We start from the raw sequence: 55,146 nt of genomic DNA, 5'->3' as shown, positions 1-55,146 counted from the left end.
CCGGTCTTGATCCCGGCGGCATTGGCTTCGTCCGTGTCGACATGGAATTCCAGGCTGTACTTGTCCGATACGCGCACGACGACGTCTTCGAAGACGGTGGAGCGCCCGCCGCCGGCGCCGCAGCGGACGCGCACGACCTCGCCGGACGCGACCCCCAGATTCTTGGCCTCGCTCGGCGAGAAATGGAGATGACGCTGGGCGATGATGACGCCCTCCTTGATCTCCACCTGTCCCGCGGGACCGATCAGGATCGCGCCCGCCGACCCCTTCACGTCGCCCGACTCGCGCACCGGCGGCTTGAGGCCGATGGCCATCGCGTCGGTGAGCGCCACCTCGATCTGGGTGTGGTCGCGGTACGGAGCGACGAGGCGGATCTTCTTGAGCACGCCCTTGGGGCCCTTCACGTCGATCATCTCCTCGGCCGCGTAGAAGCCGGGCTGCTTGATGTCCTTGACGCGCTTGGGCTCGGCGGACGCGCCGAACAATATCTTGAAATGCTCCTTCGTGAGGTGGCAGTGCTTAACCGAGACGCCGGCGGGAATGTCGAGCTTCGAGCGCTTCATGCGCTTTTCGATCTCGACGGAGAGCCCGGCGATCTCGGTCGGGCTGATCACGCTTTTTGGAATCCCATGATGCGCAGGAAGTCTTTCTTGAGCGAGGCGCCGCCGACGAGAGCGCCGTCCACGTCGGGCTGCGCCATCAGCGAATCCACGTTCTCCGCGGTGACCGAGCCGCCGTAAAGGATGCGCGTGCCCGCGGCGAAGCCGTCGCCGTGGAGCTTGGCCAGCTGGGCGCGAATGAACAGGTGCGCTTCCTGGGCCTGCGCGGGCGAGGCGGTCTTGCCGGTGCCGATGGCCCACACGGGCTCGTAGGCGATGACCACCTTGGGCAGGTCGGCGGGGGCGAAGCCCTTCAGGCCGCCCGCGATCTGCGTCTCGAGCACGCGCCAAGTCTTCTGCGACTCGCGCTCCTCGAGCGTCTCGCCCACGCAGACGACCGGGGTCAGGCCCGCTTTCAGCGCCGCGCCTAGCTTCTTGTTGATCCACTCGTCGGTATCGCCGAACAGCTTGCGGCGCTCGCTGTGGCCGATCAGCACCATGGAGCAGCCCGCGTCCTTGACCTGACCCATCGATATCTCGCCGGTGTAGGCGCCCGAGGCCTCGAAGTATCCGTTCTGCGCCCCGAGGCGGACCGAGGTCCCCTTGAGCACCTCGCCCACGACGGTGATCGCGGTCGCGGGCACGAACACGGCGACCTCGCCCGAGGCCGAATTGGCCCCACCGGCGACGAGTTTAGCCAGCTCGACGGACTGAGCCAAGGTCAGGTTCATTTTCCAGTTACCGGCGAGCAGCGGACGGCGCAAAGGGGATGCCATTTTGTCTCCATTTGTGGCCAATTTGTCCACACTTCCCGGTCTCCGGGCTTCGACTGGAATTCTACCCCATGAACCGGTGGCTGTCAATGCCTCTTCGCAAGGAAAACGACGGCAAAATGACGGGGTCAGGCCTGGCAAAAAGTGAAAAAAGCGGAATGTCTGACACCGACGGCGGGGCGGCTAGAACTGGGACAGGGGGATGACGGTCTCGCCCATCTTGCCGGGGGAGTAGGAGTCGCGCTTGACCGCGCGCTTGCCGCGTTTGATGCGGACGCCGAGGACGTTGACCTTCTTGGCCTCGAGCATGTCCTGGTCGCTGTCGCCGAAGAAGGCGACGAAGTGTCCCTCCTGCATGTGCAGGTGCTTGGCGGTCGGGTCGGGCGTGAAGATGAACGAGCGGGGCGACAGCTTGCGCCACTCTTTTTTCAGCGCGTCGCCGTCGGTCCCCTGGCGCTCGGCCATGATCATGATCCGGAAGCCGAGGCCGCGCAGCGCGCAGGCGAGGCCGAAGGGGACGAGCTTGACGGACTCGAGGTCGTAGGCGTTGTTGAGGGCGGCCCAGAAGGCGGGGCCCTCGCGGGTGACGGCGGCGCCGGAGGCCTTCTCGTAGGCCTTCGACGCGTCGACCAAGGTGTCGTCGTAATCGAAGGCCACGGACAGGTGCCCGATGGTGATGAGGCTGAAGAACAGGCCCCACACGCTCATCATGGCGAGCAGCTTCTTCGTGGTGGTCCAGCCTTTCTCGACCTTCGCGCGCGCGTCCTTGAAGACCATGTCAGTTCTCCCTCAGCTTGAGGCGCCCGACGGCGGGCGCGCTGACGACTCCCTGCTTGCGGGCGCAGGCGCCCAGGGCGTCCCGGGCGAGCACGCCCGTCGCCTCCGACGAGACGAAGCGGTCGAAGACGGAGTAGCCGTCGCCGCCGCTCGTCAGGAAATCCAAGGTGACGATCGTGTAGAGCCTCGCGTCGTCGAGCGGCGCGCCCCCGACGGCGGCCGAGGCGATGCGCTCGCCCGCGGGCTTCGGGCGGAAATACTCGATCTTCGCGCCGGACACCTGGGCGATCTTGCCCATGCCCACGCCGTGGTCGAACACCGCGCGCAGGTCGCGGCCCTTCATGGTCATCTTGACCAGGGCGTTGTCGAACGGCATCACGTTGAAGACGGAGCGCAAGGTGACCGGGCCGGCGGGGAGTTCGGCGCGGATGCCGCCGCCGTTTTGAAGGGCGGCGTCCGTACCGAGGGTTTCTCTATAACAGTCCGCCATCCAGTCGCCGAGGGCGCTCTCCTGATCGGCGTCGCGGCCCATCAAAGCGGGCGCGGTCGCGATGACCGTCTCGAAGATCTTCCCCACCGCCTCCTGGTGCCGGGCGACGATCGCCTTCACGCCGGCGTCCTCCCCGAGGCGGTCGGGCCACAGGTCCAGGAGCTCGTCCGACGAGGCGACGACGGTCTTCGTCCTCGGGTCGATCTCGAGCTCCGCCCGTCCGGCCTTGATCAGGTAATGCCCGGCCTGGACGATCAAGTTCCCGTTCTCGCCGCGGATCGGGCGGCTGAGGAAGGTGTGGGAGTGGCCGCCGACGATGAGGTCGATGCCGGGGACCTCGCGCGCGAGCGTCTGGTCGCCCTCGAACTTCTGGTTCTCCCCCTCGAGGCCGATGTGCGTGACGGCGATGATCACGGTGGCGCCCTGCTTCTTGAGCGCCTTCACCGCCTCGCGCGCGACGTCCGCCTCGCGGCGGAAGTCGAGGCCGAGGATGTTCTTCGGGAAGGCGAGGCGCGGCATGTTCGACGTCGTCAGGCCGAAGACGCCGAACTTGACGCCGGCGACCTCCTTGACGATCCAGGGCCGGACCCAGGGGACGAGCTTGCCGTCGGCGCCGTAGGTGTTCGCCGAGAGCACGGGCATCTTCATCTTGGCGATCAACGCCCGCAGCGAATCGCCGCCGTCGTCGTACTCGTGGTTGCCGACGACGATCGCGTCGTAGCCGACCGCGTTGAACACGTCGGCGACGGCCTCGCCCTTGGTCAGCGAGCCCTCGGGCGTGCCCTGCCACCAGTCGCCCGCGTCGAGGACGAGCTTCGGGCCGGAGTCCTTGGCGATCAGCGCGGCGAGCGCGGCGCCCCCGCCGATGAGCCGCTCCTTCTGGAACTTGTCCGGGCGCGGCATGATCCAGCCGTGCACGTCGTTGGTGTGATAGACGCGGACCTTGATCGTCTCCGCGGCCCCGGCGCGCGCGCCGGCGAGGAGGACGACGACGAGGAGGAAACGGGACAGGATCATTCGACCAGGCCTCCGGCCAGCGCGTCGCATGCCTGCTGCATCGCCTCGGCGGCGTTCGACAGCCGGGTGGACACGGTCTCGCGCTTGAGCGCGTTCATCAGGGACGGGAGCTCGTGCGCCTCCGAGCGGGTGAGCCGGCGCAGCCGCTCCGCCTCGCCCGCCCACTTCTTGGCGAGGAGCAGCCCCTCGGTCCGGGCCTTTCCCCGGCCCGCGGCGGCGGCGGCGAGCGCCTTGGCGGCCTCGCGCACGGCCTCGGCGGTCTTGACCAAGCCGTCGTCGGGCTCGACGCCGTAGCGCACGGCCTCGGCCACGGCCTGGGCCGAATGCTCGACGGCCTCGCGCAGCGCGAAGGACGCGTCGGCCGCGTCGGTCTTGGGGAAGCCCCGGAGGCCTTTATTGGCGAGCACCGCGGCCTCCCTCCAGCCCAGGGCGCGCAGGCGCGCGGTGCGCGCGGCCGACAGCGCCGACGGCGCGGGGCGCCGGAACCAGGCCGCGGCGGCGGTCGCCGCCGCCACGAGCGTCTCCGTCTGGCCTTTCAGGCTCTCCGCCGCGCTTCTCCCCATGGGAGCGTGAGTGTATTAAATTTTCTCGAGGGTCGACAGCAGGCAGCGGACGCCGCCCCGGTCGGCGTCGGGGATCGTCTCGAGGACCAGACGCAGGCCGGCGCGCTCGAAGCGCTCGCGGAAAGCGCGACGGTGCGCGAGCTCCGCCGCGCCGGCGAACGCGTGCGACATGACGAGGCGCCCGCCGGGCTTAAGCCACGACGCGATCCGCGGGAACAGCGCCTCGAACTCCGCCTGCACGCCGGGCCGGTCCAGATAGTAAAGGACCTCGGCCACGACCACGGCGTCGAAGGGGGCCTCAGGCCCCGGCTCCCAGGTCATCAGGTCGCCTTCCGCGAAGCGCGCCGACGGCGCGCGGCGGCGCGCCCGCGCGAGCGCCACGGCGGAGATGTCGAGGGCGAGGACCGACGACGCGCGGCGCGCGAGCCTCTCGGTGAAATGACCCTCGGCGCAGGCCGCCTCGAGGACGCGTCCGAGGGGCGCGCCGCCCAGGGCCGCCTCCAGGGCGCCCAGGCGGGCGATCTCGTACGGCTCGGTGGAGTAGGAGAACGGGTCCTCCCGCTTGCCGAACTGGCGGTTGAGCTTGCGGCGGGTCTTGAACGCCTGCCAGGACACGCGCAGCCCCGACCAGAGGCTCACCGCGTCCTCTTCGCGCCCAGCAGGTCCTTGAGCCTCTCGGCGTCGCGGAAGGACGCCCGGTGGGAGAAGGCGATATAGGCGGGGACGTCGGCCGCGGCCGAGGAGATTGTGGCCATATTGTCCACACCCAAAGACCCCATGCGGGCGATGAGGGGACGCATGTACAGGAAGACCCCTTTGGCGGGCGGCCGCTGGCGCAGGGGGTCGAAGGCCCGGATCAGCCCCAGCTCCGCGCACACCTTGTCCTCGAGGGAGGACCACTCGCTCCCCCGCGGGTGCCAGACGACCGTCAGCTGGCCGCGAGAGATGCCCTTGAAGAACCGGTACATGTCGCGCAGGCGGTCGGAGCCGGGCTGAAAGGACGCCGGGGTCTCGAACACCACGATCTTAGCCCCCAGGGCCTCGGCCGCGGCCTTTGTGGCCATCCAGGCCTCATGGACCTCCAGGCTTTCCCGGAACGCCCCGCACAGGGCCTGGCGATGCTTGGGAAGCTTCCGGGCGCCGGCCGGAAAGCCGCGGTCGTCGGGGCCGTGCGTGATCGTCCTCAGGGCCTGCAGGGCGGCTTCGCCGCCCGCGGGGATGTCCGCCCGCCAGGCGGCCAAGGTCTCGAGCCGCGGAAGGCCCTTGCCGGTATCGGTCTCCACGAAGGACAGGGAGCGCCAGTAGCGGTCCCGTCCGATGGGGTAGCCGGCGCAGCCGACCCGTATCATCCGAAAAGGCTGAACTCCGGCTCGCGCCGGGGGCGCTGGACCGTCTCCGGCAGGCGCCGGGACCAGCGCAGGCAGTACCAGGCCAAGGCCAGCAAGGCGAGCCCGTAAACGAGCTCGAACAGGGAGAACCGGGCCCACTGGGCGCGCGTGACGAAGGCCCAGGCCTTGGGAGCATACTGGTTGGCCTCCGGCTCGCCGCCCAGGAGGTCGTAGACCCCCTTGACAGCGGCCAGCCCGCCCCACCCGGCGAAAATCGCCGCGGCGAGACGGGCCAGTCCACGGATCTTGATCGTCTCCATGGGAGACGGTCCGATCAACGCTTCGAGAACTGGAAGCGCTTGCGGGCTTTCGGCTGACCGGGCTTCTTGCGCTCGACCATGCGGGGGTCGCGGGTCAGGAAGCCGGCGGCGCGAAGGGCCTTCTTGTGCTTCTCGTCGAGCTTGACGAGGGCGCGGGAGATGGCGTGACGGGCCGCTCCGGCCTGGCCGGAGATGCCGCCGCCGACGACCTTGACGATGAAGTCGTGGTTCTTGGCGGCCTCGATGATCGTGATCGGCTCGGTGACGTCCCGGACCTGATGGGGAAGGCCGTGGAAGTACGCCTCGACGGGCTTCTTGTTGACGGTGACTTTGCCCTCGCCCTTCGGCAGCAGGCGGCACTGCGCGACGGAGGTCTTGCGGCGGCCGGTGGCCCAGATCGCTTCGGTTTTGCTCATGGTGTCCTTACTTGGCCTTCGGCGCGTTGACGGCCGAATGCGGGTGCTTGTCTCCGACGTAGATCTTCAGGCGAACCAGCTGCTTGCGGGCGAGGCGGTTCTTGGGAAGCATGCGGCGCACGGCGAGCATCATGATCCGGCGGGGATCGCGCTCCATCTGGCGCTTCATCGGCATGACCCGGGCGCCGCCGGCGAAGCCGGAGTGCGAGAAGTAGGTCTTCTGGTCGATCTTGTTGCCGGTCAGCTTGATCTGCTTGCAGTTCGTCACGACGACGAAATCTCCGCAGTCCACGTAATCGGTGTAGGTAGCCTTGCCTTTTCCACGAAGTAGATCGGCGGCCTTCGTCGCGATGCGTCCGAGCACGAGGCCCTTCGCGTCGATGTGATGCCATTTGCGGGTGTTCGCCGCCTGGCGGGGAGGATGCATATAGCTGTTCTGAGGCATAGTGGTTAATCTTAACAAATTCCCCCGTCGGGGAACAAGGTTTATTACGGGGATTTCGGAGGGCGCCGGGTGCCGAAAGTCTCGCCGTTCGGAGACCGCCAGTACACCTCGAGCTTGAGCTTGGCGCGGGTATAGACCGTGACGCCGGCGGGCGTCAAGCGGCCGTCCCCGTCGAAGAGGCGGCGGCCCTCCCAATCGGTCAGCTTCAGGGCCCATTTCGCCCCGGCGCCCTTCTTCTCGAAGTACTCGATGGCGTCCTGGGTGAGGTGGAAGAGGTACTTGTCGTGGCCCTCCTTCGTGAGCAGGCGGGGGGCCGCCGTCTCCTTGCCGCGGCGGGGGGCGGTCCAAGGGCGCGTGCCGCCGAACTTCCTCTTCAGATAGGCGAGGGCGTCCGCCTCGGCCATCCGGATCCGGCCCAGGAGCTGGGCGTCGGCCGGGGCCCAGGCGGTCTGGTCCGGCGCGAGGATGCGCCGCACCCACATCTCCTCCAGGAGCGCGGCGCGGTCTTCGACGACGAGGGCCGGCTCGGGCGCCGCGGGCTCGTGCCCTCCCAGTTCCCCCGCCCGGGCCGACGCGGCCAGCAGCAGAAGAAGGACGAGCTTCACTTGGCGGCGAGGATGCGGGGCAGGACCACTCCGACCTGGTCCATGTACTTGCCCTTGCGGTCGGAGTAGGAGGTCTCGCAGACCTGGTCGCCTCCGAAGAAGAGGAGCTGGGCGATGCCCTCGTTGGAGTAGATCTTCGCGGGCAGGGGCGTGGTGTTGGATATCTCGATGGTCAAGAAACCCTCCCAGCCGGGCTCAAGGGGAGTTACGTTTATGATAATGCCGCAGCGGGCGTAAGTGGACTTGCCCAGGCAGACCGCGAGCACCTCGCGGGGGATCTTGAACTTCTCGAGGGAGCGGGCGAGCGCGAACGAGTTCGGGGGGACGACGCAGGTCGGGGCCTTGATGTCGACGAACGCCTTCTCGTCGAACTTCTTCGGATCGACGAGCGTGCCGTGCACGTTCGTGAAGACTTTATACTCATCCGCGACGCGGATGTCATAACCATACGAAGACAGGCCGTAGGAGATCTTGTCCTTGCCGTCCTGATGCTCGACGAACGGGTCGATCATCTTCTGGGTCTGGGACATCTCGCGGATCCACTTGTCGGACTTGATCATCTGGGGCTCCTTCGTCGGTGTGAATGATTATAACTGTTTCCGGAAACAGTTAAAGCCGCTCCGCCGCGACCTGGCCGGACAGGCACGCGGACTCGATCGTCGCGGGGAAACCGGTGCGCGTCCAGTCCCCGGCGAACGAGAAGCCGGGCATGCCGGTCCCGGGGTCGGGGCGTTTGGCCTCGGAACCGGGGGCCGGGGACAGCGTCGCGAAGGGCTCCTTGACGACCTTGCTCGCCAGGATCTTCGCTTTCGGGAACTCGGGCAGGCACGCGGCCAAGTCGCGGGTCGCCGCGGCCATGATCTTCTCGGGCGAATACCCGATCTGCTTGTGCGCGCCGGAGATCACCACGGCCACCGTCTGGCCCGCTTCCTTCGTTCCGTGGATCAAGGTCTTGTTGAACACCCAGTGGGTCTCGGTGTGAAGCATGCCCAGGAACCGCTCGGTCATCACCGGGCGGTCGAGCTTGAGCGTCGCGCCGACGATGGGCGCGGGGGCCAAAGTCTCCCAAGGGCCGCGCAGCGCGGCGGGAAGGCCCAGCTTTTTCAGATCCCACGGCGGCAAAGTCGAAACGACATGGCTTGCCTCGAAGCGGGAGTCCATGTCGGTCTTGATCCCGCGCACACGGCCGCCTTCCTCGATGAGACTCGCCGCCTTCGCGTTCGAGATCACGCGGCCGCCGCGGGCCTCGACGTAGTCGCGGGCGGCGTCGGTGTACAGCTCGGAGAGGCTGGTCTTCGCCAAGGCGAAGCGGGAGGACTCGCGGCCGGTGAAGAACATCGTGCGCAGGGCCTGGATGAAGCCCGCCGCGGAGGCGACCTCGGGCGCGTCGTTGAGGATGCCGATGGCGGCGGGATCGAAGAACCGGGTCTGGAAATTGGACGAAAGACCGAGCGAGGTCAGCCACGCCCGGACCGTCATCTTCTCGACGGCGTCCGGGATCGGGCCGGTCTTCATGGCCTTGAGCGCGCGGTCGAACGCGAGCAGCGCCGTTTTCTCCCCGAGAGACACGCCCTTGAGGCCTATGAGTCCGGCGGCCAGGTGCAGCGGCGCCGGGAGCCACGACGGGCAGGACAGGCGGTCGCGCCGGCCGCCCGCCTCGGCATAATCCACCACGACGTCCTCGTAGATGTCGAGCTTGGCTTCGGTCCCGATCGTCTTCAGGAACTTGCGCGTGGCGAAGTAGCAGCCCATGAACAGATGCTGGCCGTTGTCGATGTCGAGGCCGTTCTCGTTGAAAGAGTAGGCGCGCCCGCCGAGATGCGGCTTCTTGTCGAGAACGAGCACCTTCCTGCCCTTCGCCGCGAGGGCGACCGCGCACGACAATCCGGCGAAGCCTCCGCCGAGGACGATGACGTCGTTCTTCTCAGATCCCATGGCAGAAAAGCCAGGCGCGGAAGGCGAGGGCCGCCTTCCGCCAGCCCGGCAGGCTGGTCTTGGAGAAGAGCACGCGGAACTCCCGCGCCTTGATCTCGTCGAGCAGGCCCTCGTAGACGTGGGCCATGACCTCGGCCGGCAGCAGGCCCAGGCGGTCGCGGAAATCGACGAGGTTGCGCGCGCGGGCGTAGTAGGCTTTCGCCCGCTTGTACTGCCCTTCCATGAGACGGTCGAACGCGGGGCCGTGATCTCGAAGAACGAGCCTATCGACGGAATAGCCCGCGTCGCGGATCTCGGACAACGGCAGGTAGACGCGGCCGATCTCGAGGTCGGCGCCGACGTCGCGGATGATGTTGGTCAGCTGGAAGGCGTAGCCGAACGTCGTCGCGAACTCGTACATGCGCTCCTTCGGGGTGTACGTCCAGCCGAAGATGTGCACGCACATGATCCCGACCGAGGAGGCGACGCCGCGCATGTAGCTCTCGAGGTCGGCGATCGTCTCGTAGCGGGTCCCGTCGAGGTCCATCGCGCAGCCGCGGATCATCTCGAGGAACGGCTCCTTGGGGATCTTGTAGTCGGCGATCGGCTTGAGAAGCGCCCGGGACACCGCGTGAGTCGGCGCGCCTTGATAGAGCCGCTCGATCTCCTCGCGCCAGAACTCAAGCTGGCGGCGGGCCTCGTCCTTCGGAGTCCCCGGTTCGTCGACGATGTCGTCGATGAGGCGGCAATAGGCGTAGACGGCGGACAACGCCTCGCGCTTGGGCTTCGGGAGGAGCAGGAAGCCCAGGAAGAAGTTCGACTTCTTCTCGGCGGGGGCCGGCGCGGAGGTCATGTGCCGATGAGGGCGCGCGCGACCAGAGGGATCCATTCCCGTTTCTTCAGGGTCGGACGCGTCCGGATGGTGTCGAAGTCGAGCTTGTGGATCAGCTTGAGGATCTGCATGCCGCCGTACCAGGTCAGGCGGATCTCGAGGGAGAGCGGCCAATGCAGCAAGGCCGGCAGCGGCCGGCCTTGCTCGAACAGCGCGCGCGTGCGGGTCACCTGGAACTTCATCAGGTTCTTGAAGCGTTCGTTGTAGACGCCCATGCGCAGGTCGGCCTCGGAGTAGCCGTGGGCCTTGAAGTCCTCGTCGGGGATGTAGACGCGGTCCTTCTTGAGATCGACGGAGACGTCCTGCCAGAAATTGGCCAACTGCAGGCCGGTGCAGATCGCGTCCGAGTAGCGGAAGAGCTCCGGATCCTTGTAGCCGTGGATCATCAGGACGATGCGCCCGACGGGATTGGCCGAACGGCGGCAGTAGTCGATCACTTCGTCGTACGTCGCGTAGCGGCTTTTCTCCGTGTCCTGGAGGAAGGCGGAGAGGAGGTCGTCGAACGGCTCCTTGGGCAGCTCGAGCTCCTTGATGGTCTGGCCGAGCGCGACGAACACCGGATGCGTCGACGGGCGCTTGCCGACGTCGGCCAGCATCGAGCGCCAGTTCAGCAGGCACTCGCGCCGGCGGCCCTCGTACTCCGGCTCGTCGGACATGTCGTCGGCGATGCGCGCGAAGGCGTACAGCGCCGCGACGTGCTTGCGCAGGCGCTTGGGCAGCAGCAGCGACGCGACCGGGAAGTTCTCGTAGTGCGAATCCGCCAGGTTCTGGCAGAAGCGGTAAGACCCGGAGACGTCGTTCGGATCCGAGAGCTTCGCCTCGTAGGCCCTGAGCGTGTCCGCCATCACTTCTTGCCTATGCCGATGCGCGTGCGGCCGTCGCCGCGCTTGGCCGTGATGCGCTTGAGCGGGGCGTTGGACCACTCGAACTCGAACTCCCCGCAGCGGACGCGGTCGCCGTTCTGCACCCCCGCCTTCTTGAGGGCGCGGTCCACGCCGATGCGCTTGAGCGTGTGCTGGTAGCGGTTGATCGCCTCGGGCAGGCTGACGTCGAGCATCGCCGACGCCCGCTCGACGAACTTGCCGCGAAGGATGAAGCTTCCTCCGCCCTGGTTCTCGACGGTGAAGCCCTGCTCGACCTTGTGGATCGAGTCGTCGACGGTCTTCTCCGCGAAATGGATGGGGCCGTCGTGCTTGGCGAGCTCGGCGATGACCTTGTCGAGGAGGGCGTCCACGCCGTCGCCGGTGGCCACGGAGATCGCCAATATCCCCTTGTGCTTCCTTTTGAGGGCCTTAAGGATCTCCGCGCTCTCGGGAAGGTCGGTCTTGTTGAGCACGAGGAGCTTCTGCTTGGTCGCGAGCTTGGGGCTGAACTTCTTGAGCTCCTTCTCGATGGTCTTGATCCCGGCCTCCGGGTCCTCGCCCATATAGCCGGCGGGGTCGATGAGGTGGATCAGCAGGCGGCAGCGCTCGGTGTGCTTGAGGAACTTGACGCCGAGGCCCTTGCCGTCGGCCGCGCCCTCTATCAGGCCCGGCAGATCGGCCACGACGAAGCTGACGTGCTTGTGGTAGGCGACGCCGAGGTTCGGCGACAAGGTGGTGAACGGGTAGTTGGCGATCTTCGGGCGGGCGTTGGAGACGCGCGAGACGAAGCTCGACTTGCCGGCGTTAGGATAGCCGACGAGGCCGACGTCGGCGAGGAGCTTGAGCTCCATGTCGAGCGTGACCTTCTCGCCGGGACCGCCCTTTTCGGCCAAGCGGGGCGCGTTGTTGAGGCGGGTCTTGAAGGACCAGTTGCCGCGGCCGCCGCGGCCGCCCTCTCCGGCGCGCCAGCGCTGCCCTTCCTCGTGCAGGTCGGCGACGAGCATGCCGTCGCGGTAGATGAGCGTGCCGACGGGAACGGGGATCTCGACGTCGTCGCCCTTGTGCCCGTGCTTATGGGAGCCCTTGCCGTGGCCGCCGCGGCCCGCCGTCACGTGCGGGCGGAAGTGCAGGTCCATCAGAGTGGTCAGGCGGGACGCCGCCGTGAACCAGACGTCGCCGCCGCGGCCGCCGTCGCCGCCGTTGGGTCCGCCCCACTCCATGTACTTCTCGTGCTTGAACGAGAGGCAGCCGTCGCCGCCGTCGCCCGCGGCGACGTAGACTTTGACTTTATCGATGAAGTTCATGGGAGGTGTCTCTGGAAGCAAAACGGCCGCCGGTATTGCCGGCGGCCGTCGTCGGCGCGCGTGAGCGCGCCGGGTTGATCTACTTGGCGGCTTTCGCGAGCTTCGCCGGAGCGGCCTTCGCGACTGCGGGGTACACGGACGCGCGCTTCTTGTCCTTGTACGCCCACTCGAAGGTCACGACGCCGTTGATCTTCGCGAACAGCGTGTCGTCCTTGCCGCGGCCGACGTTGAGGCCGGGAAGGATCTTGGTGCCGCGCTGGCGCATGATGACCATGCCGGCCTTGACGACTTCTCCGCCGTAGCGCTTGACGCCGAGGCGTTGACCGTGGGAATCACGGCCGTTGTTGGATGAGCCCTGTGCTTTTGTTGAAGCCATAGTTTTTTAATTAAGAGAGATGCTCTCGATCTTGATCGACGTGAGCCACTGCCGGTGACCCTGGGTCTTCTTGTAAGCCTTCTTGGTGCGCTTCTTGAAGACGATGATCTTCTGGCCCCGGCCCTGCTTGACGACGGTCGCCGTGACCTTCGCGCTGCGCGTGGACTTCGGCTCCTGGCCTTCCGGAGCGTCGCCGACGGCCCAAAGCGCGTCGAACGTCAGCTTGTCGCCTTCCTTGGCCTCCAGCTTCTCGACCTTGACGGTCTCGCCGGGAATGACCCAAAGTTGTTTTCCGCCCGTCTCGATGATCGCGTACATAGGACTCCTGTTGAGGTAGGCGTACATCATAACAAAATCCCCGACGAGTGACAAGGCGATTCTCAGCGGACGCCGGACGCCCTAGCCGTATCGTTGCTACAGCACAGGCCGTCATGATCCTATATGAGAAGGACCGCGCGCTCTATCTCAACCTGACCAACCGCTGCCCGGTCTCCTGCGGCTTCTGCGTCAAGGTCCCCTGGGACTACCTGTTCGAGGGCAACGACCTCCGCATCAAAGGGCCCGAGCCCACGGCGGCGGCGCTGATCAACGCGCTCGAGGCCAAGCTGGGCGCGGGCGGGGACTGGCGGGAGGTCGTGTTCTGCGGCTTCGGCGAGTCCACTTACCGCCTGGAGGAGATGAACAAGGTCGGCCTCTACCTCAAGACCCATTACCCGAAGGTGAGGCGCCGTCTGAACACCGTCGGCCTGGGCGACCTGATCTGGGGCCGGGACATCACCCCGGAGCTGGCCGGGTATCTCGACGAGGTCGCCGTCAGCCTCAACACCGCCGACCCGAAGCAGTGGGTCGAGCTGCTGCGCCCCGCCCCGGCGTACCGCGACGCCGGGTTCGCCGCTTCGCGGCGATTCGCCGCCAACTGCGTCAAGGCGGGGATCCGCACGCGCGTCACCGCCGTCGAGCTCCCTGAGGTGGACCTCAAGCCCCTGGAGCTCTACGCCGAGTCGATCGGCGCCGATTTCACCGCCCGCCCGATCCTCGCCTGACCCTGGACGCGCGGCCGGGCCGCTGTTACACTCTAAGAGGAAGGTCCCCCATGGCTAAAACCCGCGCCGCCGGCAAGATCCACCTGACCGCCAACCAGCACAAGGTCATCAAGGACAAGTACCTGCGCGACTCCCCGTCGGCCGAGGCGTGGCTGATGGGCGTCGCCCGCAACGTCGCCCTCGGAGAGGTGCTCAGCCATCCCAAGGCCGAGTCTTGGGGCGTCTTCGTCGGAGTCGAGCGCAAGGTCGTCCTGGTCCCCGCCGTCGACGGCGCCGCCGCCGGGCGCATGATCCTCTTCCACCAGGGCCTGCCCGACAACGACGCGCGGCAGGCCAACTTCTCGCGCCTGCTGGCCAACCTGGAAAAGGCCTGCGCCAAGCACCCCGAGGCCAAGGCCCTGCGCGAGGAGTGGGCGGCCAGATTCTACGGCCTGATGGCGGGTTGGGACTTCCTGCCGAACTCCCCGACCTTGATGAACGCCGGCCGCGAGCTGCAGCAGCTCTCCGCCTGCTACGTCCTGCCCGTGCCCGACTCGATGGAGGGCATCACCAAGTCGCTCGCCGCGCAGTCGATGATCCAGAAATCGGGCGGCGGCACCGGCTTCTCCTTCTCCTCGCTGCGCCCGAAGGGCGATCCGGTCAAGAAGACGCAGGGCGTGGCGTCGGGCGCGCTGTCCTTCATGAAGCTGTTCGACACGATGACCGACGTCGTCAAGCAGGGCGGCACGCGCCGCGGCGCCAACATGGCGATCCTCCGCTACGATCACCCGGAGATCATGGACTTCATCAAGATGAAGACCCAGCCGGGCGTCATGGAGAACTTCAACATCTCCGTCGGCGTGGACGCCGCCTTCATGCGCGCGGTCCTGGCCGACGCCGAGTACGACCTGATCAACCCGCGCTCGGGCAAGCCGGACGGCAAGCTGCGCGCCAAGGAGGTCTTCGACGCGATGGTCGACCTCGCGTGGAAGACGGGCGACCCGGGCTACGTCGTCCTCGACCGCATCAACGCCTCGGGCTCCAACACGACGCCGGCGCTCGGCCAGATCGAGAGCACCAATCCGTGCGGCGAGCAGCCGCTGCTGCCGTGGGAGCCGTGCAACCTGGGCTCGCTCAACCTCGGCGCGTTCGTGACCGGCGAGACCGGCGCGGGACGCTGGGACTTCCCGCGCCTGAAGGAGACGGTCGCCCTCGCGATCCGCTTCCTCGAGGACGTCATCGAGGTCAACGACTACCCGCTGCCGGAGATCGAGCGGCTCGCCAAGGGCAACCGCCGCATCGGCCTGGGCGTGATGGGCTGGGCCGAGGCCTTGGTCAAGAGCGGCGTCGCGTACGGGGACCCCGAGGCGCTCAAGCTCGGCGACAAGGTCATGTCGTTCATCAACGGCGCCGCGCTCGAGGCCTCCGAGAGGATCGCCCGCGAGCGCGGGGTCTTCCCCAACTGGACGGACTCGGCCTACGATCCGGAGTCGGAGCATTTCCGGGGCGAGAAGCGGCATCCCCGCCACTGCGCGCGCACGACCATCGCGCCGACGGGGACCATCGCCATCGCCGCGGGACTGCAGGGCGGGGGCATCGAGCCGTTCTTCGCGATCGCGTATACGAGATACAACGCCAAAGCCCTCGAGCTGTTGAAGCACGGCAAACAACCGGACGACAAAGACGTCTTTTTCGAGGTCAATCCGCTGTTCAAAGAATACGCCGAGAAGAACAAGTGGTTCGGCAAGGACGAGAAGAGCTTGATGCGGGCCATCGACTCGAATCACAAGTCGTTGGCCGGCCTTCCCGAGATCCCCGATTCCGTTCAAAAACTCTTCGCCACCGCCCACGACGTTTCCGTCGAGACCCACGTCCGCATGCAGGCCGCCTTCCAGCGCCACACCGACAACGGCGTCTCCAAAACGATCAACCTGCCCGAGGAGGCGACGGCCGACGACGTCCGCGGCGCCTATCTCCTGTCCTACGAGCTCGGCTGCAAGGGCATCACCGTGTACCGCGACGGCTCGAAGGCCCAGCAGGTGCTCAACCTTTCCTCCACCCCGTCAAAAGGGAAGCGCCGCACGCCGGAGGCCTCGCTCGGCCTCGACGCCGAGTACTACCAGCTCCGCACCGGCTACGGGCCGCTGCACGTGCACATCAACTACGACGAGAAGGGGCCTTTCCAGTTGTTCACCAACATCCCCCCGCTCGGCACCGAGATCGCGGGGCTGACCTCGCTCGTGGGCATCCTGATCTCGAAATACCTGGCGGAGGGCGGAGATCCGCTGCGCCTGCTCAAGCACCTCAACTCGGTGAAGGGCGACCGCCCGATCGGCCTGGGGCCCAACCGCGTGGACTCCATCCCCCACGCGCTCGCCATCGCCCTGCGCGCCCATCTCAAGAAGACCGGCTGGATCGACGGCGGAGTCCCCGTCGAGCCCGCCGCCGAGACGGCGGTCTCGGAGCATTGCCCGAAATGCTTCTCGCGCAACGTCTCGCACGAATCGGGCTGCTCCGGCGTGACCTGCCACGACTGCGGCCACTCCGAGTGTTCTTGAGCGCGAGACAGCCCTTGTAATTCCTGGTATTGGGGACTATACTGCCCCGACCCACCATTACCATGCGTTCAACCATCGCTTCGGCGGTCCTCCTTCTCGCCTTCCAAAGCAGCATTTCACAAGCGACCGAACCGCCCCCTACACGGCAGAGGCAAACCACGTATGAGTTTTCTCCGACCGGCGGCGGGCTCACCGACCTTCAAGTATTGCCGTCGGGTGCCGCCTATATCGCCGGGGTGACCAACGGGGGGCCGTTTCTCAGCCGAGTAGGGCCGGACGGGACCCTTTCCTGGATCGTCTACGAGCCGTTTCCACCGTATTCAGCCGGTTTCCAAGGAGGCTTGGCCGTCGACTCGAACGGTAACGCCTACCGCATCTATACGGATTTCACGACAATTTTCGGTGAGATCGTCATAGTCAAGTATTCACCCGAAGGCGTCCGCCTTCAAGAGGCACGTCCTGCGTCGTCGAATCCTGGTGCATCCATCATAGCCAATGGTCTCGCGCTCGATGCCGGCCGAGGAATCCTTTACGCCACCATGGACTTTACTGACACCGATTTCGAAACCGCAGGATTGGTTGTGCAATTCGACTTAAACTTGGCTGAAGGCCCTCGCGACGTCTATCGCAGGCGAGACAATTTTTCGACCATTGGGGTGGTTGGAGCAATTCATGTCTCGCCGACCGGTAAAGTGAGCGTTCCGATTCGAGAGCAGGGCAACTTCGAATTCGTTCCCTTCCGCTGGCTATTCTTGCGGTATGACCCAGGACTTTTGAACAGAGTCGAAGAGTTGCTGCCATCGGCCGGCATCCTCAGTACGACGCAATCACAATCGCTCGGAGACATGTACGGCATTATAAGTCCCGCCATTCCAACCTTTCCTCCTTCCCCGCCCACGTATATGCGAGTCGCCCCGACGTTCGGTACTCAACGTCCGGCGCCACCGGGCAGGCTGATCGGAGTCGGGCCAGAAGCTGAGACCTATGGAGGCCTAGGTTCACGTCAAGTTCAGAAATTCGACGCGTCTGGTGTCGCCGCATGGACCACACCGATAGTGACAGACGCGGGCAAAGACGACGCCGACTTCGCCCGCGTCAGCAATTCCGCTCTTTACTTGGCTGGTAGCTTCATAGTCTCAGGCCGGCGCCGTGTCTACCTCGACCGTTATGGCCGGGCAACGGACACCCTTTCAGTCGCCTTGGAGCCCTCGAGCGTGAAGCCCGGCGCCAAGACTCAAGTCCGGGTGTCGCTGAAAAACTCGCAGGGCATTCCTATCGCCGATAGGGATGTGACCTTCATCGCGGAGCCGGTGGTAAATTCGGGCGGGCACGATCACAGCGGTGGCAGGCCCGTGGGGACATTCTCAGGGAGCAGCATCCAGCTTTCGACCGCGCCGCATGGGCGGACGGGCCCTGACGGCAAACTGACCGCGACTTATACCGCCAGCGCGTTTGGCGGACAGGAAACGATCAAGGTTCACCTGACGGATACGCCGAACGTCTCGACTTCGGCGGTACTCGAGGTCAGAGTGCCGGGGTTAATGCCTCTGCCGGCTGCCGCCACTTATACCAAGGACGGGGGCACCTGTCAGCACCACGGTCCAGATGCTCCCCCTGGCTGCGTAAGCCCGGATCAAAATCATTTTGGAACCGCAGCGACCAACACCGCGATAGCCGCCATTGCCGCTGAATGGCTCGCATTCGCCGGGGCGACACGCATGCTTGAGATCAACGACATGAGCCTACAGCTGGGCGGAGGTTTTGATGTCGGAGGGAACTGGACGGCCGATATCGTGGATCAGTTCCCCGCGGATAGGAAGCGTTGCAATTCCACCGGACACTGCGAGCACCGAGATGGAACTGCGGCCGATTTCCAGGTCAGCACGAATCTCAGTCCCGGCGCCTTGACGCAAAAGCAACAGCAGAAATTGCGCGATATTATTCTGTCTCGGGGCGGAAGTCGAATCCATGTAGAAGGGAGTCATTGGCATGTGCGCTTCTAAAGCTTCTCTGTCTGTCCGATTCCTCATCGCGGCATGGCTTTTGATTGCCTGTGTTTCAATAAGTTCTGCACTTACGGCTGCTGAGATCGGCTATGAACCCCATAACAAAGCTACAGCAACCGTTACTGTTCTCATCAGCCCGATCAACGGGCACCTCGAGTATATCTATGACGTAAAAAATAGCACGAGCAGCGAACGCGCGATAACTTCGTTTAAGATTCAAATCGATGTGCCTGTTTCCTCAGCAACTACGACCGGGCCAACCACCTGGGATTCATTCGACTGTTGCATTCAAGATAAAAACCGCATGCTCGCTTCGAACATCGTCGTGGGCGGATGGCTTTATGGCGTGGAATCATCTCAAATTCAACCTGGCGCAACCTTATCAGGCTTCAAAATCACGGCTCAAAGCGTTCCTGGAATAAAGCGCTATTTCATCGAGAGCAACAGTGCCACCGTGGTACCGGAGGCTGAGCCCGGAGATCAAGAGGAGGCCGATGCCCTCACTGAGCTGACGGATTTTTTCAACGACACCACCTCAGGCGTGACCTTAGGCCCGGAGCCAGTCCCCGATCTCATCGATCCGACATCGCTGATCGACCGCCTGATCGCATTTATGCACCAATCCGTCTCCCTCGGCTGGTTTTTTGGTCACGGCTCCGAGGGCATCGTAAAGAGCCTGGACGCAAAGCTAGATGCCGCCAAGGTCTCCATCGCACGCGGCCAGAACAAAACCGCGGTGAACCAATTGAACGCCTTCGTCAAAGAGTTGCAGGCCGAACGCGACAAACATGTCAACGGGAGCGCCTTCTTACTGCTGAAGCTCAACGTGGACTTCATCGTCGGGAAGTTGGGATCATGAACAAAATCCTTGTTTTCATTTTTCTCTGCACGTCTCCCGCACAAGCCGACGTATTGGACCGCATGTACGAGATATACAGTTCTCCCAACACCTCAGCGTCATGGAAGCTGCGCATGCGCGAAGAGATGCTGCGATACAGCCGGGCGCTCGAATTAAACGAACCGTCTCCAAGCGGAGGAGACCCCTTCGCGGTGTCGACGGCGGAAACCGTCAAGCCCGCGAGTTTTAACGCGGGAAAGGCAGCGGCCTTCGCCGTGTCCGAGACCCCGGCGGCGGTGCGCCTGACCGACGGCACGGGCGTCAGTCTCCCGAAGGGCGCCCTGCGCGAGGACGCGATAATCACGGTCGAGACGATACCGGAGACGCCGGCCTCGCCGACTGCCCGCAGACGCGCGGAATTTAAGCTCTCGGCCGTCTCTGAAAGCGTCGAATTCGGCCCACACGGCACGAGCTTTCGGGTTCCAGTCCAAATCGCGCTTGCTTACGATCCCGCCGTCGTCCGCGCGAAAAATCTGAATGCACGAGATATCAAGATTCATTACTGGAACGAAGCCACACAGGCCTGGGAACCGTTGCCGTCGACCGTGGACGAGTCGGCGCATCTGGTCCGGGCGCAGAGCGCCCACTTTTCTCTATACCAGGCGATGGGTTCCGGCGGTATCGGAGTGCTGGCGACGGGAGCCTACGGACTAGTTGACATCTACGCCTTCCCCAATCCTGCGCGCGGTCGAACGGTCACGATCCGCGTCCAGGTCGGCAACGCGGACTCCGTATCGGTGAAGATCTACGATTTGGCGGGCCGCAGAATCCATGAGATGAGCGCAACCAGCGCCGCGATCCTAGACGACGGCAACGGCAAGGGCGCTCAACCGACCTCCGATATGACGTGGGATACGAGCGACGTCGGCAGCGGAGTCTATACCTATGTCATGACGGCCACTAGGAACGGGGAATCCGACATCAAGGTGGCCAAGAAAGTAGCGGTGATACGCTGAGGGACATGAGACGACTATTGGCCGTCGGACTGCCCGTGTTCCTGGCAAGCTCTGCCCTCGGCGGTGAGACTGCGTCTTTCCTCGATATCGGCACGGGCGCGCGCGGCCTCGGCATGGGCGGAGCGTATACGGCACTGGCGGACGACGCGAATGCTCTCTACTGGAACCCGGCCAGATTGTCTAGACTCGAAAAACGCGAATTCACGGCAAATCACGCTGCGATGTTCGAGAGCACACGATTCGACTTCCTCGCTTACGCTCATCCGACGAGCCAGGGAACCTTCGCGGCAGGCCTCACCTATCTCAGCCAAGGCAAGATCGACGGGCGCGACAGCCTAGGACGGCCGACGTCCAACTTTAACGCCTCGGACGCAGCCGTGAGCGCGGCGTATGCCCGCAAGTTGGATTTTGCCCAAATCGGCGCGAGCGTCAAATACATTCGCAGCCACATCGGCTCAACCGAGGCGCAAACGGTTGCCGCTGACGTCGGTGCCGGGCGCGAGTTTGGAAGGCTCGCTGTCGGCGCGGCGCTTCGAAACCTCGGCCCCGGCCTCAAATTTGAGGATCAGCGCAACGATCTTCCGCTGAGGCTGGCCGTTGGTACGGCCTATAAGTTCGAGGGCGGTCACGCGGCGGCGGCCGAGATCGTCAGCGGTCCGCGAGGCGCGGGGACGGACGCCGCCCTCGGCGGCGAATACCAGGTCGTCAAGAATATTTACCTGCGCGCGGGCTATACGACTCGGACGGCGATCACCGGTGGCTCGGGTTTCGACGCGGCACGCGGCCTGACGATGGGTCTGGGTTTTCGAAACGAAAAGTGGGGCCTCGACTATGCCGTGCTTCCATCGGGCGAGCTTGGGCGCTCGCACAGGTTCACCCTAGCTATTCGCTGGTAGGGATTACGAGCCCGCCGCTCTAGCTATCCCTGCCGGGCAGCGGCCTGTTGGAATCGGGCACGAAAGTCCCGCCCTCGCGCCGGTGTCCCGCTGCCGGCGAAGGCGGCGCAGTCTCGTCTCCGGAGGGCGCGCCCCCGTCCCCCGCGCCCACTTCGGGGACGGGCAAGGGAATCTCGATGACCGGCTCCACGATCGGGGGGACGGACTCGGGCGCAGGCGGTGCTCGACGCGTGGCCGCCCATAGAGTGACGATCAAGCTGAACGCGAGAAGCGCCGCCAGCCAAGGATAAGCCTTCAGGAGGCCGACAAAGGAAGAAGGCGGGTCGGGGTTCGGGGTCATGATCAATAGGATAGGATTCGGCGCGCCGTTCGTCGAGCCCCGGAGCGTGACCCAGGTCGCTTCCCTAATTGCGGAGAAGTTTCCTTGATTTGTCCGCGGCAACCACCTATACTTCGTGGGCACATGCTCCAACGAAACCCGCGGCAAGGCGGCACCTTGACCGAATTGATGGTGGCCACGGCCATCCTGTCCGTGGGCGTTTTGGGTCTTTTCGGCGCTTTCAAGTACATCGCGCGCTCGACCTTCGTCTCGCGCGCGACCTCGCTGGCCACCAACCTGGGCCAGGAGCGAATCGAATCCCTCAAGAATCTCAGCTACTACGCCCTTCAGATCACGACGGCGACGGCGACCGACACAACCACCGAGCCCGACATCGTCTACGACACGGTCAACTACCCTCCGGAGATCATCTCCATCGGCGGCATCAACTTCACGCGCTACACCTACGTTGGCATGGCCGAGATGTCCGGCAGCGACATCACCGACGTGGCCTTCACCTACCCTGACACCGGCCTCAAGCAGATCACGGTGAGCATCGTATGGACCGAGGCGGGAAACAAGAAGTCCTGGACTTTGCGAAATCTCCTCGAGAACCCGAACGTCAACCCGCTCGACTCGACGATTACGGGAACGGTCTTCAACTCCGCCGGCGGCACCGTGGCAAGCGCCGTCGTCGTGGCCGAGCAGAATGAGAACTGGGGCGCGATGTCGAATTCCGCGGGAGTCTATTTCTTCTCCGTCTACCACGGGACCTATACCATCAGGGCCTCCTCGACCGGCTTCAACGACGGGGTCACCGGCTCGGTCATCGCCAACCGGGGCGGGACGGCCACGGCCGATCTCACGTTGATCTCCGTGGCGACCGGCTACATCGAGGGCACCGTCTGGTACAACTCCGGCCTAGTCATCAGCCAGGTCGTCGTGGAGACCGCGACCTGGGCTGCGGGAGACATCGTCCGGCCGGTCGAGTACATCGAGCTGTTCAATCCCACGACTTACCCGATCAACATCGGGACGACGGGCGCCCCCCAGATCCGCCTCGACTACGACAGCGAGGCGGCGGGACAGGATAAGACCCATGCCCAATTCAATTTCGTCTTCATGACCACATATGTGCCCGCGAACCACTACTACCTGCTGGCCAGCGCGTCGGCCTTCATGATCAACAATGCGGAAATCCAAGCCGACGCCTGCTTCGGCACCGCCGCCGGCTGCGACAGCGCGCCGACCACCCCCGATTTCCTCGACAACAACCGCGCGGGCGCCGTGCGCCTGCGGCGCTTCTCGGACAACGCCGCCTACGACACCGTGGGCTGGGACGACGACAACAACCTCGCCTGCGGGGATCCGGGGATTTGCGAGGGAACCTCGATCCCCAATTTTACGACGCTGCCGGCTCGCGACGGCCTTCAGGCGGGCAACCAAATCGTGCGGGTGTCCAGCCCCGGAGTCAGCGCGGCGGGCATGCTGGCCTACGGGGCGGCCTACGACTCCGACGACAACTCGAAAGACTTCCTGTATCCTTCCGCCGTGTTCGACGGGCTCGTCTACCCCCCCAGAAGCACGGCCTCCGGCGCCTTCACGACGTTCACCGGGAAGGTCGCGAGCGGCGGCTACGTGTCCGCCAGCGACCCGAACTCGGGCTCGGCGCTGACCTATACCGCTTACGTCACGAGCGGGGCGCTGAGCCTGCCCTACGCGCGGTTCGTGCTCGGGGGCGTCTCGACCGGGACCTGGACCGTTTCCGCCGCATATGGGAACTACGCCGCCTTCATCGACACGGTGACGGTCACCCAGAACGCCTATATCGCCGTGCCCCACGCGGCCACCACGCCCGCTTGGCCCGTGGCCGGCCTCCATCACGTGCAGCTGACGAGCGCCACATCCTCCGGCTTCGTAAAAGGCACCATCACCAATCCCTCCGGGCAGCCGATCAACGGCATCACCGTGCAGGGCGGAGGGGCCTCGAAGATCACTGGCTCCAACGGCGCGTACTTCATGGCCGTTTCGACCGGCACGGTGACCGTCATCGCCAACCCCAACAACCTGGAGCCGTCCTACGTCCAGGGCATCGAGGCGCCCGTGGTCGCCGAGGGGGCCGTGACGACTCAGAATTTCACCTTGAATTTCGGCGGGCGCATCACGGGCTACGTCACCACGGGCACGACCCCGCTGGCCTATCAGGCGATCACCGCGGTCGACGACGCCGGCCTTCAGGCCGGCTCCGGCGTAACCGACACCGGCGGCAATTTCACGATCCGCAACGTCTCGACGGGCACCTACACCGTCTACCCGGTGCTCGAATCGGGCCAGGACGTGATGCCGAACTCGCTGTCGGCGCCCGTGAGCTCGACGGGCAGCGTGTTCGTCGGCACCTTCACCGTCAATGGGGCCTTCGGCAGCATCGAGGGCACGGTCTCCGACGCCTCCGGCCTGGTCACCTCCGGGGCGTTGCTGCTGGCGTCGACCAACACGATTCTCAGCACGCCCGCGGCCATCGTCGGCTCGTCGGCGCCCGCGCAGGTGCCGATGTACATGGTGTCGAGCAAGGCCGACGGCACCTACATCCTGCCCGTGCGCGGCGGCTCCACCTATTACCTCTCGGCCTACGTCCCCGTCATCTCCGGCACGGGCGTGACGATCACGACGAAGACCTACAGCGGCATCATCGTCAGCCCGAGCGCGACGACGACCAAGAACGTGGCGATCCCATGAGGAAGCTCAAGAGCCGGCTCGGTTATACCCTCACGGAGCTGATGATGGTCGTCGCCATCATCGGCATCCTCGCGACCGTGGTGCCGACGATGCTGATCCAGATGCAGAACTTCTTCCTGATGACGAGCGCCCGCTACGAGATACAGCGCGACGCGCGCACCACGCTCGACACCGTCAACCGCTACATGCGCCAGGCCGTCGCGACGACGGTGGTCATGGATACGCCCGCGGGCCAGGGACCGTTCTCCCGCATCCGTTTCCGCCACGTCGACGGCCGCTACATGGAGTTCCGCCAGGAGGGAAGCAAGCTCATCCAGGTCATCGGCACCGCCAACTCGGTGGTGAGCAGCAATCTCATCTACATCGCCTTCACCTATCCGCACACCGACGACGTCTCCATCGTCTCGGTCTCGATCACGATGGGCAAGAACATCCAGCTCGGCCGCCGAAAGGTCCTCGAGCTGACCATTCAGAAGATCCGGGTCATGAACTAATGATAAAACTAAGCGGCCGACCGAGCGATACGCGAGGAAGTGCCCCTTCCATATTCCGTCAGGAAAGGGGCCAGATCCTCCCCGGCGCGGTCGCCATGCTCGTGATCCTGGCCATCATGGTGCCGGCCATCGTGCTCTGGATACAGCGCGAGACGGTCTTCGCGAGCAAGCAGTCCCACAACACCGTCGCCTTCCACCTGGCCGAGGCCGGCGTCGAGAAAGCCTACCTCTACATCTCCCTGTCCACGACCACTTGGGTCTCCATCCAGAACGGGAACGCGCAGCCGAACTACGCCTTCGATAAGAAATACCAGGACATCGCCGGCGGCACCTACGCGATCAGCATCACGAGCGGGCCCGGCACCCAGCAGGCGACGGTCATCACCGTCGGCCGAGACAGATACGGCCGGGAGACGCGGGCGCTGCGCGTCGTCTACACCAACGCCGTCCTCGGCGACACGGCGATCTTCGCCGGCCAAGGCGTGAAGATCTCGGGCGGCAGCAACGTGCATTGGGGCGCGGTCATGAGCCCGAGCAACATCGACGCGACCAACCGCAGCTATCCCCAGTACTGGTCGGCCAGCCAGATCATCGGCAAGGACACCACCGCAAACCCGCCCAACTGCGACTCGCCCGGCTGCTGCCAGTGGCACGCCTTCCAGACGAGCCTTCCCAGCACTCCGTCCCTCGACTTCGACTTCTACCGCTCCTCGGCGGCCGCCACCGCGGGCTGCCCGACGCACGCGGGCGCGAACACCGCAGTTCCGGCGGGCAGCTGCTACTACCCGGGGAACGTCACCCAATGGGACGATACGACCGCGGGCAAGACCATCTTCATCGAGGGCGACCTGACGATCAAGTCTCCGGGCATGTTCCACACGGGCACTTTGATCGTCATGGGCAACGTCAACCTTCCCAACGGCGTCTGGGGCAAAGGCACGGTCGCCATGACCATGCCGAAAACGGCCTGGAAGCAGTACTGCAACGCCTGGTCCACCTATGTGGCCTACGGCAACGACTCGACCGAGCCCGCGGATTTCCCCGGCTTGAACTCCCCCTATGAGGCCACGGTGACCCCCCTCACCTCCAGCAAGATCTCGGTCAACGGCTTCCTCTACGTCGGCGGCAACTTCAACAACGGCGGCGGCGGCGGCGGCAACAGCGACGTCTACGGGGTGCTGTACGCCATCGGGACCTCGACCCTGTCGGCGTCCTCGCCGGTCGACTTCTACTACAACGGCGAGGCGACGGCCAACGTCATCACCACGAACGTGAGCCTGACCCGCACCTCTTGGCAGAGCGAGGTCCGCGGCTGGCCGTCGGGCCTTTAGTCCCGCCCGAATGATAGAATAGCCGCCGTGAAGCGCACGAAAGGCCTGTTCATCGTCTTCGAAGGCCCCGACAAATCCGGGAAGTCCACACAGGCAAGACGATTAGTGGATTCGTTGAGGGCCAAGGGTCACGACGTCGTGCACACCCGCGAACCGGGCGGCACGGGCGTCGCCGAAGGCATCCGCAAGGTGCTGCTCGATCCGGCCCTCACGATCGACCCGCTCGCGGAACTCTTCCTGTACGAAGCCTCGAGGGCGCAGCACACTCAGGAAAAGATCCGGCCGGCTTTGGCGAAAGGCACGACCGTCGTGTCGGAGCGCTTCACGATGTCGACGGACGCCTACCAAGGCGAAGCCCGCGGCCTGGGGCTCGATAAAACGTCGGCGTTGAACAAGATCGCCACCGGCGGATTGAAGCCGGACTTGACGATCCTCCTGGATATTCCCGTCGAGGAGTTCGACGCGCGCGATCTTCAGCGCGAGCTCGACCGGCTCGAAAGCGAGAGCGCCGAGTTCCGCCGAAGAGTCCGAAAAGGGTATCTGAAAGCCGCCAAGGCCGATCGCCGCGCGGTCATACTCAACGGAAGGCTGCCGGCCGACGCGCTTCATGCGAAGATCGTCGCCTTGGTCGAGAAGAAATTATGATGCGCCTCGACAAGGTCCTCGGCCAGCGCCGCGCCGTGAAGACCCTCGAGGGGCTGCTGGCCTCCGAGCGCCTGCCGGCCGCGATGCTGTTCGTCGGACCCGAGGGCGTCGGCAAGTCGCTCGCCGCGATCGAGTTCGCCAAGGCCCTGCTGTGCCGCGCGCGCCCGTTCACCGGCGAGGCGTCCTGCGGCGAATGCGCCGACTGCCGGGGCGTGGACGGCCGCGTGCACCCGGACGCCGTCATCGTCGACGCGGCCTACCAGGCGTCGCTCGAGGAAGAGGAGCCGGAGAAGCAGAAGATCTGGAAGGTGGACACGATCCGCCACCTGCTCAAGGACCTGAGCTTCAAGTCCATGCTCGACGGCTGGAAGATCGCGGTGATCCCCGACGCGCAGCGTCTCAACGAGGCCGCGGCCAACGCGATGCTCAAGATACTCGAGGAGCCCCAGCCCAAGACCCTGTGGATACTGGGCGCGACCCAGCGCGAGCGCCTGCCCCGCACGATCTCCTCGCGCTGCTTCACCGTACCCTTCGGCCCCCTGCCGGAGCCCGTCCTGGAGAAGATCCTGACGGGACGCGGCATCGACCCGAGGTCGGCCAAGCGCCTGGCCGCGCTGTCGGACGGCTCCGCCGGCCGCGCCCTCGAGCTCGCCGACGACGACGGCCTGCGCGGCGGCTTCGCCGCCGGCGGCGGGCCGCTGGCCGCCGTGACCGCCTCCGACGGGCTGCCCAAGGACCTCGCCGCGGCGCGCGTGAAGGTGGAGCGCGCGCTGTACTCCCTCGGCCAGGAGCTGCGCCGCCGGCACCTCGATGGAGAATCCCCTTTCTCAAAGGTGGAGGGCCCCCTCCGGGAGCTCTCCCGCCTGCGCGCGGCCCTGCGCGCCAACGCCGACCCGAAGTTGATCCTCACACTGGCTTCCCTGGAAGCCGAGGCCTCACGGTGACCCCATGACGAAGCGCTACTACATCACGACCCCGATCTATTACATCAACGCGGCGCCGCACATCGGCCACGCGTACACGACGATCGCCGCCGACGTCCTGGCCCGGCACATCCGCGGCCGCGGGCGCTCCGCGTTCCTGCTCACGGGCACCGACGAGCACGGCCAGAAGATCGAGGACGCGGCCAAGGCCGCGGGCAAGCACGTGATGGACTTCTGCGACATGACCTCGGCGAAGTTCCGGGACCTCTGGAAGCACCTCGACATCCACGTCGACGACTACATCCGCACGACGGAGAAGCGCCACGAGGACAAGGTCCAGGAGCTGTTCGCGCTCCTGCTGAAGAACGGCGACATCTACAAGGGCAAGTACGAAGGGCTCTACGACGTCGTCAGCGAGTCGTTCGTGAAGGAATCCGACGCGGTGAAGGGACCCGGCGGCGTCCTGCTCGGCCCGGACTCGGGCAAGCCGCTGCAGAAGCTCTCCGAGGAGACCTACTTCTTCAAGCTCTCGAAGTACCAGGACCGGCTCCTCGCGCATTACCAGGCGGACCCCGGCTTCCTGGCGCCCGCGCACCGCGCCGCGGAGCTGCACCGCTTCGTCGAGGCCGGCCTCGAGGACATCTCGGTCTCGCGCACTAAGGTGAAATGGGGCATCCCCGTCCCCGGCGATCCCGACCACACCATCTACGTCTGGTTCGACGCGCTGATCAACTACTGGTCGGCCGCGGACGGGAAGGCGGATCTGTGGCCCGCCGACGTTCATATCGTGGGGAAGGAGATCTTCCGGTTCCACGGCGTGATCTGGCCCGCGATCCTGATGGCCGCGGGCCTGCCCCTTCCCAAGAAGGTGTTCGCGCACGGCTGGTGGACGGTCGAGGGCCAAAAGATGTCGAAGTCCCTCGGCAACTTCATCTCCCCCTACGACATCACCTCCGAGTTCGGCGTCGACGCCCTGCGCTACTTCCTCCTGCGAGAGATGCCCTTCGGCAACGACGGCGACTTCTCGAAGGCCTCGCTGACCAAGCGCTACAACGCCGAGCTCGCCAACGACCTCGGCAACCTCGTCTCGCGCGTGGCCGAGATGGTGGATAAGTTCCTCGGCGGCCGGCTGCCGACGAAGCCGCCGCTCGGGGAGGACTTCTACACGACCACGGTGGCCAAGCGCACGCCCGAGATATCGGAGAGGATGGAGGCGCTCGACTTCAACGGCGCCCTCGACTCGATCTGGGACGTGATCCGCAGCCTCAACGCGCGCGTCAACGAGAAGTCCCCCTGGAAGCTCGCCAAGAGCGACATGAAGGAGTGCGAGGCCGTCCTCTTCGACCTGGTCTGGTCGCTGCGCCTCGTCTCCGGCTGGCTCGACCCGTTCATGCCCCACACCGCGGCCAAGATCCACATGCAGCTCGGCGTGCGGGTGTTCCCGGACGCGCTGACGGCCGAGGACATCCTCGCGGGCAAGACCCTGGGGACCGGCTTGATCCAGAAAGGCCCGATCCTGTTCCCGCGCAAGGTCTGAGATGAGGCGGCTGGTCCTCGCGCTGCCCGTCCTCTTCCTGGCGCTGAGCCTCGACCGCGTCCTGCCCGAGGCGCCGCAGGCTCCCCTTCCGGTCCGGACCGCCCCGCTCGACGAGGCCGTCGCGGGCCTGTCCGGGATGAACAAGGGCCGCTTCGGCCGCCCCGGCAACCCGCTGAACCTCGTCTTCGTGGGGAGCGCGGCAAGCCTGCGCGAGGCGCTGTCCCGCGCGGGCTGGACCGAGGTGCCCGGCACGATCCGCGCCTCGATCGCCTGCGGCGCGGCGGAGCTGCTGACGGGAAGGACGGTCGCGTCGACGCCGCCGATGAACGAGTACTGGTTGGACGGCCGGCGCCAGGACATGAACTGGGCGATCGCGACGAAGTTCCTGTCGGCGCGCCATCATTTCCGGGTCTGGGACACCGGGCTGCGCGACCCGCGCGGCCGCGCGATCTGGTGGGGCGCGGGCGACTACGACCTCAGCATCCGCTGGCACGACCTCTCGCACGTCCGCGACCCGGACCTCGACGCCGAGCGGGACTTCATCGCCGCGTCGCTCAAGGATTCGCCTCTCCTGGAGCGCGCCGCGCTCGTCGCGCATCCCGCCATCCCGCGCGAGGGCGCCAACGACAAGGGCTACAAGTTCCACACCGACGGGAAGGCCGCCCTGGTCGAGCTCCGCTAGACGCCGGAACTCGCGCCGGCGAGAGTTCGCCGGACTGTTTCCGGAAACACTCACTTGCCGGTCGAGCCGAAGCCGCCGACGCCGCGCGCCGTCTCGCCCAGGTCGTCGGAGTCGACGGGGGCCGGGGTCGCGATGGGGATCACGAGGAGCTGCGCGATGCGCTCGCCTTTCTTGAGCGCGTGGACCTGCGTCGAGATGTTCCAGAGCATGACGCCCACCTCGCCGCGGTAGCCCGCGTCGATCACGCCGCCGGCGGTCTTCAGCCCCTTCTTCGCCATCGACGAGCGGTCGCAGACGAGGCCGACGTGGCCCGCCGGGATGGCCATCGCCACGCCCGTGTGCACGACCTTGCCCTGCCCGGGAGCCAGCTCCGCGTCCTCGAGGGCGTACAGGTCGAGGCCCGCGTCGTCGGCGTGCGCCCGGGTCGGCAAGGTGGCGGCCGGCTCGAGGCGGCGCATCGCGAGTATTCCGTGGACGGGTTTGGCGGTCACAGGTGCTCTCCGTAGTTGTCGTGGTCGTGGTGCGGCGGCTTCCAGCCCACCAGCCGCCCGGCCGCGCGCGCGAGCCAGGACACCGGCCCGAGCAGGGCGTAGAAGAAGAAGACGAAGAACAGGATCATCAGCGGGTAGTAGAAGAGCAGAAGGCCCAGGCCGAGCAGGGCGATGATCCGCGTCATCGTCTTCGGGCGCATCACGCCGGGCTGCTTGAACGCCGGGTACGGGATCGTCGAGACCATCAGGAGGGCCATGACGACGGTCATCGCCGGCGCCAGCCCGTACAGGGCCGGGATGTGGTCCATGAGGAACTTCCAGGTGCCGGCCGGGCGGCCTTCCTCGATGACCTGGTACAGAAGGACGAAGCTCGCCAGGAAGCCCGCGCCCGCCGGGATCGCGAGCCCGGTGAAGTGCGTCTTCGAGCCCTGGCCCAGGTGAGCCATCGCGTTGAAGCGCGCCAGGCGCAGCCCGCCGCACAGCGCGTACAGGAAGGCGATCGGGTAGCCCCAGGCGCCGTAGTCTTTCAGAATGAAGGCGTACATCATGTGCGCGGGGGCCACGCCGAAGGTCAGGAAGTCGGCCATCGAGTCGAACTCGACGCCGAACTCGGACTCGCCGTGCACGAGACGGGCGACGCGGCCGTCGAGCGCGTCGAAGAGCATGCCCGCGATGATCGCCGTCGCCGAGGAGACGAACTCCCCGCGCACGGAGGAGAGCAGGGCGTAGAAGCCGCAGGCCATGTTGCCCAGGGTGAACAGGGACGGGGCGAGGACCGCTCCGCCGCGCTTTAAGAGTTGCTTGTCCATTCTCCGATGGGGGTCAGGCCGCCGGCGACGCGGTCGCCGGCCTTGACGGTGCACTTCGAGCCATTTGGGAAATGCACTGCTGCTTGTGAACCGAAATAGATGATGCCGTATTTCTCCCCCGCCGCCACCGTGTCGCCGGGCTTGCGCCAGCACTCGATGCGCCGCGCGATGAGGCCGGAGATCTGCTCCACGACGAGAAGGCCCCGGCCGGGAGGCTCGATGGTCATGACCACGCGGTAGTTGCCGCGCGCGGCGTCCTTCATCGCGGCGGCGAAGGAGCCCGGGACCTCGGCCACCTTCGTCACGCGGCCCGCGCACGGCGCGCGCTGGATGTGGACGTCGAAGACGGACAGGAATATCCGGCAGGTCATCACGTCCCCGGGGCCCTCGCGTCCGACGGAGAGCACGACCCCGTCGCCCGGCGAGTAGATGCGCCCGTCGGCCGGAAGGGCGCGCTCGGGGTCGCGGAAGAAGTAAAGCGTGAACCCGGCGAAGCCGAAGGAGAGGACGGCGAGCAGGGCGCCGGGGAGGACGGTCGACGGGCGCCCCATGAGCCACAGGCCCACGGAGCCGGCCGCGACGGCCGGGACCACGAACTGCCACGCCTGAGAAGCGATTTTCATCGGTTAGATTTTTACTTCCACGCTGCGCCGCGCGGCAGTCCTCGAACTTTCGTCCACCAGAATCTTGGCGGCGGTGGGACTCGAACCCACATGCCCTTGCGGGCGGCAGATTTTAAGTCTGCTCTGGATACCAATTTCAGCACGCCGCCTGGGTTGATTTTAGCATTAAGTTCCCCGCCCTCCCGTCTTACAATCCGTTCAACTGTTTCCGGAAACAGTCGTCGGTCGGCAGGGCGGCCGCCTCTACAACCCGATGTCTTCGTTCCAGAGGTCGGGCTTCTCGCGGACGAAGCGCTCCATCAGGGCCACGCAGTCCGGGTCCTGGAGCACGGTCAAAGTCACGCCCCGCGCCGCGAACAGATCCTCGGCGCCGAGGAAGTTCTTGTTCTCGCCCACGACCACGCGCGGGATGCGGTACAGCAAGGCCGTCCCGGTGCACATGACGCACGGGCTCAGCGAGGACACCAAGGTCAGCTCCGGCCAGTCGCGGCGGCGGCCGGCGTTGCGCAGGCAGACGACCTCGGCGTGGGCGGTCGGGTCGCCGGTCTGCACGCGCATGTTGTGCCCGCGCGCGACGATCTTGCCTCTCGCGTCGACGAGCACCGAGCCGATCGGCAGGCCGCCCTCGTCGTAGCCCTTCTTCGCCTCGAGATACGCCTCGCGCACCAGTTCCCGGTCGTTCATGCCCGCATCTTACTTCTTCCGGCGGAGCGCGGTCACCTCCGCGCGCGCGGCCTTGATCGCCGCCTTCAAGCGTCCGCGCTCTCCTCGCCGCCGCTCGCGCAGTTCCAGGCGCTGCCGGCGCGACCGTTCGCTGACGTCGAGGAGAGCCGCGTGCAAGGTCTCCCCGCGGGCCGCGGAGGCCCTCGTCATGGTCAGGTCCGACTTCTCGCGCTCGCGGATCAAGACCAGCTCCTTGTGCTGCTCGACCGAGAGCCGCTTCAGCTTCGCCTCGCCCTCGCGCACGCTCGCGCGCAGTTCGAGGATCTTCGCCTTCTCGGAAGCGCCCGCCCTCGCCGCCCCCGCCAGAAACAGCGCCGACAACGCCGCCATGATCATCCTCATCCCACCCTCCCGGCCCGCGGGCCTCTCCATCATACGATCGACCCCCCGAAAAAGTTGCCTCGGTCCCCGCGTTTTTATCTGGCGCGCCCGGGACCCGCCTGCTATCCTTCGAGGAGCATGACGCCCCTCCTGCTGATGTCCCTCCTTCTATGCGCGGTCCCGGCGCGCGCCGCGGCCGGAGAGGAACCCCCGGGCCGGTTCACTTTGCGCGTACAGCGCATGAGCGGGCACGACGCCGAGCAGGACAAGGCCGTGCGCCTGCTGCGCAGCCTGTCCACCCGGTACCCTTCGCTGTTCGCGCCCGGCGTGATCGTGGGAGCGCGCTTCCAGATCGTCAAAGAGAAGGCGAACCAGTCCTTCGACCAGCAGAACAAAGCCCTCGTCATCGACCCCGTCGAGCTCTTCGCCCCCTGGGCCGACGCCGCTTTCTATCGCGGCGGCTCGGCGGCCGAGCCGGAGGCGGTCCTTTTTCACGAACTCCTGCACGCCTGGTCGCTCGCCCACCCCGGGCTCGAGGACGATTATCAGTCCCGCGTGAGCGGCGGCCGCCAGGAGAAGTTCATCGCCGAGGCGAACGAGGGTCACCGCCCGGCCAAGGAGCACCGCGAGAAGATCCGCGACGCGCTGCTGCGGATCCGCATCGGGACGATGACCCGGGAGCAGTACGCGGCCCTGCCCGCGCCTCCGGGGCAATCGAACCGGGAGCGCGCCCTCTCCGACTACGACCGGGCGACCAAGATGACGGTGGAGCGGGCCGAGGAGATCACCCGCGCGTTCCAGGAGGAAGCCGAGGCCGGCGCGGGGATGATGGCCCGTCTGCTCGGGGTCGCGTCGAAGGGCCGCCCCCGCGACGAGGTGGACAAGGAGATCGCCGCGATCCGGGAGAAGGAGCCCGCCCGCTTCGAGGCCGCCCGGGCCGAATACGAGCGCTGGGTGAAGGAGAACTCGACGGCCTCGAAGCTCATCGAGCAGGGACGCAAGCGCGAGGCCGAGCTCGCTCTCAAGCACAAGGTCCCGGGCCGGCGCGCGGACGACCGGCACGCGGGAGACAGCCCCTCCGAATGGTTCGCCTACGGCGGCGAGACCGCGGCCTACGCCGCGTCTCCCGAGCGCCTGCTCACGGCCGAGGAGCGCGATTTCTGGGCCGGCCAATTCGCGCAAATGAAGATCCGCCCTGGCGAGAAAAGGCCGGGCCTGTTACCCTAAGAAGGCATGGCCCCCCTCGCCTTGGCCCTGGCCGCGCTCCTGCTCCCCGCCCTGTCGCGGGCGGGCGACGCGCGCGTCCAGGCGCAGGACGCGGCCGTCGTGCCCTTGAGCGGCGGCGACGCGGCCGCCCGCGAGGCCGCGGGACGCTCCTTCGACGGGAACCCCGCCTCGGAGACCGTGGTGGCCGGGCGGGACGCGAATGGGTCCCCGCGCCTGGCCAAGGCGGCGCCGATCGAGCGGCCCGCCAAGAAGGAGCCGCCGCCCGCCGGCAAGGACGCGAACGGCGGGAGCAAGCTCACCTCCGGCCTCGTCATGGGCGGGGCCGCCCTCCTGGGCGGCCTGCAGGGCTGGTTCTCGGCCGGTCTTCTCGGGGCGGCCGCGGGCGCGGGCCTCGGCCTGGCCGCCGCCTGGCTGTTCCATAAGAAGGACTACGGAGGGGCCTTCGGCGTGACCGCCGGCGCCATCATCGGCACCGCCTTCGGCGGCCCCATCGGCGGCCTCATCGGCGCGGTCGTGGGCGGCGTGATCGGGCACTTCCTCGGCAAACTGTTCCTGTAGACCGGGGAATAGTACAATCGGGCCGTGCTTCCGCATTATCTGACGCCGAAGCTGTTGACCACGCTCCGGGGCTACGACCGGACGCAGCTCTACCACGACCTCGTCGCGGGGCTCATCGTCGGCGTCGTCGCCATCCCCCTCGCCTTGGCCTTCGGCATCGCCTCGGGCGTGACCCCGGCCGAGGGCCTCTACGCCGCGGTCATCGGCGGCTTCGTCATCTCCCTGCTCGGCGGCAGCCGGGTCCAGATCGGCGGACCGACCGGGGCCTTCGTCGTCATCATCTACGGCATCGTCCATCAGTACGGACGCGAGGCCCTCACCGTCACCACGATCATGGCCGGCGTGATCCTCATCGTCATGGGCCTGTTCCGGATGGGGAACCTCATCAAGTGGATCCCCTATCCCGTCACCACCGGCTTCACCAGCGGCATCGCGGTCATCATCTTCTCCTCCCAGGTCAAGGATCTCCTCGGCCTGCGCATGGGCGCCGTCCCGCCCGAGTTCGTCGACAAATGGGGCGCCTACTTCCACGCCCTGCCCACCGCCGACTGGCACACCTTCGGCCTCTCCGCGGCGACCCTCGCGGTCCTCGTCTATCTGCCGCACCTGACCAAGAGGATACCCTCCCCGTTCGCGGCCCTGGTCTTCGCCACGGGAGCGGCCGCGGTCTTCGGCCTGCCCGTGGAGACGATCGGCTCGCGCTTCGGGGACCTGCCCCGGGGCCTGCCCATGCCCCGCCTGCCCGTGATCGACTTCAAGACGGCCATGACCTTGGTGCGCCCGGCGACCGTCGTCGCCCTGCTGGCCGCCATCGAGTCCCTCCTCTCGGCCGTGGTGGCCGACGGCATGATCGGCGGGCGCCACCGCTCCAGCGTGGAGCTCGTCGCGCAGGGGGCGGCCAACATCCTCTCCCCGCTCTTCGGGGGCATCCCCGTCACCGGCGCCATCGCGCGCACCGCGACCAACGTCAAGAGCGGCGGGCGCACCCCCGTCGCGGGCATCGCTCACGCCGTGGTCCTGGTCTGCGTGCTGCTGTTCGCGGGGCCGCTCGTCGCGCGCATCCCGCTGTGCGCGCTGGCCGCCGTGCTCGTCATCGTCGCCTATCACATGAGCGAGTGGCGGACCTTCGCCTTCCTGCTCAAGTCCCCGCGCTCGGACGTCGCGGTGCTGCTGTCCACCTTCGGCCTGACGGTCCTCGTCGACCTCACCGTCGCCGTGGAGGTCGGCATGATCCTGTCCGCCTTCCTGTTCATGCGCCGCATGGCCGAGATGACGACCGTCGGCGCGGCGGTCCGCGAGCTGGGAGACGACGAGTCGGCCGGAGAGGGGCCGGAGAAAGGGCGGGTCGCCGTGCCCAAGGGCGTCGAGGTCTACGACGTCAGCGGACCGCTGTTCTTCGGGGCCGCGGACAAGCTCGGCGAGACCCTCTCCCAGATCTCGGACCCGCCCAAGGTCTTCATCCTGCGCCTGGGCGCCGTCCCCGTGATGGACGCCACCGGCCTTCACGCGCTGCGCGATTTCCAGGCCCGCTGCCGGCGCCTCAAGACCTCGCTGCTGCTGTGCGGCCTGCGCAAGCAGCCGCTGCGCGTGCTGCAGTCCACCGGGGCCCTGTCCGAGTTCGACGCCTGGACCGAGAACGACGACCTGGCCGCCGCGCTCAAGACGCTCGAGAAGAGCTCCGCCCTCCTCAAGCCTTAGGCGCGCGTCCTACCGCAGCGATGGGTCGGACTGCAGCGCGGTCACGCAGGCCATGTTGACGATGTCGTCGACGCTCGCGCCGCGCGACAGGTCGTTGACCGGCTTGGCGAACCCCTGGAGGATCGGCCCCAGCGCCTCGGCGCCCGTCAGGCGCTGCACGAGCTTGTAGCCGATGTTGCCGCTCTGCAGGTCCGGGAACACGAGGACGTTCGCGCGGCCGGCGACCTTCGAGCCGGGGAATTTCTTCTGCCCGATCTCGGGCACGAGCGCGGCGTCGGCCTGCATCTCCCCGTCGATGGCGAGGTCCGGGGCCTTCTCCTTGGCGATGCGCACGGCGTCCTTGACCGCCGACGCGAGCGGGTGCTCGGTGGAGCCGTTCGTCGAGAAGGACAGGAAGGCGATGCGCGGGTCGATGCCGGTGAGCACCTTCGCCATGCGCGCGGACGAGATGCCGATGGCCGCGAGCTTCACGGGCACGGGATCGATGTTGATCGCGCAGTCGCCCATGATGAGCACGCCGTCGTCGCCCTGCTTCGGGCTCGGGAAGATCATGACGAAGAAGCTCGAGATCGTGCGCACGCCCGCGGCGGGCTTGATGATATGCAATGCCGGTCTTACGGTATCGGCCGTCGCGTGATCGGCTCCGGACAAAAATCCGTCCACTCTGTCGTTATGAAGCATCATGACGCCGTAGACGAGGGGCTCGGCCACCGCCGTCTTCGCCTCGTCCTCGGTGATGCCTTTGTGCTTCCTCAAGTCGAAGTACTGAGCCGCGTACTCGGCGAACTTGGCGTCCTTGAGGGGCTCGATGAACTCGATGCCGGCGAGGTCCACGCCGTTCTCCGCGGCGACCTTGCGCGCCTTCTCGAGATTCCCGACGAGGATCGGCGCGCACAGGCCGTCCTTCTTCAGGATCGCGGCCGCCTTGAGCGTGCGCTTCTCGTCGCCCTCGGGCAGCACGATCTTCTTCTTGAGCGCCGCGGCCTTGCGGCGGATGTCCCCGATGATGTCCCGGTTCAAGGTGTCAGTGGTCATGCGCCGAGGATAGCGTATCGGGGGAGCCTTCGTAAAGGCTAGCGGACGCGGGTGCTATCGATCGTGCCTCCCGCGTGCCACAGCGCGCGGCCGGGGCCGAGCACCCGGTAGGCGTGCGCGCCGCGCGGGGCGGCGTCGGCCGCGGCGCGGTACGACGCGGGGCGCGCGCTGCGGTCGATCCGGGAGGCGTGAACGTCGGTGAACGAGCCGCCGGTCATCGTCAGCGAGTACGCGCGCAGCGCGAGCGAGCCGAGCTCGCGCGCCAGCGTACCCCAATCGCCGGGAGCGTTCAGCAGGCGGCCCGGGACCATGTCGAGCCCCTCGACGTGCGCCTGCCCGACGAGCACGACGGCCTTTCCGCCCGCCTTCAGCGCGTCCTTGAGGAAGACGGCCATCGCCTGGTTGCGGCGCGTGAGAAAGACCTCGGCGACGGCCTCGTTGAAGCCGGGCTCGTAGCCGCCGCCGGCCCGGGAGAACTGGGACTCGACGTCCGCCGGGAACTCCCCGGCGGGACGGCCGGTCTTCGCCGCGGCGAGCTCGGCGGCGGCCTTGGCCCAGCCGTCGAGCGGCAGGCCGAGGGCCACGACCCGCACCCCGTGGCCGCGCGCGGCGTCGAGCAGGGCCCGGAAGGCGGCGCGGCGCTTGGGCGAGAAGGAAAGGACCTCGTCGGGCACGTCGTCGCGGCGGCGGGAGACGTAATCGTCGACGGCGCCCTGCTGCGGGCGCTTGAGACCCTCGATGCCTATCGCGGTCACGCCCGCCGCGGCCAGGCGCGGCATCTCGCGCGTCAGGACGTCCACCGAGGTCAGGCTGCCGTGGTTCTCGCCGACGAGCAGGGCGTCGTGGCCGGAGAGGATGTCCTCGACGGGGACGGCCCAGCTCCGGACCTTCTCGGCGACGGCGTTCGCGACGAAGGACGAGAAGCCGGCGTCGCGCGCGGTCGGCGGACCGCGAGGCCCGTGGAAGGAGGCGGGCGCGGACCGCGGCGAGGCGCTGAGCGCCTGAGCGGCGGCCGCGACCGGCTGGAGAGCGGAAACGCGAGCCGGCGGCGCCGGCAGGATCGCGGGCGCGGGGGCCGACGGCGACGCCGCGGGAGCGGAGAGCGAGGTCGCCGCGATCGCGCCCGTCAGAACCGGCGTGAAACTCGCCGTGACCGGCCCGCCCATCGACAGGGACAGCGCCGGCGCGGGCGCGGCCGAGGGATTCAGGGACGGCGAGAGGCGGGTGACCACGCCGGCCGAGGCGGCCGTGGAGCACCCAAGGAGGAGCGCGGAGAGTAGGACGATGGAACGCCTCACGCCTTCAGTATATTGAGGGAACGATCCGGGCGCACGGGTCGTAAGACCCAGCGCGGCGCGGGACCTCCGTCGACACGGCCTGAATCCCTCGTTTTTCAAAAAATAATTTATATTTTTAAACGGGAATTCACTTTCGGCGCCGAAAGCGAATAAGGCTTTTAAAATAACCGCTATTTTTTCAAAAACGAGGGGTCCTGCGCGAGACGGTCGGCCACGGCGAGATGCTCGGCCTCGTCGTCGGCGATGCGGCCGAAGATGGCGGCGGTGACCGGATCGCGCTGGGCGAGCGAGCGGCGGAAGCTTTCCTCGGCGGCCTGGCCGCGGGCCTCGGCCTCGCGCATCATGACCGCGAACTCGGCGGCGGTCTTGGCCGTGGTCAGGCGCCGCCAGAGGCGGTCGGACACCGGGCGCTCCGAAACGCTCACGCCCAGCTCGGCCATGCGCGCGAGCAGGAGGTCGAGATGGACCTTCTCCTCCGCGCCGATGCGCCGCCACGCCGCGCGCAGCTCGTCGGAGGCGTCCGCGAAGGTGTCCGCGGCCCACAGGAACGCCGCGAAGGCCTGGCGCTCGGCGAAGGCCGCGGTGCGCAGGCGGTCGCCGAGGCCTTCGGGCCCGCCCATGCCGCGCGCGCCGGGCGCGTATTCCTCGGGGGCGCAGACGACGAAAGGCGTCCAGTCCATGATGCATGATAGCGCAAAAGGCTAAAATCAGGACATGACGCGACTCCTCGCCCTGTCCCTTCTTCTGCTCGCCGCGTGCGCGAAGGAGCCCGACGCCGCCGCTCCCGCCGCGGGAAGCGGCCCCGTCGCATTGTTCATCGGCGACTCCCTCACCGCGGGCTACGGCGTCGAGCCGGAGGAGGCGTGGCCCGCGCTCGTCGGCGAGGCCTGGTCCCGCCGCGGCCTGAGCTGGCGCTCGCGCAACGCGGCCGTGTCGGGCTCGACGACCGCGGGCGCGCTCGAGGCGGCGCGCTGGGCGCTGACGCCGGACGTCAAGCTCGTCTTCGTCTGCATCGGCGGCAACGACGGCCTGCGCGGCACGCCGCTCGCCGAGACGAACCGCAACTTGAACGCGCTGATGGGCGAGCTCGGACGCGACGGCCGGACGGTCGTCCTGTCCGGCATGAAGATCCCCCCGAACTACGGCCGCGCCTACGCCGACGGCTTCGCGGCGCTGTTCCCGGCTCTGGCGAAGAGGCACGGCGTGCTCTTCATGCCGTTCCTCCTCGAGGGCGTCGCCGCCGAGCCCCGCTACAATCAGCCCGACGGCATCCACCCGAACCCCGAGGGCCACAAGGTCGTCGCCGCCTCGGTGCTCGCCTTCCTCGACTCGAAGGGGCTTCCCCGATGAGCGCGCCGATCCTGGAGCTGTCGGGCATCGCGAAGGACTTCGTCTCGGGAGACGAATCGCTGCGCGTGCTCGACGGCGTGGAGCTCGCGATCCGCCCCGGCGAGACGCTCGCCGTGACCGGCCCCAGCGGCTCGGGCAAGTCCACCTTGCTCGGGATCATGGCGGGGCTCGAGCGGCCGACCTTCGGCGCCGTCCGCCGCGACGGCGAGGACGCCTCGTCCTGGGACGAGGACCGCCTCGCCGGCTGGCGGCGCAGCCGCCTCGGCTTCGTGTTCCAGAGCTTCCGCCTCGTGCCCACCTTGACCGCCCTCGAGAACGCGTCGATGCCGCTCGAGCTCCTCGGCGCCGCGCCCGCCGAGGCCGAGGCGCGGGCGGCGTCCCTGCTTCAGGCGCTCGGGCTCGACGCCCGGCTCCGGCACCGCCCCTCCGCGCTGTCCGGCGGCGAGCAGCAGCGCGTAGCCCTCGCGCGGGCCTACGCGCACGGCCCCGCCTTGATCCTGGCCGACGAGCCGACGGGCAGCCTCGACCGCGCCACCGCGGAGAAGGTCCTGGCGGCCCTGCTCGACCTCAACGCGCGCTCGAAGACCGCGCTCGCGGTCGTCACGCACGATCCGACGGTGGCGGCCGCCCTCGGGCGCTCGGTGCGCCTGGAGCGGGGCCGGATCGTCCCTTGATCCGCCTGGGCCTCAGGCTCGCGGCGCGGCAGTGGACGCGCTTCGTCTTCTTCGCGGCGTGCCTGTCGCTCGGCACGGGCTTCCTCGTCGCGGTCGCCCATCTGCTCACCGCGGTGGACCGCGCCGTGGCCGTGCGGGCGCGGGAGCTGCTCGCCGGCGACGTCGAGGTCGGCTCGGGCCGGGACTTCGGCGCGAGAGAGAAGGCGGCGTTCGTCGCCGCGCTGACGGCGGGGCGGCGCGCGGCGCGCTCGGTCGCCTTCTCCTCGATGCTCACCCCCGGGAGCGGCGAGGCCCCGTTCCTCGTGTCGGTGAAATCCGTCGAGGCCGCCTATCCCCTGCGCGGCGAGCTGCGCACCGATCCGCCCGGAGGGACGGCCCTGCTCGCGGGCGGCGGCAAGTGCCTCGTGGAGAGGACCTTGACCCTCCAGCGGGAGCTCGAGCGCGGCGAGCGCGTGAGGCTCGGCGCGCTGACCTTGACGATCGCCGGCGTCATCGACCGCGAGCCCGACCGGGGCTTCGCCGCGTTCTCCTTCGCTCCGCGCCTCATGATCGCAGCGGAGGACCTGGAAAAGACGCGCCTGCTCGGCCTCGGCGCGCGCACGCGCTTCCGCTGGACGCTGGCGCTCGCCGACGGGGAGGAGCCCGTCGCCGGCTCGAAGGCCGTCAAGTCGGCGCTCGAGAAGGCCCTGCCCGAGCCGCATCTCTCGATCGAGTCCTACACCGAGGGCGAGCCGGCGATGCGCGACGGCCTGCGCCGTTCGGCGCTCTTCTTCACCGTCCTCTCGCTCGCGGCCCTGCTGCTGGGAGCGGCCGGCCTGCGCGCGGGCCTGCTCCTGTTCCTCGACTCGCAGGCCGAGACGATGGGGCTGCTGCGCTGCCTCGGCGCCTCGGCGGCGGAGGTCGAGCGCCTCTACGCGGCGCTCTGCGTCGGCGCGGGCCTCCTCGGCGGGCTGGGCGGGTCCCTCCTCGGCTGGGGCACGGCCGCCCTCGCGGCGGTCTGGTCGCCGCGCTTCGGCGTGGACCTGTCCGTGCCGCCGGACCCGGCCGCCTTCCTCGAGGCGCTGCTGCTCTCCGCCGCCCTCGCCTGGGGGCTGTCCGCCGCCCGCGTGCGCGCGCTCGCCGCGCGCTCCCCCCTCGACGCCCTGCGCGCGCCGCCCGGGGCCTCCCGCGGCCTCGTCGCCGCCGGCTGGGCCGCGGCCGCGGCGGCGGTGCTGCTCGCCGCCTGGCGCCGCTCGGGCTCGAACGAGGACGCGCTCAAGCTCACCGCCGCCCTCGCCGCCGGCGCGCTCGCCGTCGAGCTCCTCTCGCGCCTGGCCCTGCGCGCCGCGGCCCGGCTCGCGGAGAGAAGCTCCGCCCTCGGCGCCCCGCTGCCCCTGCGCCACGGCCTGCGCCGCCTCGCGCGCCGGCCCGGGCCCTCGCGCGTGATGCTCTTCACCCTGGCCGGAGGCTTCGCGATGCTCGCCGCGGTCGGCACCGCCCGCGAGGGCTTGAGCCGCGCCTTGGCCCCGTCCACGACCGAGGCGGCCGCGGACCTCTTCCTCGTGGACGTCCAGCCCGCCCAGCTCGAGGCGGCGCGGGCGGCCGCGGCGCGGCGCGCGCGCGGCGTCCCCGATTTTTCCCCCCTCGTCCGGGCCCGCCTCATCCTCGTCGACGGGCGGCCCGTCCGGCGCGGCGACCCGGCGAAGGCCGGCGACGCTGAGCGCGAGCGCGGCCGCCTGCGCGCGCGCGAGTACAACCTCACCTACGCCGACGCCCTCAATCCTTCGGAGAAGGTCGTCGCCGGCGAGTTCTGGCCGCCCGGGGAGGCCTCGGCTCAGGCCAGCGTCGAGAAAGGCTTCCTCGAGCGGGCGGGCCTCAAGCTGGGCTCGCGGCTGACCTTCGACGTGCAGGGGCGCGAGGTGACGGCGACGGTGACCTCCGTCCGCGAGGTGGAGTGGGCCGCGATGCGCCCGAATTTCTTCGTGACGCTGACGCCTCCCCTGCTGGCCGAGGCGCCCCGGACCTACATCGGCTCGCTGCGCTCGAAAAGCCCGGCCGACGCCGCGGCCTTGCGCGTCGACCTGGCGAGGAGCCTCGCCAACGTCTCCGTCATCGACGCGGGCTCGCTCCTCGAGCGGGTGCGCGAGACCCTGGACCTGCTGCTCGCCGCGATCGGGGCGCTCGCGGGCTTCTGCGTGCTGACCGGGGCCCTCGTCGTCGGAGGGCTCGTGGCGCTCGGCCGCGAGGAGCGCGCCGCCGACGCCGCGCTCGAGCGCGCGCTGGGCTGGACCGCGCGGGAGACCTTGGCCGCCGACGCGGCCGAGCTGGGCGCGCTCGGCGTCCTCGCCGGCCTCGCGGCCTCCGCGACCGCCGTCGGTCTCGGCTGGGCGGTCGCCCGGCGCCTGTCGGTGCCTTTCGCCGCCGACCCGCGCGAGGCCGCTTCGCTCTTCGCCGCCGCCGCGCTGCTGCCCGTCGCCGTGGGGCTCATCGCCGGCGCCTCGGGGCGCCGGGCGGCGGTGATGGACGCCCTGCGCCGGGATACCTGAAAGTCCCGGGTCCGTCATGGGCCGAACAGCCCGGACTGTGCTAGAATCGGCGCATGAAGAACCTTCTCCCCGCCTTCGCTTTGCTCCTCTCGCCGCTCGCCGCCTCCGCCGAGAACGGCGCCTTGCCCGCGTTCCGCTTCACCGGCGTCGCGGCGCTGCGCGCCGAAGGCTCCGCGATCGCCGCGCCGGCCCCGCGCCCGGCCGACGTCGTCACTAAGAGCCACATGCACATCCAGGCCGGCAAGGACGTCCTGTTCGGCTACGCCGAGACCCCGGAGCAGTTCGCCGAGGCTTCCTCTTATTGGGCCGAGGTCCTCGAGTCCGCCGGCATCCGACCCGGCGTCCCGGCCTACAAGGACGGGTTCTTCACGATCCCTTACCGCTCGTCCGACGGGCGCGTGATCCGCGATTTCATGGCCGAGCCCCGCCAGTTCCCGCCGAAGGACGAGGCCGGCCTGCGCGCGAACATGGCCCTCGCCGAGAAAGCCCTAGCCGCCGCGGGCCTGACTCCCGTCTCGGCGCGCGTGCTGAACCTCGAGTACGCCCTGCCCACCTACTCGATCCTCTACCTCGTCAAGCCCGAGGCGCTGCGCGAACGCGAGACGCAGATCCGCGTCCTCAAGCCCGGCGACGACATCGACGCGGGCCTGATCGAGGCCTCCGGCGTGACCGTCGTGCAGAAGCCCCAGCCGTGGCTGCTGGTCTACATCGGGCCCGAGCTCGGCTACGTCGGCCTGATCGCGAAGACGGCCGAGGACCTCGCCCTGCGGCTCGAGAAGCGCACGGCCATGCTCGTCGCCGCGGGCAAGCGCATCGTCGGGCACAAGCTCGTCGCGGTCGACCACCCCGAGTACAAGTTCGGCGCCGAACTGCTCTTCTTTCAGTAACGGATCAACCACAAAGACACGAAGACACGAAGAAAAACGGAAGGAGGGTCAACGTCGACGTAAACCTCCTCTCCGTTGCCGTTCTTCGTGTCTTTGTGTCTTTGTGGTGAAAACCCGGCTTTAATCGTCGGCGTGACGGCCGAGGGGCCCGCCTTCGAAGGCGTCGCGGTCGAGGGAGCGGGCCTTGCGCCGGGAGAGGCCGTACCAGGCCAGGGCGCAGACCGAGCACAGCGCCAGCCGGCCGGGCGTGACGCCCTTGAACAGAGCCGCCAGCGCGGCCACCGCGGCCACGGGCAGAAGGATCCAGCGCAGGCGTTCAAGCTTCATACGCGCCGCCAATCATAATATAGAATAGCCGCCTGATGGGCGATCCTTCCGCCGCCGCGGCGCCGGCCCCCTCCTCGAGCGAATTGATGGCCGTGCGCTACCAGCGCCTGGTCCTGCTCAATCGCATGTCCATCGCGCTGTTCGGCGACAAGCCGTTCGCCGAGGGCCTGACCGAGGCCTGCCACGCCGCGATGGCGCTGATGGGCGCGCAGTCGGTCGCCGTGCACTTCGCCGACGAGCGCGGCCTCCCCGTCCTCGCGTACCGCCACGGCGACAAGCGCCTCTCCGACGACGCCGCGCGCCGCGCGGAGGAGGAGCTGCTCGCGCTCGCCTTCGTCGAGAAGCGCATCGTGACGAGCGCCGCGGGCGGCCGCGCCTGGGAGGCCGCGCCGCTGCTGCGCCTGACCGCCGACGAGGCCCTCCTGACCGGCGGCGTCGTCTTCGGGCGCGTGCGGGCCGAGGCGCTCGACGCCGAGCGCGAGGGCGGCCTCGTCGAGATCGCGCGGCATCTGCGCAACGCGCGCATGATCCAGCAGACGCTCCAGAACCGGAAGATCTCCGCCGCGATCGTGGACCAGTCCTCCGAGGCGATCTTCGTGACCGATCTCGAGCAGAGGATCCTGACCTGGAACTCCGGGGCCGCCGGGCTCTTCCAGTGGCGCCTCGACGAGGTCCTCGGCCGCCACGGCGCCTTCCTCGTGCCGCCGGACCGCGCCGACGAGATCCGCCGCGTCATCGGGGAGGTCCTCGCCGAGGGCCGCAAGAACTCGGTCGAGACCGAGTGCCTGCGCAAGGACGGGACCTCCGTCGCGGTCGAAGGCTCGTTCACGCTCCTGAGGGACGACGCCGACGCGCCGTTCGCGATCGTCCGCGCCTACCGCGACATCACCAAGCGCAAGCAGGTCGAGCGCATGAAGGCGGAGTTCACCGCTTTGGTCAGCCACGAGCTGCGCACGCCGCTGACCGCCATCCGCGGCTTCGCCGAGACCCTGCGCGACTTCGGCGACGAGCTGGAGCCGGAGAAGCGGCGGCATTACCTGCAGATCATCCTCGACGAGGCCACGCGCCTGGCCCACATGGTCGGGGATTTCCTGGACATCGCCCGCCTCGAGGGCGGCGGCATCGAGATGGAGCTCACGGACGTGAAGACGGCGCCGCTCTTCGACCGGATCGCCCGCCTCTTCAAGGAGCATCCGTCCCGGCCGGTCTTCAAGCTCGAGGTCGGCCCGGGCGCGGAGTCCCTGCGCGGCGACGAGGAGCAGCTGTACCGCCTGTTCGTCAACCTCGCCGGCAACGCGCTGAAGTACACGCCCGTCGAGGGGACCGTGACGCTGAAGGCGGAGACGGCCGGGTCCGACGTGGAGCTGAGCGTCGAGGACCAGGGGCCGGGAGTCTCCAAAGAGGACCAGAAACGCCTGTTCGAGAAGTTCTACCGGGCGGGAGACGCCGTCACGCGCAAGACCCCGGGCACGGGCCTCGGCCTCGCCATCTGCAAGGGCATCGTCGAGTCGCACTCCGGGACCATCCGCATCGAGAGCGAGCCGGGCCGGGGGGCCCGCTTCATCGCCCGCCTGCCGAAGACGGGCCCGGCCGCCTAGGTCAGAGCGCGTCGGCCTCGGTCTTCTTCTCCGAGCAGGACGTCTCCTCCGGCCCGCAGGACTCGGAGACCTGCCCCGACCCGATCTCGGGCGGCTCCGAGCGCTTCTTCTTCTTCGCGGGAGCCTTCTTCTTGGCCTGCGGGTCCACGGGATCGCCGTTCTCGTTGAAGCGGTAGGTCGACGCGCCCTCCTCGGGCGAGCGGGACTTGTACTTGGACCGGTCGTAGTCGTAGCCCTTCTTCTTCGCCGGCTTCTTCTTGGCCTTGGGAGCGGGCTTGGCTTCCTCGTTCTGGATGGGGTCGTCCTCGGCGCGGACGAGGCCCGCGGTGGAGGCGAACGTGAAGGTCAAGGCGCCGAGAAGGAGCAGTCGTCGTGATGTCATGTTCTTAGTATAGCCTCCCGCCCCCCCTCTTTCAAGCGGCCCGCTCTCCCACGAGGGTCAGCTCCTCGCGGTCGTGGAACAGGTGGCGGACCCGCAGCAGCGAGCACCCGGGGCGAAGCTCCTCCGCGCGGCTCAGGACGCGCAGCGGGTCGTGGCGGCCGAACTTCAGGTTGACGACGAAGCGCCGGCACCAGCCCTCGTCGAGCCACCGGCCGAGCAGGTCCGCGATCCGGTCCGGGTCCTCGACCATATCGCAGAACAGCCAGTCGACGGCCCCGGGCGGCGCGTATTTAAAGGCGTCCTCCGCCTTGTGCGTGATGCCCGCGTGGAGCCCGCCGCCCTTGAGCGGGCCGTTGTCCACGGCGACGACGAGGGCGCCGCGCTTGGCCGCGCTGTAGCTCCAGCCGCCGGGGGCCGCGCCCAGGTCGACGACGGTCTCGCCCGCCTGCGGCTCGCGGCCGAGCAGGCCGTAGGCCTCCTCGACCTTCAGGTACGAGCGCGACGGCGCCTGGGGATCGTCGGCCATGCGCTTCTGGCCCCCGGCGACGGCGTCCCGGGAAACGAAGGCCTGGTCGAAGGTCGGCAGGTAGGCGAAAAAGCCGCGCGCGGGGCCGGCGGCAGGGCGCCCCTGGACCGCGAGCTTGGCCACTCGCGACATGCGGCCCTTGACGCGGGCGAAGGCCTCCTCGGCGGCGGTCTTGGCGCGGCGAGAGAGCCCGGGATCGCCCGCGGACTCGACGCAGAAAGGCCACGGCCCCTCGAAGCGCTCGTCCTTCGTGGACGTCGTGAAGAAATCGGCCATGGCGCCGGCCAAGGCGTTGAGGGACTTTCCCTCGACCGTCACGGGGGCCTTGAGCGAGAGATGCGCGAAGCACAGCTCTCCGGCGCCGTCCGGGCCGAGCACCCAGCCGGGGCCGGACCTCTCCACGGCGCCGCCGAGCTCCTTGATGAGGAAGGCCTCGTAGCCGGCCTGGCACAGGTGGAGCGTCATCGGCCCACGGCCCGGCGCCAGCGGTTGATCGCGACGCGCGCGCTCGCCAGGCCCACGGTGTCGTAGGCCTCGAGCGACTCGCGCAGGCGCTCGACCTCGCCGGTGCCTCTGAGCAGGAACGCGGTCCGCACCAGGGGCGCGGGATACCGGCGTCCGCCCAGGACCGCGTACGGCCCCTCCGGCGGGGCCTGCAGCGCGGCGATGTCCTTCGCGCGCAGGGCGTACAGGTCCTCGAGCTCGGCGAGGCGGGCGGCCCCGCGCGGCCACGCGGTTCCGGCCTCGATCGCCCAATAGAACCGCTGCGGGTCGGTCTCGAGGAGGTGCAGCAGCAGGCCCGCCCGGGAGAGCGCGTCGTCGGGGAGCCTCAGCACGGCCGTCTCCGAGGGCTCCCACGGGGTGCGGGGAGGGACCGCCGAGCGCTCGAGCGCCTCGCTGCGCGCTCCTCCCTCGCGCGCGGCCTTCGCCAGGCGCGCGCCGAACCCGACGGGATCCTCCGCGCCGCGCTCGACGGCGAACAGCAAGGTCCTCTGCCAGGCGGCCTGCTCCGCCTCGACGACGGGGATCGGGAAGGCGAGCAGGGCGCGCGCGGAGTTCAGCACGAGCAGGAGCTCGGCGTCCGTCTCGCCCGTCTCCGGAAGGCGGAGCGCGTCGAGCACGATCTCCGGCCGCGCGCCGCCGCGCAGGCCGATCGGGTCGGGCAGGCCCGAGCCGCGCACCTCGCGCCGCGGCACGCCGCGGGTCGCCGCGAACAGCCGCCGCGCGGCCGGGCTCGCCGACGCCAGCGACTCGAGCCGCGCGAGCTCCTTGGCCGTCTTGTCGGACGGCGCGACGTCCGGAGACCGCGCCGCGCCGGGAAGCGCCAGCAGGAGCGCCGCCGCCGCGAGGAGGAGGCGCATCAGCCGAACAGGTACTGCTTCATGCAGTACACGCTGCCGCCGGACTTCACGAACTCCGAGGTGTCCACCTCGACGACCTCCAGGCCCATCGCGCGCATGTGGCCCGCGGCCGCGTTGGCGCCCTTCTGGATGATCGCGGTCTTCGAGCGCCACACCGCCGCGTTGCAGGCCAGGCGGGAGACGGCGTCGGCCTCGGAGGAGGTCACGACGATGGGGAAGATCTTGAGGATCAGCTCGAGGCTCGCCGCGTCGAAGGCCGCGGGATAGATGAGCACGGTCTCCGGCGTCAGCGGGCAGAAGCAGGTGTCGAGGTGGTAGAAGCGCTCGTTGACGAGCTTGAGCTGGATGACGGGGGTCTTGAAGGCGTCGGCCACCTGCTCGAACATCCCGGGGTCGGTGCGGAAGCCGTGGCCGCCCCAGATCAGCCGCTTGCCGGGATGCCACACCGCGTCGCCGGAGCCCTCGAAGGTCTCGTGGCCGCCGGGCTTGGTGCGCGCGACGCGGTAGCCGTGCGCCTCGTACCAGGCCGCGAAAGCCTCCGTCTCCTTGCGGCGGGACGAATGCCTCATCGAGGAGATGAGCGCCACCTTCTCGCCGTCCGGGCGGGTCCCCGCCAGCGACGAGTTCGCGGCGAAGACCATGTCCTCGAGGCCGGGGGTGGCCGGGATGACGGACACGGGGCAGCCCGCGCGCTCGAAGGCGGCCTTGAGGTCCTCCCACTGCTTCTTGGCCTTGTCGATGTTCACGTCTCCGACGTGACGCGCCATGTACGGGTTCTTCACGGCGAGGACCTGGAAGTGGTCCGGCGGGCACATCAGCACGCCCGACGGCTCGGCCATCGGGGGGCAGTTCTTCAGCGAGAACCCCTTGAGGTCCCCGATGCTTCGGTAAAGGTTGGCGCTCATGCGAAATGCTCCTGGGTGAACCGTTCGGCCAGCTCTTCGGCCGTCATTTCCTCGGCGCGATCGGGAGAGCCGGCGCGGACGACGCGCACCCGCTCCTTCCCGATCCACGTCGCGCCCCACGCCTCGGTCTCCGAAACGCCGAGCGGGCCGGTGCGGTGAACGACCGGGATCAGCAGGAGAGGACGGCGGCGCGCGACGCGGCCGGCGAGCAGCCGGAACAGGCGGCGCCGCGACGGCGTCTCGCGCGTCATGTCGGAGGAAAGCTCGGCCAGGAGGGACTCGCGCGCGGCCTGGGGGACGCGGAGGCATTCGAGCTCCACGCGGGCGACGGACTCGGCGGTCTCCCCGGGAAGCAGGCCCGCGGCGGCGGTCATCAGCCACGCCTCGAGGAGCCGCCACGGCCCGCGCGGCAGCGGGATGTGCTCGACGGCGGTTTTCTCGAAGCGGGCGAAGGCGGCGTCGGCGCGCAGGCGCGCGAGCGCCTGAACGGGATCGGCGCGCAGCGGCCCGGCGGCGCGCGCGCGGCGCGCCCATTCGCGGACGCCGTACAGGACCCGCCCCGTCGCGGGCACGCCGCCCGAGAGCACCATCCCGACCTCTCCGCCCTCGGCCAAGGACCGGAACAGGCGGAAAGGCATGCGGTCCCAGCGGGTCCAGGGGGACATCAGCGGCCCGGGGTGCCCGCGGCCCAGCGCCAGGCGGTCGATGCCGACGTGATAGCTGCCCATGAAGCCCGCGTACAGGCCTTCCTCGAGGACGCTGATCGTGTCCAGCGCGAACGGGTCGATCGCGACGACGAGGCGCGGGCGGCAGGGGCGGCCGCGGACCTCGCGCAGGGCCATAGTCGCATGGCGCACGAGCTCGAAGTTGAGGTGGGCCAGGTCGCCCATCACGGGCGGGTGCGAGATCGCCGCGAGCAGAGCGGGGGCCAGCCCCGATTCCTTCTCCAGGCGCGCCGCCAGGGCGCGGGCGGCGGCGACGGCGGGCGCGCCGGGGTGGAAAGGGTAGTCTCGGCCGGCGGACAGCAGCAGGAACAGCCTGTTATGCAGGGAAACCGTCCAGTCGGCCGGGGCGAGCTCCATCAGCCCCGCGAGGACCATGCCCGCCGCGCGCGTCACGGGCTCCAGGAGGAGGCGCGAGAGCTCGGGCTTGGAGGGAAGGACCGTCTTGTCCTCTTCGAGGCGCAGCTCGTAGGCCTTCGTCACGACCCGCATCAGGTCCTGGGCGGTGCCGGTCCGCGCGGACGGATAGACGGGAGCCGGCCGCTTTCTGACGGCGTTTGGAGGCGGCATTCCCTCGCCGTATGACTCGGTCACGACGGGGATTCTACAAAAAAAATATGATAGCCTCTGGAAATGATCGCCATCGCGCTCGCCTCGATATTCGCGTTTTCCCCCGCCGTTCTCGCCGCCGCCCCGGCCAAGGGCTACGTCGTGAAGGCCGAAGGACCGAAGATCTGGCTCGACCTGACGGCCGCCGACGGCGCCGCTCCGGGCCGGGGCTTCCAGGTCTACACCGAAGGCGAGGACATCAAGCATCCCGTCACCGGCGAGCAGCTGGGCAAGGCCGAGAACAAGGTCGCCGAGGGCAAGATCGACGAGGTCGCGGAGAAATTGTCCATCGGCCGTCTCAACGACGGCGCCGCCGTCGCGCTCGCCGGCCAGCGCGCGCGCCTGAGCCCCATCGTCGCCGCTCCCGCCGCTCCCCCGGCGCCCGCCGCCGCTCGCCGTCCCGGCGAGGCCGAGCTGCGCGCTCCCCGCACCCGCGGGGCGTCCCTGCCCTTCGTCGTCACGGCCATGGCCGTCGCCGATTTCGACGGCTCCGGCAAGCCTCAGGTCGTCCTGTCCGACGAGAAGGCCTTCCGCCTCTACGACTACCCCGCCGCCGTCGACAAGGCGCTCGCGCACGGCGACATCCCCGGGACCGGCGCGCGCATCCTGTCGCTGGAGGCGGCCGACCTCGACAAGAACGGCAAGGCGGAGCTCTTCGTGTCGGTCTTCAACGAGCAGTTCCGCCGGCTCGAGACCTCGGTCTTCGCCTTGGACGCGGGCAAGTGGACCAAGGCCGCGGACCTCCCGTATCTCGTCCGCTCGCACCAGAACGCCAAGGGCGAGAAGATCGTCGCCGCCCAGCAGATCCAGGACGACAAGACCTTCCCCTTCGGCGCGGTCTACCCCCTCGCCTGGCAGGACGGCAAGTACTCCCAGGGCCGCCCGGCCCTCAACCCGAAGCGCGCCGACTGGCTGTACGGCTTCACCTACGCCCAGGTCGACGCCTCGGGCGAGCCCGCCGCCCTGTACCTGACCAGCGTCAACAGCCTGCGCGCCCAGTTCGCCAAGGGCCACTGGCGCTCCGCCGAGGGCTTCGGCCAGAGCCCGATCCGCGTGCGCTGGCACGAGAAGCTGCTCGAGTTCCACCCCCCCATGCTCGCGACCTATGATGACTCGGGCTTCGACAAGCTCTACATCATCCGCAACCTCGCCATGCTCGGCGGGCTGGCCAACCCCTTCGGCCTGTTCAACGGCGGCGAGCTGCACGCCAAGACCTGGACCGGCGTGGCCTTCGAGACCGCGTGGAAGGCGGAGCTCGGCGGCTCGTCCCCCGGCTTCGCGCTCGTCGAGCCCGAGGCCGGACGCAAGGAGCTCGTCGTCGCCGTCGCGGGCACGACCGGCAAGTCCGCGGTCTGGACCTTCGACCCTTAGATGAACAGCGGCCGCAAGATCCTGGTCGTCGACGACGACCCCTCGATCCGAGAGATCCTCTCCATCCAGCTGACCCGGCTCGGCTACCAGGTCACCACGGCGAGCGACGGCCTCGAGGCCGTGGAGGCCTTCAAGGCCGACGCGCCCGACGCGATCCTCATGGACCTCATGATGCCGCGCCTGGACGGCCTCGCCTCGTGCCAGCAGATCCGCGCCGTCGAGAAGAAGGCCGGCGCCAAGCGCACCCCCGTCCTCTTCCTCACCGCCCGCGACTCGACGCACGACAAGACCAGCGCCGCCCTGTCCGGCGGCGATGAATTCGTGCCCAAGCCCGTCAGCATACAGGAGCTGAGCGAACGGCTCGAGGCCGCCCTCCTCAAAAAGGGCAAGCCGTGAAGGCCGTCCTCCTCGCGCTGGCCCTCTCCGCCGCCCCGGCGGCCGCGGCGGGCTTCGGCAACGCCTCGATGGGGAGCAAGCCGTACGGCGTCCTTCTCCTGACGCCCGACTCCGGAGGCGGATTCAAGGCGCAGCTCACGCATATCCGCGCCGAGCTGCAGGGCGTCCCCCTCGACAGCGTGGAGACCTACAACGACGGCACCGCGGTCCAGCGCGCCCTCGACCGCCTCAAGGGCCAGCACGTCTCCAAGGTCGTCGCCATCCCGCTCGACCTCGTCTCCGAGTCCTCGGGCATGGACCACCTGCGCTACCTGTTCGGCATCCGCGAGCAGCCCTCGCAGGACCGCCCCGACGAGGCCCGCCCCGGCATGGCCCCGGTCCAGGGAAAGAACAAGAGCGCCTTGGTGGTCTTCACCGGACGCGGCCCTCGCCGCCTCAAGAGCGAGGCCGAGCTCGTCCTCACCGCGACGATCGACAAGTCCCCGGCCCTGGCCGACATCTTGGCCGACCGCGCGAAGGCCCTCGCCCGCGACCCCGCGAAGGAGGCCGTGATCCTCGTCGGCCTCGCTCCGCGCTCGGACAAGAGCCTCGAGACCTGGAAGACCGCCGCGACGGCGATCGCCGAATCCGTCCGGGTCAAAGGCGGCTTCCGCGAGGCCGCCGTCATCTGGGTCCGCGACGGCACCAAAGCCGGCCAGCAGGACAAGGACCGCGAGGAGAACAAGACCACGCTCCGCCGCCTCGTCACCGAAGGCGGCGCCGTCGCCGTGCCCCTCGCCATCGACGGCCGCCGCGTCGGCCGGCTCCTCCAGCGCCAGCTCGGCGCCTCCGGCTACCGCTGGAACGGCAAGGGCCTGCTCGGCGACCCGCGCCTGACCGAATGGATCGTCTCCATCTCCAAGGCCGCTTCCGCTCTCCCCGACGTCCGCCAGTACAAAGACAACTCAGGAGGATTCCGATGACCGACAAAACCACTCTCAACACCGAGCCGGTGAAGGTGCTCGACAAGGGCTTCGTGCGCCTGGTCGACTTCATGGGCGGCGACCAGGGCGTCGTCGACGCGGCGCGCGTCTCCTACGGCGGCGTCTCCAAAGGGGCCGAGGCGGATAAAAAACTCATCGCCTACCTCCTCAAGCACTCGCACATGACGCCGTTCGAGCACGCGGTGTTCAAGTTCCACGTCTCCGCCCCGATCTTCGTCGCGCGCCAGTGGTTCCGCCACCGCTTCGCCGCGTACAACGAGGTCTCCTTCCGGTACACCGAGGTGAAGGACTACTTCTACATGCCCGCGAAGTGGCGCGGCCAGGACAAGAAGAACAAGCAGGCGTCCAACACCGCCGTCGAGCTCGACCAGAAGACGCTCCACGACATGTTCGCCAAGCAGGTGGACGCCTCCCTCCAGACCTACAAGAAAATGATCGAGCACGGCGTCGCCCGCGAGATGGCCCGCATGGTCCTGCCCGTCAACCTCTACACCGAGTTCTACTGGACGGTCAACGCCCGCAGCCTGATGAACTTCGTGGCCCTGCGCGCCGACGCGCACGCCCAGCTCGAGATCCAGGCCTACGGCGAGGCGCTGGCCGCGCAGTTCAAGACCCTCATGCCCTGGACGTACGAGGCGTTCCTGCGCGACGGCTGGAAGGGAGAGAACCCCATCATCGCCGCCGAGAAGGCCGCCCTGCCGGCCCTTCAGACCGCCGCCAAGTAAAGCCGTGCCGCGGTACGAAGTCGTGCTGGTGCGTCCCGACATCGCCGGCAACACCGGCCAGATCGGGCGCTCCTGCATGGCGCTCGGCTGCCGCCTGCACCTCGTCCACCCGCTCGGCTACAAGATCACCGACGCGAACCTCAAGCGCGCGGGCCTCGACTACTGGCCGAACCTCGACCTCAGGCAGCACGACAGCGTGAAGGAGTGGCTCGCGAGCGTCGAGCCCGCGCGCGAGGTGTGGCTCTTGTCCACCAAGGCGGAGAAGGACTGGGACCCGTCCGAGGTCTCCGCGGGCGCCACGCTCGTCTTCGGCTCCGAGACCGGCGGCCTGCCCGACGAGGTCCACGCGCGCTGGCCCGGACGCGAGCGTAAGATCCCGATCGATCCGCGGGCGCGAAGCTTGAACCTGTCCGCGTGCGTGGCGATGACGCTGGGCAGCCTGATTCTCCGGAGGCGTTAGGGACATGTCATTCATCCCGCGGAGCATCGCCGCGGCTCTGCTCCTGGCGAGCTCCGCCGGACCGGCTTTCACGCTCGAACAGGCCGACCTGGACAAGCCCCTCACGGACTTCGCGACGAGCGCTCAAGGAGACTTCGTGGCCGTTTGCCGGGCGCTGCACACAGGGTGCGGCGTCGAAGTGATCGACGGCGTCGAATCGCTCGCTTCCAGGAACTCCCCCCTGCCGAGGTCAGGCCGCACGGCTCGGGAGATCCTCGACGAATACCTGGCCGGCAGGCCGCACGACGCGTGGTCGCTCGAGAACGGCGTCCTCAACCTCAGGCCGGCGACGGCGCCGACGCCGGACTGGCTCTCGAAAAAGATCGCCGCGGTGAACTTCCGTAAGACCGACGGCTATGAAGCCGCGTTGACGCTTCTGTACATGACCGGAGCCTCATTGGGCGTTCGGATGCGCAAGCAGCCGACACTCAAGCCGGTCGACCTGTCGCTGAAGAAGGTCACGGTCAGGCAGGCCCTCAACGCGCTCGCGAAGGCCGACGGCGAGTTCGTGTGGATCGTCGTCCACGCCAAACCCGCCCAGCCCTGGAAGCTCATCTTCCAGCCGATCTCCTTCCACGAAGAAAGCCCCGGGAACCTGAACGACGCGAACGCGGAATTCCTCAAAGTGACGGAGCGCCCGGTCAGATAACTATCGTCAACGACAGTTCCGGCGTCCGCCGGTCCCGCCATGATATTGGCGCTATGCCGCCCCCACCCGCGGCATATCACCGGCGAATATTCATCCACAAGCTGGATTTATCCTGATTTTCGCACTACACTGCCACCTATAGCCAGTATTCATTCCGGCGCTATACCGACCAACACAATCACGCGTTCG

At 68.0% G+C, this 55,146-nt stretch carries 59 protein-coding genes and 1 tRNA gene (1 of these 60 only partly in view); 27 read left to right on the top strand and 33 right to left on the bottom strand.

Going from position 1 to position 55,146, the window contains the following annotated elements; translation table 11 throughout:
- From pduL to rplU, 18 genes are all read right to left on the bottom strand, one after another.
- Positions 1-563 carry the 5' portion of a phosphate propanoyltransferase gene (gene pduL, locus HYV14_08120; protein ID MBI2385965.1) on the bottom strand. Its footprint begins 22 nt before the window's first position, so 563 of the gene's 585 nt are visible here — the first part of the coding sequence; it begins with the start codon at positions 561-563; its stop codon lies off the left edge, out of view.
- Positions 564-610: 47 nt separating this feature from the next.
- A complete protein-coding gene (locus tag HYV14_08115; GenBank protein ID MBI2385964.1) occupies positions 611-1,375 on the bottom strand; it encodes a triose-phosphate isomerase in 765 nt (254 codons plus the stop codon).
- 180 nt (positions 1,376-1,555) lie between these two features.
- Positions 1,556-2,149 carry a hypothetical protein gene (locus HYV14_08110; GenBank protein ID MBI2385963.1) on the bottom strand — a complete coding sequence of 198 codons (594 nt, stop codon included), beginning with the start codon at positions 2,147-2,149 and terminating at the stop codon, positions 1,556-1,558.
- A 1-nt stretch (position 2,150) separates the two neighbouring features.
- Positions 2,151-3,656, bottom strand: coding sequence for a bifunctional metallophosphatase/5'-nucleotidase (locus tag HYV14_08105; GenBank protein ID MBI2385962.1), 1,506 nt, complete (start codon positions 3,654-3,656; stop codon positions 2,151-2,153).
- Positions 3,653-4,219 carry a hypothetical protein gene (locus HYV14_08100; GenBank protein ID MBI2385961.1) on the bottom strand — a complete coding sequence of 189 codons (567 nt, stop codon included), beginning with the start codon at positions 4,217-4,219 and terminating at the stop codon, positions 3,653-3,655. The genes HYV14_08105 and HYV14_08100 overlap by 4 nt, the downstream gene beginning before the upstream one ends.
- Before the next feature lie 15 nt (positions 4,220-4,234).
- Positions 4,235-4,858, bottom strand: a complete 624-nt coding sequence (locus HYV14_08095; GenBank protein MBI2385960.1) for a class I SAM-dependent methyltransferase — start codon at positions 4,856-4,858, stop codon at positions 4,235-4,237.
- On the bottom strand, positions 4,855-5,568 hold the full coding sequence (locus tag HYV14_08090; GenBank protein ID MBI2385959.1) for a DUF72 domain-containing protein: 714 nt from the start codon (positions 5,566-5,568) through the stop codon (positions 4,855-4,857). The genes HYV14_08095 and HYV14_08090 overlap by 4 nt, the downstream gene beginning before the upstream one ends.
- On the bottom strand, positions 5,565-5,867 hold the full coding sequence (locus HYV14_08085) for a hypothetical protein (GenBank protein ID MBI2385958.1): 303 nt from the start codon (positions 5,865-5,867) through the stop codon (positions 5,565-5,567). The genes HYV14_08090 and HYV14_08085 overlap by 4 nt, the downstream gene beginning before the upstream one ends.
- A 14-nt stretch (positions 5,868-5,881) precedes the next feature.
- A complete protein-coding gene (gene rpsI, locus HYV14_08080; protein MBI2385957.1) occupies positions 5,882-6,283 on the bottom strand; it encodes a 30S ribosomal protein S9 in 402 nt (133 codons plus the stop codon).
- Positions 6,284-6,290: 7 nt separating this feature from the next.
- Positions 6,291-6,728, bottom strand: coding sequence for a 50S ribosomal protein L13 (rplM, locus tag HYV14_08075; protein MBI2385956.1), 438 nt, complete (start codon positions 6,726-6,728; stop codon positions 6,291-6,293).
- Positions 6,729-6,772: 44 nt separating this feature from the next.
- Entirely contained in the window at positions 6,773-7,333 is a 561-nt protein-coding gene (locus HYV14_08070; GenBank protein MBI2385955.1) for a hypothetical protein, read from the bottom strand.
- Positions 7,330-7,893: a dCTP deaminase gene (locus tag HYV14_08065; protein ID MBI2385954.1), complete on the bottom strand. Its 564-nt coding sequence runs from the start codon at positions 7,891-7,893 to the stop codon at positions 7,330-7,332. The genes HYV14_08070 and HYV14_08065 overlap by 4 nt, the downstream gene beginning before the upstream one ends.
- 49 nt (positions 7,894-7,942) lie before the next feature.
- Positions 7,943-9,268, bottom strand: a complete 1,326-nt coding sequence (locus HYV14_08060) for an FAD-dependent oxidoreductase (protein MBI2385953.1) — start codon at positions 9,266-9,268, stop codon at positions 7,943-7,945.
- A complete protein-coding gene (locus HYV14_08055; protein ID MBI2385952.1) occupies positions 9,258-10,100 on the bottom strand; it encodes a squalene/phytoene synthase family protein in 843 nt (280 codons plus the stop codon). Before HYV14_08055 ends, HYV14_08060 begins: the two co-directional genes overlap by 11 nt.
- The gene (hpnC, locus tag HYV14_08050) at positions 10,097-10,984 is read right to left on the bottom strand and encodes a squalene synthase HpnC (protein ID MBI2385951.1); all 888 of its coding nucleotides are present in this window, start codon (positions 10,982-10,984) and stop codon (positions 10,097-10,099) included. The genes HYV14_08055 and hpnC overlap by 4 nt, the downstream gene beginning before the upstream one ends.
- Positions 10,984-12,306 carry a GTPase ObgE gene (gene obgE / locus HYV14_08045; GenBank protein MBI2385950.1) on the bottom strand — a complete coding sequence of 441 codons (1,323 nt, stop codon included), beginning with the start codon at positions 12,304-12,306 and terminating at the stop codon, positions 10,984-10,986. Before obgE ends, hpnC begins: the two co-directional genes overlap by 1 nt.
- A 79-nt stretch (positions 12,307-12,385) precedes the next feature.
- Entirely contained in the window at positions 12,386-12,682 is a 297-nt protein-coding gene (gene rpmA / locus HYV14_08040; protein MBI2385949.1) for a 50S ribosomal protein L27, read from the bottom strand.
- Positions 12,683-12,688: 6 nt separating this feature from the next.
- On the bottom strand, positions 12,689-13,000 hold the full coding sequence (gene rplU, locus HYV14_08035) for a 50S ribosomal protein L21 (GenBank protein MBI2385948.1): 312 nt from the start codon (positions 12,998-13,000) through the stop codon (positions 12,689-12,691).
- A 113-nt stretch (positions 13,001-13,113) separates the two neighbouring features.
- Here rplU and HYV14_08030 point away from each other — a divergent pair, with 113 nt between their 5' ends.
- The 13 genes from HYV14_08030 (at position 13,114) to HYV14_07970 (ending at position 29,685) form a co-directional block, all read left to right on the top strand.
- Complete coding sequence (locus HYV14_08030) at positions 13,114-13,725, top strand: metallo cofactor biosynthesis protein (protein MBI2385947.1); 612 nt, start codon at positions 13,114-13,116, stop codon at positions 13,723-13,725.
- 50 nt (positions 13,726-13,775) lie between these two features.
- Positions 13,776-16,262, top strand: coding sequence for an adenosylcobalamin-dependent ribonucleoside-diphosphate reductase (locus HYV14_08025; GenBank protein MBI2385946.1), 2,487 nt, complete (start codon positions 13,776-13,778; stop codon positions 16,260-16,262).
- Positions 16,263-16,603: 341 nt separating this feature from the next.
- Positions 16,604-18,265 (top strand): hypothetical protein, encoded by a 1,662-nt coding sequence (locus HYV14_08020; GenBank protein MBI2385945.1) that lies wholly within the window; start codon positions 16,604-16,606, stop codon positions 18,263-18,265.
- Positions 18,252-19,127 carry a hypothetical protein gene (locus HYV14_08015; GenBank protein MBI2385944.1) on the top strand — a complete coding sequence of 292 codons (876 nt, stop codon included), beginning with the start codon at positions 18,252-18,254 and terminating at the stop codon, positions 19,125-19,127. The genes HYV14_08020 and HYV14_08015 overlap by 14 nt, the downstream gene beginning before the upstream one ends.
- A complete protein-coding gene (locus HYV14_08010; GenBank protein MBI2385943.1) occupies positions 19,124-20,122 on the top strand; it encodes a T9SS type A sorting domain-containing protein in 999 nt (332 codons plus the stop codon). The genes HYV14_08015 and HYV14_08010 overlap by 4 nt, the downstream gene beginning before the upstream one ends.
- Positions 20,123-20,127: 5 nt before the next feature.
- Entirely contained in the window at positions 20,128-21,018 is an 891-nt protein-coding gene (locus HYV14_08005) for a PorV/PorQ family protein (protein ID MBI2385942.1), read from the top strand.
- A 463-nt stretch (positions 21,019-21,481) separates the two neighbouring features.
- On the top strand, positions 21,482-24,073 hold the full coding sequence (locus HYV14_08000) for a carboxypeptidase regulatory-like domain-containing protein (GenBank protein ID MBI2385941.1): 2,592 nt from the start codon (positions 21,482-21,484) through the stop codon (positions 24,071-24,073).
- Entirely contained in the window at positions 24,070-24,567 is a 498-nt protein-coding gene (locus HYV14_07995; GenBank protein ID MBI2385940.1) for a prepilin-type N-terminal cleavage/methylation domain-containing protein, read from the top strand. Before HYV14_08000 ends, HYV14_07995 begins: the two co-directional genes overlap by 4 nt.
- Positions 24,568-24,662: 95 nt before the next feature.
- Positions 24,663-25,898 carry a hypothetical protein gene (locus tag HYV14_07990; GenBank protein MBI2385939.1) on the top strand — a complete coding sequence of 412 codons (1,236 nt, stop codon included), beginning with the start codon at positions 24,663-24,665 and terminating at the stop codon, positions 25,896-25,898.
- Between the two features lie 27 nt (positions 25,899-25,925).
- Complete coding sequence (gene tmk, locus HYV14_07985) at positions 25,926-26,543, top strand: dTMP kinase (GenBank protein ID MBI2385938.1); 618 nt, start codon at positions 25,926-25,928, stop codon at positions 26,541-26,543.
- Entirely contained in the window at positions 26,540-27,487 is a 948-nt protein-coding gene (locus HYV14_07980; GenBank protein ID MBI2385937.1) for a DNA polymerase III subunit, read from the top strand. The genes tmk and HYV14_07980 overlap by 4 nt, the downstream gene beginning before the upstream one ends.
- Before the next feature lie 4 nt (positions 27,488-27,491).
- The gene (metG, locus tag HYV14_07975; protein ID MBI2385936.1) at positions 27,492-29,003 is read left to right on the top strand and encodes a methionine--tRNA ligase; all 1,512 of its coding nucleotides are present in this window, start codon (positions 27,492-27,494) and stop codon (positions 29,001-29,003) included.
- 1 nt (position 29,004) lies between these two features.
- A complete protein-coding gene (locus HYV14_07970; GenBank protein MBI2385935.1) occupies positions 29,005-29,685 on the top strand; it encodes an LssY C-terminal domain-containing protein in 681 nt (226 codons plus the stop codon).
- Between the two features lie 50 nt (positions 29,686-29,735).
- Here HYV14_07970 and dut read toward each other — a convergent pair whose 3' ends face one another.
- The 6 genes from dut to HYV14_07940 form a co-directional block, all read right to left on the bottom strand.
- Positions 29,736-30,143, bottom strand: a complete 408-nt coding sequence (gene dut, locus HYV14_07965; GenBank protein ID MBI2385934.1) for a dUTP diphosphatase — start codon at positions 30,141-30,143, stop codon at positions 29,736-29,738.
- 29 nt (positions 30,144-30,172) lie between these two features.
- On the bottom strand, positions 30,173-30,985 hold the full coding sequence (gene pssA, locus HYV14_07960) for a CDP-diacylglycerol--serine O-phosphatidyltransferase (GenBank protein ID MBI2385933.1): 813 nt from the start codon (positions 30,983-30,985) through the stop codon (positions 30,173-30,175).
- Positions 30,967-31,608, bottom strand: coding sequence for a phosphatidylserine decarboxylase (locus HYV14_07955; protein ID MBI2385932.1), 642 nt, complete (start codon positions 31,606-31,608; stop codon positions 30,967-30,969). Before HYV14_07955 ends, pssA begins: the two co-directional genes overlap by 19 nt.
- 65 nt (positions 31,609-31,673) lie before the next feature.
- Positions 31,674-31,757: transfer RNA gene (locus HYV14_07950), tRNA-Leu, on the bottom strand.
- Between the two features lie 94 nt (positions 31,758-31,851).
- Positions 31,852-32,292, bottom strand: a complete 441-nt coding sequence (locus HYV14_07945; GenBank protein MBI2385931.1) for a nucleoside deaminase — start codon at positions 32,290-32,292, stop codon at positions 31,852-31,854.
- Between the two features lie 9 nt (positions 32,293-32,301).
- On the bottom strand, positions 32,302-32,673 hold the full coding sequence (locus HYV14_07940; protein MBI2385930.1) for a hypothetical protein: 372 nt from the start codon (positions 32,671-32,673) through the stop codon (positions 32,302-32,304).
- A gap of 117 nt (positions 32,674-32,790) precedes the next feature.
- Here HYV14_07940 and HYV14_07935 point away from each other — a divergent pair, with 117 nt between their 5' ends.
- From HYV14_07935 to sulP, 3 genes are read left to right on the top strand one after another with little or no spacing between them, the layout of a single operon-like run.
- Positions 32,791-33,879: a hypothetical protein gene (locus HYV14_07935; GenBank protein MBI2385929.1), complete on the top strand. Its 1,089-nt coding sequence runs from the start codon at positions 32,791-32,793 to the stop codon at positions 33,877-33,879.
- 6 nt (positions 33,880-33,885) lie between these two features.
- A complete protein-coding gene (locus tag HYV14_07930) occupies positions 33,886-34,437 on the top strand; it encodes a hypothetical protein (protein MBI2385928.1) in 552 nt (183 codons plus the stop codon).
- A 24-nt stretch (positions 34,438-34,461) separates the two neighbouring features.
- Positions 34,462-36,135 (top strand): sulfate permease, encoded by a 1,674-nt coding sequence (sulP, locus tag HYV14_07925; protein ID MBI2385927.1) that lies wholly within the window; start codon positions 34,462-34,464, stop codon positions 36,133-36,135.
- Between the two features lie 9 nt (positions 36,136-36,144).
- Here the strand turns inward: sulP and pta are convergent, their stop codons facing one another.
- The 3 genes from pta to HYV14_07910 all read right to left on the bottom strand — a co-directional run bounded on the left by pta (position 36,145) and on the right by HYV14_07910 (position 39,148).
- Positions 36,145-37,170: a phosphate acetyltransferase gene (pta, locus tag HYV14_07920; protein ID MBI2385926.1), complete on the bottom strand. Its 1,026-nt coding sequence runs from the start codon at positions 37,168-37,170 to the stop codon at positions 36,145-36,147.
- 38 nt (positions 37,171-37,208) lie between these two features.
- Positions 37,209-38,468, bottom strand: coding sequence for a ChaN family lipoprotein (locus HYV14_07915; GenBank protein MBI2385925.1), 1,260 nt, complete (start codon positions 38,466-38,468; stop codon positions 37,209-37,211).
- 170 nt (positions 38,469-38,638) lie between these two features.
- Positions 38,639-39,148: a DUF455 family protein gene (locus HYV14_07910; protein MBI2385924.1), complete on the bottom strand. Its 510-nt coding sequence runs from the start codon at positions 39,146-39,148 to the stop codon at positions 38,639-38,641.
- Between the two features lie 34 nt (positions 39,149-39,182).
- Here HYV14_07910 and HYV14_07905 point away from each other — a divergent pair, with 34 nt between their 5' ends.
- From HYV14_07905 to HYV14_07890, 4 genes are read left to right on the top strand one after another with little or no spacing between them, the layout of a single operon-like run.
- A complete protein-coding gene (locus HYV14_07905; GenBank protein MBI2385923.1) occupies positions 39,183-39,818 on the top strand; it encodes an arylesterase in 636 nt (211 codons plus the stop codon).
- Positions 39,815-40,492: an ABC transporter ATP-binding protein gene (locus HYV14_07900; GenBank protein MBI2385922.1), complete on the top strand. Its 678-nt coding sequence runs from the start codon at positions 39,815-39,817 to the stop codon at positions 40,490-40,492. The genes HYV14_07905 and HYV14_07900 overlap by 4 nt, the downstream gene beginning before the upstream one ends.
- A complete protein-coding gene (locus HYV14_07895; GenBank protein MBI2385921.1) occupies positions 40,489-43,017 on the top strand; it encodes a hypothetical protein in 2,529 nt (842 codons plus the stop codon). The genes HYV14_07900 and HYV14_07895 overlap by 4 nt, the downstream gene beginning before the upstream one ends.
- A gap of 53 nt (positions 43,018-43,070) precedes the next feature.
- Positions 43,071-43,904 carry a hypothetical protein gene (locus HYV14_07890; GenBank protein ID MBI2385920.1) on the top strand — a complete coding sequence of 278 codons (834 nt, stop codon included), beginning with the start codon at positions 43,071-43,073 and terminating at the stop codon, positions 43,902-43,904.
- A gap of 120 nt (positions 43,905-44,024) precedes the next feature.
- Here the strand turns inward: HYV14_07890 and HYV14_07885 are convergent, their stop codons facing one another.
- Positions 44,025-44,231: a hypothetical protein gene (locus HYV14_07885; GenBank protein ID MBI2385919.1), complete on the bottom strand. Its 207-nt coding sequence runs from the start codon at positions 44,229-44,231 to the stop codon at positions 44,025-44,027.
- A 35-nt stretch (positions 44,232-44,266) separates the two neighbouring features.
- On the opposite strand from HYV14_07885, the gene HYV14_07880 reads away from it, so the two are divergent.
- Positions 44,267-45,829 (top strand): PAS domain S-box protein, encoded by a 1,563-nt coding sequence (locus HYV14_07880; GenBank protein MBI2385918.1) that lies wholly within the window; start codon positions 44,267-44,269, stop codon positions 45,827-45,829.
- 1 nt (position 45,830) lies between these two features.
- Here the strand turns inward: HYV14_07880 and HYV14_07875 are convergent, their stop codons facing one another.
- The 5 genes from HYV14_07875 to HYV14_07855 are packed head-to-tail and all read right to left on the bottom strand — an operon-like array spanning position 45,831 to position 50,319.
- Complete coding sequence (locus tag HYV14_07875) at positions 45,831-46,211, bottom strand: hypothetical protein (protein MBI2385917.1); 381 nt, start codon at positions 46,209-46,211, stop codon at positions 45,831-45,833.
- A gap of 31 nt (positions 46,212-46,242) precedes the next feature.
- On the bottom strand, positions 46,243-47,202 hold the full coding sequence (locus tag HYV14_07870) for an rRNA methyltransferase (GenBank protein ID MBI2385916.1): 960 nt from the start codon (positions 47,200-47,202) through the stop codon (positions 46,243-46,245).
- On the bottom strand, positions 47,199-48,098 hold the full coding sequence (locus HYV14_07865; GenBank protein MBI2385915.1) for a hypothetical protein: 900 nt from the start codon (positions 48,096-48,098) through the stop codon (positions 47,199-47,201). The genes HYV14_07870 and HYV14_07865 overlap by 4 nt, the downstream gene beginning before the upstream one ends.
- Positions 48,098-49,003, bottom strand: a complete 906-nt coding sequence (locus HYV14_07860) for an amidinotransferase (GenBank protein ID MBI2385914.1) — start codon at positions 49,001-49,003, stop codon at positions 48,098-48,100. Before HYV14_07860 ends, HYV14_07865 begins: the two co-directional genes overlap by 1 nt.
- Positions 49,000-50,319, bottom strand: coding sequence for a hypothetical protein (locus HYV14_07855; GenBank protein MBI2385913.1), 1,320 nt, complete (start codon positions 50,317-50,319; stop codon positions 49,000-49,002). The genes HYV14_07860 and HYV14_07855 overlap by 4 nt, the downstream gene beginning before the upstream one ends.
- Positions 50,320-50,358: 39 nt before the next feature.
- On the opposite strand from HYV14_07855, the gene HYV14_07850 reads away from it, so the two are divergent.
- From HYV14_07850 to HYV14_07825, 6 genes are read left to right on the top strand one after another with little or no spacing between them, the layout of a single operon-like run.
- Positions 50,359-51,705: a VCBS repeat-containing protein gene (locus HYV14_07850; GenBank protein ID MBI2385912.1), complete on the top strand. Its 1,347-nt coding sequence runs from the start codon at positions 50,359-50,361 to the stop codon at positions 51,703-51,705.
- The gene (locus HYV14_07845; GenBank protein ID MBI2385911.1) at positions 51,706-52,101 is read left to right on the top strand and encodes a response regulator transcription factor; all 396 of its coding nucleotides are present in this window, start codon (positions 51,706-51,708) and stop codon (positions 52,099-52,101) included.
- Positions 52,098-53,063, top strand: coding sequence for a hypothetical protein (locus HYV14_07840; GenBank protein MBI2385910.1), 966 nt, complete (start codon positions 52,098-52,100; stop codon positions 53,061-53,063). Before HYV14_07845 ends, HYV14_07840 begins: the two co-directional genes overlap by 4 nt.
- Entirely contained in the window at positions 53,060-53,809 is a 750-nt protein-coding gene (locus HYV14_07835) for an FAD-dependent thymidylate synthase (GenBank protein ID MBI2385909.1), read from the top strand. Before HYV14_07840 ends, HYV14_07835 begins: the two co-directional genes overlap by 4 nt.
- A 4-nt stretch (positions 53,810-53,813) precedes the next feature.
- Positions 53,814-54,269: a tRNA (uridine(34)/cytosine(34)/5-carboxymethylaminomethyluridine(34)-2'-O)-methyltransferase TrmL gene (locus tag HYV14_07830; protein ID MBI2385908.1), complete on the top strand. Its 456-nt coding sequence runs from the start codon at positions 53,814-53,816 to the stop codon at positions 54,267-54,269.
- Positions 54,270-54,273: 4 nt separating this feature from the next.
- Entirely contained in the window at positions 54,274-54,957 is a 684-nt protein-coding gene (locus HYV14_07825) for a hypothetical protein (protein ID MBI2385907.1), read from the top strand.
- The last annotated feature ends 189 nt before the right edge of the window (positions 54,958-55,146 follow it).

The organism is Elusimicrobiota bacterium (genome assembly GCA_016182905.1).
In the GTDB taxonomy this organism is placed as follows: Bacteria; Elusimicrobiota; Elusimicrobia; order UBA1565; family UBA9628; genus GWA2-66-18.
Note: the sequence above shows the minus strand (reverse complement) of the source record. Positions and strands in the feature narration are given on the sequence as shown.

Bases quoted from the DNA above. Each gene is read 5' to 3' on its own strand.
- HYV14_08015 (MBI2385944.1), top strand. From the start codon at position 18,252: ATGTGCGCTTCTAAAGCTTCTCTGTCTGTCCGATTCCTCATCGCGGCA.
- HYV14_07865 (MBI2385915.1), bottom strand. From the start codon at position 48,098: ATGCGCCTCCTCCTCGCGGCGGCGGCGCTCCTGCTGGCGCTTCCCGGC.
- obgE (MBI2385950.1), bottom strand. From the start codon at position 12,306: ATGAACTTCATCGATAAAGTCAAAGTCTACGTCGCCGCGGGCGACGGC.
- HYV14_07935 (MBI2385929.1), top strand. From the start codon at position 32,791: ATGACGCCCCTCCTGCTGATGTCCCTCCTTCTATGCGCGGTCCCGGCG.
- HYV14_07885 (MBI2385919.1), bottom strand. From the start codon at position 44,231: ATGAAGCTTGAACGCCTGCGCTGGATCCTTCTGCCCGTGGCCGCGGTG.
- HYV14_08025 (MBI2385946.1), top strand. From the start codon at position 13,776: ATGGCTAAAACCCGCGCCGCCGGCAAGATCCACCTGACCGCCAACCAG.
- pssA (MBI2385933.1), bottom strand. From the start codon at position 30,985: ATGGACAAGCAACTCTTAAAGCGCGGCGGAGCGGTCCTCGCCCCGTCC.
- metG (MBI2385936.1), top strand. From the start codon at position 27,492: ATGACGAAGCGCTACTACATCACGACCCCGATCTATTACATCAACGCG.
- HYV14_07980 (MBI2385937.1), top strand. From the start codon at position 26,540: ATGATGCGCCTCGACAAGGTCCTCGGCCAGCGCCGCGCCGTGAAGACC.
- HYV14_08005 (MBI2385942.1), top strand. From the start codon at position 20,128: ATGAGACGACTATTGGCCGTCGGACTGCCCGTGTTCCTGGCAAGCTCT.
- HYV14_07900 (MBI2385922.1), top strand. From the start codon at position 39,815: ATGAGCGCGCCGATCCTGGAGCTGTCGGGCATCGCGAAGGACTTCGTC.
- HYV14_08115 (MBI2385964.1), bottom strand. From the start codon at position 1,375: ATGGCATCCCCTTTGCGCCGTCCGCTGCTCGCCGGTAACTGGAAAATG.
- rpmA (MBI2385949.1), bottom strand. From the start codon at position 12,682: ATGGCTTCAACAAAAGCACAGGGCTCATCCAACAACGGCCGTGATTCC.
- HYV14_08100 (MBI2385961.1), bottom strand. From the start codon at position 4,219: ATGGGGAGAAGCGCGGCGGAGAGCCTGAAAGGCCAGACGGAGACGCTC.
- HYV14_08110 (MBI2385963.1), bottom strand. From the start codon at position 2,149: ATGGTCTTCAAGGACGCGCGCGCGAAGGTCGAGAAAGGCTGGACCACC.
- HYV14_07930 (MBI2385928.1), top strand. From the start codon at position 33,886: ATGGCCCCCCTCGCCTTGGCCCTGGCCGCGCTCCTGCTCCCCGCCCTG.
- HYV14_08010 (MBI2385943.1), top strand. From the start codon at position 19,124: ATGAACAAAATCCTTGTTTTCATTTTTCTCTGCACGTCTCCCGCACAA.
- HYV14_07995 (MBI2385940.1), top strand. From the start codon at position 24,070: ATGAGGAAGCTCAAGAGCCGGCTCGGTTATACCCTCACGGAGCTGATG.
- pta (MBI2385926.1), bottom strand. From the start codon at position 37,170: ATGACCACTGACACCTTGAACCGGGACATCATCGGGGACATCCGCCGC.
- HYV14_07825 (MBI2385907.1), top strand. From the start codon at position 54,274: ATGTCATTCATCCCGCGGAGCATCGCCGCGGCTCTGCTCCTGGCGAGC.
- HYV14_07970 (MBI2385935.1), top strand. From the start codon at position 29,005: ATGAGGCGGCTGGTCCTCGCGCTGCCCGTCCTCTTCCTGGCGCTGAGC.
- dut (MBI2385934.1), bottom strand. From the start codon at position 30,143: ATGCGCCGCCTCGAGCCGGCCGCCACCTTGCCGACCCGGGCGCACGCC.
- HYV14_08090 (MBI2385959.1), bottom strand. From the start codon at position 5,568: ATGATACGGGTCGGCTGCGCCGGCTACCCCATCGGACGGGACCGCTAC.
- HYV14_07860 (MBI2385914.1), bottom strand. From the start codon at position 49,003: ATGAGCGCCAACCTTTACCGAAGCATCGGGGACCTCAAGGGGTTCTCG.
- HYV14_07835 (MBI2385909.1), top strand. From the start codon at position 53,060: ATGACCGACAAAACCACTCTCAACACCGAGCCGGTGAAGGTGCTCGAC.
- HYV14_08000 (MBI2385941.1), top strand. From the start codon at position 21,482: ATGCTCCAACGAAACCCGCGGCAAGGCGGCACCTTGACCGAATTGATG.
- HYV14_07955 (MBI2385932.1), bottom strand. From the start codon at position 31,608: ATGAAAATCGCTTCTCAGGCGTGGCAGTTCGTGGTCCCGGCCGTCGCG.
- rplU (MBI2385948.1), bottom strand. From the start codon at position 13,000: ATGTACGCGATCATCGAGACGGGCGGAAAACAACTTTGGGTCATTCCC.
- HYV14_08060 (MBI2385953.1), bottom strand. From the start codon at position 9,268: ATGGGATCTGAGAAGAACGACGTCATCGTCCTCGGCGGAGGCTTCGCC.
- HYV14_08105 (MBI2385962.1), bottom strand. From the start codon at position 3,656: ATGATCCTGTCCCGTTTCCTCCTCGTCGTCGTCCTCCTCGCCGGCGCG.
- HYV14_07890 (MBI2385920.1), top strand. From the start codon at position 43,071: ATGAAGAACCTTCTCCCCGCCTTCGCTTTGCTCCTCTCGCCGCTCGCC.
- HYV14_07875 (MBI2385917.1), bottom strand. From the start codon at position 46,211: ATGACATCACGACGACTGCTCCTTCTCGGCGCCTTGACCTTCACGTTC.
- rplM (MBI2385956.1), bottom strand. From the start codon at position 6,728: ATGCCTCAGAACAGCTATATGCATCCTCCCCGCCAGGCGGCGAACACC.
- HYV14_08065 (MBI2385954.1), bottom strand. From the start codon at position 7,893: ATGATCAAGTCCGACAAGTGGATCCGCGAGATGTCCCAGACCCAGAAG.
- HYV14_07880 (MBI2385918.1), top strand. From the start codon at position 44,267: ATGGGCGATCCTTCCGCCGCCGCGGCGCCGGCCCCCTCCTCGAGCGAA.
- hpnC (MBI2385951.1), bottom strand. From the start codon at position 10,984: ATGGCGGACACGCTCAGGGCCTACGAGGCGAAGCTCTCGGATCCGAAC.
- HYV14_08055 (MBI2385952.1), bottom strand. From the start codon at position 10,100: ATGACCTCCGCGCCGGCCCCCGCCGAGAAGAAGTCGAACTTCTTCCTG.
- HYV14_07845 (MBI2385911.1), top strand. From the start codon at position 51,706: ATGAACAGCGGCCGCAAGATCCTGGTCGTCGACGACGACCCCTCGATC.
- HYV14_07945 (MBI2385931.1), bottom strand. From the start codon at position 32,292: ATGAACGACCGGGAACTGGTGCGCGAGGCGTATCTCGAGGCGAAGAAG.
- HYV14_07940 (MBI2385930.1), bottom strand. From the start codon at position 32,673: ATGAGGATGATCATGGCGGCGTTGTCGGCGCTGTTTCTGGCGGGGGCG.
- HYV14_07910 (MBI2385924.1), bottom strand. From the start codon at position 39,148: ATGGACTGGACGCCTTTCGTCGTCTGCGCCCCCGAGGAATACGCGCCC.
- HYV14_07850 (MBI2385912.1), top strand. From the start codon at position 50,359: ATGATCGCCATCGCGCTCGCCTCGATATTCGCGTTTTCCCCCGCCGTT.
- HYV14_07905 (MBI2385923.1), top strand. From the start codon at position 39,183: ATGACGCGACTCCTCGCCCTGTCCCTTCTTCTGCTCGCCGCGTGCGCG.
- HYV14_08085 (MBI2385958.1), bottom strand. From the start codon at position 5,867: ATGGAGACGATCAAGATCCGTGGACTGGCCCGTCTCGCCGCGGCGATT.
- HYV14_07990 (MBI2385939.1), top strand. From the start codon at position 24,663: ATGCTCGTGATCCTGGCCATCATGGTGCCGGCCATCGTGCTCTGGATA.
- rpsI (MBI2385957.1), bottom strand. From the start codon at position 6,283: ATGAGCAAAACCGAAGCGATCTGGGCCACCGGCCGCCGCAAGACCTCC.
- HYV14_08030 (MBI2385947.1), top strand. From the start codon at position 13,114: ATGATCCTATATGAGAAGGACCGCGCGCTCTATCTCAACCTGACCAAC.
- HYV14_07870 (MBI2385916.1), bottom strand. From the start codon at position 47,202: ATGACGCTCCACCTGTGCCAGGCCGGCTACGAGGCCTTCCTCATCAAG.